Origin of the sequence: Fodinibius sp. (assembly GCF_034521915.1) — a bacterium.
Lineage (GTDB): Bacteria > Bacteroidota > Rhodothermia > Balneolales > Balneolaceae > Fodinibius.
Map to the genome: position 1 here is coordinate 173,014 of NZ_JAXHLU010000015.1, position 57,671 is coordinate 230,684.

At 41.4% G+C, this 57,671-nt stretch carries 46 protein-coding genes, 1 tRNA gene, 1 pseudogene and 2 riboswitches (2 of these 50 only partly in view); of the genes and pseudogenes, 31 read left to right on the plus strand and 17 right to left on the minus strand.

Annotated features, from left to right (window positions below; translation table 11 throughout):
* The 3 genes from U5J89_RS10920 to U5J89_RS10930 all read right to left on the minus strand — a co-directional run.
* Positions 1–1,294: the 5' portion of an efflux RND transporter permease subunit gene (locus tag U5J89_RS10920; protein ID WP_322575665.1), read on the minus strand. It extends 1,994 nt beyond the left edge of the window; only the first 1,294 of its 3,288 coding nucleotides appear in the window; the start codon lies at positions 1,292–1,294; its stop codon lies beyond the left edge, outside the window.
* 37 nt (positions 1,295–1,331) lie between these two features.
* Positions 1,332–2,387 (minus strand): efflux RND transporter periplasmic adaptor subunit, encoded by a 1,056-nt coding sequence (locus U5J89_RS10925; protein ID WP_322575666.1) that lies wholly within the window; start codon positions 2,385–2,387, stop codon positions 1,332–1,334.
* 183 nt (positions 2,388–2,570) lie between these two features.
* Entirely contained in the window at positions 2,571–4,235 is a 1,665-nt protein-coding gene (locus tag U5J89_RS10930; RefSeq protein WP_322575667.1) for an amidase, read from the minus strand.
* A 165-nt stretch (positions 4,236–4,400) separates the two neighbouring features.
* A riboswitch (cobalamin riboswitch) is annotated at positions 4,401–4,642 on the plus strand.
* A 70-nt stretch (positions 4,643–4,712) separates the two neighbouring features.
* On the opposite strand from U5J89_RS10930, the gene U5J89_RS10935 reads away from it, so the two are divergent.
* The 5 genes from U5J89_RS10935 to U5J89_RS10955 all read left to right on the plus strand — a co-directional run bounded on the left by U5J89_RS10935 (position 4,713) and on the right by U5J89_RS10955 (position 14,565).
* Positions 4,713–5,858, plus strand: a complete 1,146-nt coding sequence (locus U5J89_RS10935; RefSeq protein ID WP_322575668.1) for an ABC transporter substrate-binding protein — start codon at positions 4,713–4,715, stop codon at positions 5,856–5,858.
* On the plus strand, positions 5,858–6,934 hold the full coding sequence (locus tag U5J89_RS10940) for an iron ABC transporter permease (RefSeq protein ID WP_322575669.1): 1,077 nt from the start codon (positions 5,858–5,860) through the stop codon (positions 6,932–6,934). Before U5J89_RS10935 ends, U5J89_RS10940 begins: the two co-directional genes overlap by 1 nt.
* Positions 6,934–7,956, plus strand: a complete 1,023-nt coding sequence (locus U5J89_RS10945) for an ABC transporter ATP-binding protein (RefSeq protein ID WP_322575670.1) — start codon at positions 6,934–6,936, stop codon at positions 7,954–7,956. Before U5J89_RS10940 ends, U5J89_RS10945 begins: the two co-directional genes overlap by 1 nt.
* A gap of 41 nt (positions 7,957–7,997) precedes the next feature.
* A riboswitch (cobalamin riboswitch) is annotated at positions 7,998–8,236 on the plus strand.
* A 126-nt stretch (positions 8,237–8,362) separates the two neighbouring features.
* Entirely contained in the window at positions 8,363–10,564 is a 2,202-nt protein-coding gene (locus U5J89_RS10950) for a TonB-dependent receptor plug domain-containing protein (RefSeq protein WP_322575671.1), read from the plus strand.
* Between the two features lie 368 nt (positions 10,565–10,932).
* Positions 10,933–14,565, plus strand: coding sequence for a vitamin B12-dependent ribonucleotide reductase (locus U5J89_RS10955; protein ID WP_322575672.1), 3,633 nt, complete (start codon positions 10,933–10,935; stop codon positions 14,563–14,565).
* A gap of 168 nt (positions 14,566–14,733) precedes the next feature.
* On the opposite strand, the gene U5J89_RS10960 is transcribed toward U5J89_RS10955, so the two are convergent.
* Positions 14,734–16,014 carry a GAF domain-containing SpoIIE family protein phosphatase gene (locus tag U5J89_RS10960; RefSeq protein WP_322575673.1) on the minus strand — a complete coding sequence of 427 codons (1,281 nt, stop codon included), beginning with the start codon at positions 16,012–16,014 and terminating at the stop codon, positions 14,734–14,736.
* A 193-nt stretch (positions 16,015–16,207) separates the two neighbouring features.
* Between U5J89_RS10960 and U5J89_RS10965 the strand changes: the two genes are divergently transcribed.
* Entirely contained in the window at positions 16,208–18,736 is a 2,529-nt protein-coding gene (locus tag U5J89_RS10965) for a protein kinase domain-containing protein (RefSeq protein WP_322575674.1), read from the plus strand.
* Positions 18,737–18,790: 54 nt separating this feature from the next.
* A complete protein-coding gene (locus U5J89_RS10970; RefSeq protein WP_322575675.1) occupies positions 18,791–19,222 on the plus strand; it encodes a hypothetical protein in 432 nt (143 codons plus the stop codon).
* A gap of 310 nt (positions 19,223–19,532) precedes the next feature.
* On the opposite strand, the gene U5J89_RS10975 is transcribed toward U5J89_RS10970, so the two are convergent.
* Genes U5J89_RS10975 through U5J89_RS10990 form a run of 4 tightly spaced genes read right to left on the minus strand, consistent with a single transcriptional unit; the run spans position 19,533 to position 24,377 of the window.
* The gene (locus tag U5J89_RS10975; RefSeq protein WP_322575676.1) at positions 19,533–20,366 is read right to left on the minus strand and encodes a 1,4-dihydroxy-2-naphthoyl-CoA synthase; all 834 of its coding nucleotides are present in this window, start codon (positions 20,364–20,366) and stop codon (positions 19,533–19,535) included.
* A gap of 44 nt (positions 20,367–20,410) precedes the next feature.
* The gene (gene menH / locus U5J89_RS10980) at positions 20,411–21,226 is read right to left on the minus strand and encodes a 2-succinyl-6-hydroxy-2,4-cyclohexadiene-1-carboxylate synthase (RefSeq protein ID WP_322575677.1); all 816 of its coding nucleotides are present in this window, start codon (positions 21,224–21,226) and stop codon (positions 20,411–20,413) included.
* 3 nt (positions 21,227–21,229) lie between these two features.
* On the minus strand, positions 21,230–22,927 hold the full coding sequence (menD, locus tag U5J89_RS10985) for a 2-succinyl-5-enolpyruvyl-6-hydroxy-3-cyclohexene-1-carboxylic-acid synthase (protein ID WP_322575678.1): 1,698 nt from the start codon (positions 22,925–22,927) through the stop codon (positions 21,230–21,232).
* Positions 22,920–24,377 (minus strand): isochorismate synthase, encoded by a 1,458-nt coding sequence (locus U5J89_RS10990; RefSeq protein ID WP_322575679.1) that lies wholly within the window; start codon positions 24,375–24,377, stop codon positions 22,920–22,922. Before U5J89_RS10990 ends, menD begins: the two co-directional genes overlap by 8 nt.
* Positions 24,378–24,589: 212 nt before the next feature.
* Here U5J89_RS10990 and U5J89_RS10995 point away from each other — a divergent pair, with 212 nt between their 5' ends.
* Complete coding sequence (locus U5J89_RS10995; RefSeq protein WP_322575680.1) at positions 24,590–25,138, plus strand: GNAT family protein; 549 nt, start codon at positions 24,590–24,592, stop codon at positions 25,136–25,138.
* Positions 25,139–25,150: 12 nt separating this feature from the next.
* Here the strand turns inward: U5J89_RS10995 and U5J89_RS11000 are convergent, their stop codons facing one another.
* The gene (locus U5J89_RS11000; protein ID WP_322575681.1) at positions 25,151–25,426 is read right to left on the minus strand and encodes a DUF4290 domain-containing protein; all 276 of its coding nucleotides are present in this window, start codon (positions 25,424–25,426) and stop codon (positions 25,151–25,153) included.
* A gap of 185 nt (positions 25,427–25,611) precedes the next feature.
* On the opposite strand from U5J89_RS11000, the pseudogene U5J89_RS11005 reads away from it, so the two are divergent.
* From U5J89_RS11005 to U5J89_RS11075, 16 genes and pseudogenes are all read left to right on the plus strand, one after another.
* Positions 25,612–26,592 (plus strand): annotated as a pseudogene (locus U5J89_RS11005) (PLP-dependent cysteine synthase family protein); the annotation flags it as partial.
* Between the two features lie 45 nt (positions 26,593–26,637).
* Positions 26,638–26,961 (plus strand): DUF3467 domain-containing protein, encoded by a 324-nt coding sequence (locus tag U5J89_RS11010; protein WP_322575683.1) that lies wholly within the window; start codon positions 26,638–26,640, stop codon positions 26,959–26,961.
* A 12-nt stretch (positions 26,962–26,973) separates the two neighbouring features.
* Positions 26,974–27,828 carry a murein hydrolase activator EnvC family protein gene (locus U5J89_RS11015; RefSeq protein ID WP_322575684.1) on the plus strand — a complete coding sequence of 285 codons (855 nt, stop codon included), beginning with the start codon at positions 26,974–26,976 and terminating at the stop codon, positions 27,826–27,828.
* Between the two features lie 43 nt (positions 27,829–27,871).
* Complete coding sequence (locus U5J89_RS11020; RefSeq protein ID WP_322575685.1) at positions 27,872–28,342, plus strand: polymer-forming cytoskeletal protein; 471 nt, start codon at positions 27,872–27,874, stop codon at positions 28,340–28,342.
* Positions 28,339–28,551, plus strand: coding sequence for an AtpZ/AtpI family protein (locus U5J89_RS16005; RefSeq protein WP_416208519.1), 213 nt, complete (start codon positions 28,339–28,341; stop codon positions 28,549–28,551). The genes U5J89_RS11020 and U5J89_RS16005 overlap by 4 nt, the downstream gene beginning before the upstream one ends.
* A 404-nt stretch (positions 28,552–28,955) precedes the next feature.
* Positions 28,956–29,990, plus strand: coding sequence for a F0F1 ATP synthase subunit A (gene atpB / locus U5J89_RS11025; RefSeq protein ID WP_322575686.1), 1,035 nt, complete (start codon positions 28,956–28,958; stop codon positions 29,988–29,990).
* A 62-nt stretch (positions 29,991–30,052) separates the two neighbouring features.
* Positions 30,053–30,274, plus strand: coding sequence for an ATP synthase F0 subunit C (atpE, locus tag U5J89_RS11030; protein WP_322575687.1), 222 nt, complete (start codon positions 30,053–30,055; stop codon positions 30,272–30,274).
* A gap of 22 nt (positions 30,275–30,296) precedes the next feature.
* Positions 30,297–30,812: a F0F1 ATP synthase subunit B gene (atpF, locus tag U5J89_RS11035; RefSeq protein WP_322575688.1), complete on the plus strand. Its 516-nt coding sequence runs from the start codon at positions 30,297–30,299 to the stop codon at positions 30,810–30,812.
* Between the two features lie 5 nt (positions 30,813–30,817).
* The gene (gene atpH / locus U5J89_RS11040) at positions 30,818–31,366 is read left to right on the plus strand and encodes an ATP synthase F1 subunit delta (RefSeq protein WP_322575689.1); all 549 of its coding nucleotides are present in this window, start codon (positions 30,818–30,820) and stop codon (positions 31,364–31,366) included.
* A gap of 33 nt (positions 31,367–31,399) precedes the next feature.
* On the plus strand, positions 31,400–33,022 hold the full coding sequence (gene atpA, locus U5J89_RS11045) for a F0F1 ATP synthase subunit alpha (protein ID WP_322575690.1): 1,623 nt from the start codon (positions 31,400–31,402) through the stop codon (positions 33,020–33,022).
* 3 nt (positions 33,023–33,025) lie between these two features.
* A complete protein-coding gene (gene atpG, locus U5J89_RS11050; RefSeq protein WP_322575691.1) occupies positions 33,026–33,913 on the plus strand; it encodes an ATP synthase F1 subunit gamma in 888 nt (295 codons plus the stop codon).
* A gap of 18 nt (positions 33,914–33,931) precedes the next feature.
* A tRNA-Ser gene (locus U5J89_RS11055) sits at positions 33,932–34,018 on the plus strand.
* A 102-nt stretch (positions 34,019–34,120) separates the two neighbouring features.
* Positions 34,121–35,503, plus strand: a complete 1,383-nt coding sequence (locus U5J89_RS11060) for a TolC family protein (RefSeq protein ID WP_322575692.1) — start codon at positions 34,121–34,123, stop codon at positions 35,501–35,503.
* A 4-nt stretch (positions 35,504–35,507) separates the two neighbouring features.
* Positions 35,508–36,119, plus strand: coding sequence for an ABC transporter substrate-binding protein (locus tag U5J89_RS11065; RefSeq protein WP_322575693.1), 612 nt, complete (start codon positions 35,508–35,510; stop codon positions 36,117–36,119).
* 53 nt (positions 36,120–36,172) lie between these two features.
* The gene (locus tag U5J89_RS11070; protein WP_322575694.1) at positions 36,173–37,195 is read left to right on the plus strand and encodes a hypothetical protein; all 1,023 of its coding nucleotides are present in this window, start codon (positions 36,173–36,175) and stop codon (positions 37,193–37,195) included.
* Positions 37,196–37,413: 218 nt separating this feature from the next.
* Positions 37,414–38,376, plus strand: a complete 963-nt coding sequence (locus U5J89_RS11075) for a hypothetical protein (protein WP_322575695.1) — start codon at positions 37,414–37,416, stop codon at positions 38,374–38,376.
* Positions 38,377–38,388: 12 nt separating this feature from the next.
* Here the strand turns inward: U5J89_RS11075 and U5J89_RS11080 are convergent, their stop codons facing one another.
* The 4 genes from U5J89_RS11080 to U5J89_RS11095 form a co-directional block, all read right to left on the minus strand.
* Positions 38,389–39,237, minus strand: coding sequence for a sulfotransferase (locus U5J89_RS11080; RefSeq protein ID WP_322575696.1), 849 nt, complete (start codon positions 39,235–39,237; stop codon positions 38,389–38,391).
* A gap of 4 nt (positions 39,238–39,241) precedes the next feature.
* The gene (locus U5J89_RS11085) at positions 39,242–40,048 is read right to left on the minus strand and encodes a glycosyltransferase family A protein (protein WP_322575697.1); all 807 of its coding nucleotides are present in this window, start codon (positions 40,046–40,048) and stop codon (positions 39,242–39,244) included.
* Positions 40,049–40,161: 113 nt separating this feature from the next.
* Positions 40,162–41,061 carry a hypothetical protein gene (locus U5J89_RS11090; protein WP_322575698.1) on the minus strand — a complete coding sequence of 300 codons (900 nt, stop codon included), beginning with the start codon at positions 41,059–41,061 and terminating at the stop codon, positions 40,162–40,164.
* An 8-nt stretch (positions 41,062–41,069) separates the two neighbouring features.
* Complete coding sequence (locus U5J89_RS11095) at positions 41,070–41,540, minus strand: hypothetical protein (protein WP_322575699.1); 471 nt, start codon at positions 41,538–41,540, stop codon at positions 41,070–41,072.
* A gap of 216 nt (positions 41,541–41,756) precedes the next feature.
* Between U5J89_RS11095 and U5J89_RS11100 the strand changes: the two genes are divergently transcribed.
* The gene (locus U5J89_RS11100) at positions 41,757–42,506 is read left to right on the plus strand and encodes a DUF3047 domain-containing protein (RefSeq protein ID WP_322575700.1); all 750 of its coding nucleotides are present in this window, start codon (positions 41,757–41,759) and stop codon (positions 42,504–42,506) included.
* A 76-nt stretch (positions 42,507–42,582) separates the two neighbouring features.
* Positions 42,583–45,081, plus strand: coding sequence for an efflux RND transporter permease subunit (locus tag U5J89_RS11105; RefSeq protein WP_322575701.1), 2,499 nt, complete (start codon positions 42,583–42,585; stop codon positions 45,079–45,081).
* A gap of 195 nt (positions 45,082–45,276) precedes the next feature.
* On the opposite strand, the gene U5J89_RS11110 is transcribed toward U5J89_RS11105, so the two are convergent.
* Positions 45,277–46,791, minus strand: a complete 1,515-nt coding sequence (locus U5J89_RS11110) for a TrkH family potassium uptake protein (protein ID WP_322575702.1) — start codon at positions 46,789–46,791, stop codon at positions 45,277–45,279.
* Positions 46,791–48,140 carry a Trk system potassium transporter TrkA gene (gene trkA / locus U5J89_RS11115; RefSeq protein ID WP_322575703.1) on the minus strand — a complete coding sequence of 450 codons (1,350 nt, stop codon included), beginning with the start codon at positions 48,138–48,140 and terminating at the stop codon, positions 46,791–46,793. The genes U5J89_RS11110 and trkA overlap by 1 nt, the downstream gene beginning before the upstream one ends.
* A gap of 209 nt (positions 48,141–48,349) precedes the next feature.
* Here trkA and U5J89_RS11120 point away from each other — a divergent pair, with 209 nt between their 5' ends.
* The 5 genes from U5J89_RS11120 to U5J89_RS11140 all read left to right on the plus strand — a co-directional run bounded on the left by U5J89_RS11120 (position 48,350) and on the right by U5J89_RS11140 (position 55,849).
* Entirely contained in the window at positions 48,350–49,711 is a 1,362-nt protein-coding gene (locus U5J89_RS11120; protein WP_322575704.1) for an acyclic terpene utilization AtuA family protein, read from the plus strand.
* 89 nt (positions 49,712–49,800) lie between these two features.
* Positions 49,801–50,835: an NAD(P)/FAD-dependent oxidoreductase gene (locus U5J89_RS11125; RefSeq protein WP_322575705.1), complete on the plus strand. Its 1,035-nt coding sequence runs from the start codon at positions 49,801–49,803 to the stop codon at positions 50,833–50,835.
* A gap of 52 nt (positions 50,836–50,887) precedes the next feature.
* Positions 50,888–52,690: an ABC transporter ATP-binding protein gene (locus U5J89_RS11130; protein ID WP_322575706.1), complete on the plus strand. Its 1,803-nt coding sequence runs from the start codon at positions 50,888–50,890 to the stop codon at positions 52,688–52,690.
* A 90-nt stretch (positions 52,691–52,780) separates the two neighbouring features.
* Positions 52,781–54,052 carry a ribonuclease Z gene (gene rnz, locus U5J89_RS11135; protein ID WP_322575707.1) on the plus strand — a complete coding sequence of 424 codons (1,272 nt, stop codon included), beginning with the start codon at positions 52,781–52,783 and terminating at the stop codon, positions 54,050–54,052.
* Positions 54,053–54,064: 12 nt separating this feature from the next.
* Positions 54,065–55,849, plus strand: a complete 1,785-nt coding sequence (locus tag U5J89_RS11140; protein WP_322575708.1) for an ABC transporter ATP-binding protein — start codon at positions 54,065–54,067, stop codon at positions 55,847–55,849.
* Positions 55,850–55,852: 3 nt separating this feature from the next.
* On the opposite strand, the gene U5J89_RS11145 is transcribed toward U5J89_RS11140, so the two are convergent.
* Together U5J89_RS11145 and U5J89_RS11150 are read right to left on the minus strand one after the other, a co-directional pair.
* A complete protein-coding gene (locus U5J89_RS11145) occupies positions 55,853–57,028 on the minus strand; it encodes an aminotransferase class V-fold PLP-dependent enzyme (protein WP_322575709.1) in 1,176 nt (391 codons plus the stop codon).
* 147 nt (positions 57,029–57,175) lie between these two features.
* Positions 57,176–57,671 carry the end of a DUF5343 domain-containing protein gene (locus tag U5J89_RS11150; protein ID WP_322575710.1) on the minus strand. The gene runs 1,187 nt beyond the window's last position, so 496 of the gene's 1,683 nt are visible here — the last part of the coding sequence; its start codon lies off the right edge, out of view — the gene reads right to left on this strand; its stop codon occupies positions 57,176–57,178.

Consider the following 57,671-nt stretch of genomic DNA (forward strand, 5'->3'; position numbering starts at 1 on the left):
GTGCAATATTTTCAAGTACAACAATAGAGTTGTCGACCAGTAATCCGATACCCAGTGCGATACCGCCCAATGACATGATATTTAAGGTGATATCATTGCCGTACATTAGATTAAAAGTGGCAATGACCGACACCGGAATAGATAGAGAAATAATAACGGTTGCCCAGAGGTTGCGAAGAAACAGGTATAGGATAATAATAGCCAAAATACCGCCAATGATTCCCGCATCAACAACTTCGCTAACCGCAGAAGAAATAAACGTGGATTGATCAAATACCTTGGTCATTTCCATGCCCTCGGGAAGACGTTCAGAGAGATTGTCCATCTGTGCTTTTACATTTTTGGCCACATTAACCGTATTGGCATCGCCTTCTTTGTAAATGGCTATTTCTACGGCCTCCTGACCATTGAGTCGGGTGATCGCTTCCCGCTCTTTATAGCCCTGGGTAATTTCGGCAAGGTCTTTTAAATAAACCGGATTACCCCCCTGACTGCTGACGACAACATCTTTGATATTCTCGACAGATTGAAACTGGTTGAGCGTCCGCACCAGATATTGTTGAGTACCTTCCTCCAGACGTCCGCCGGACAGATTTACATTCTCAGCGCCAAGCACCTGTGTGATTTGGTCGATTGAGATTCCCAAGTGCGACAATCGATCCTGGTTGACAGCCACCTCGATTTCTTCCTCCAGACCACCACTTATTTTAATGGATGCAACACCCAGTGCAGATTGCAGATCCTTCTTTATCTGTTCATCAGCGTAGCGGCGCAGTTGCTTGAGTTTACTGATTTGTGAAGTGGATTTCTCTTCCTGATAACTCGCATAATCAACGTTTTGAGGCTGGTCTGGTTTTTTATCCTTTATGTAAAAAGCATAACGCATAATGGGATCCAGAGAGGGATCAAAGCGTAGAATTACCGGTCGATCTACTTCCAGCGGAAGCTGAAGGGCATCTAGCTTTTCACGGACATCAATACTGGCAAAATCCATATCGGTTCCCCAGGCAAATTCCAGCGTGACATCAGACTGCCCGGATCGAGAAATGGAGCGCACCTGCTGTACGTTCTTTACCACTCCCAAGGCTTCCTCAATAGGCTTGCTCACCAGGTTTTCTACTTCAGCTGGAGCAGCTCCCTCAAAATCAGTTCGAACGGTTAGGGTAGGATAGCTGAGTTCCGGCAACAGGTTGATATTCAAGCGGCTGAGTGAAACCATCCCAAAAAGGATAATGCCGATGGTAAACATTGCAATGGTTACCTTGCGTCTGATGGAAAAGTCAATCAATTTCATAGTGAATCCCTTTTAGATAATGATAAGCTGCTGTTTGTTATAAGGATACAATTTCGACCAAAGCGCTATCTTGAAGGCTGCTTTGTCCTATGGTTACCACCGTATCGGATGGTGCCAATCCCTCCAATACTTCGATATTATCTCCATTCGAATAACCGGTATTTATATTTTGGCGATAAGCCATGCTATTTTTGATAACATACACGCTGCTCATTCCATCTTCCTCGATAACCGCATTTTTGGGAATCATAAGAGCGTTTTGATGGGTGTCATAAACAATACGCACGCGACCGAACATCCCGGGTCGTAGCTGTTTGGATTCATCCCGGATAGAAACAGTGACTTCAAAAGTACCTGTTTGTGGATTTACCGTCGGACTTACGCGCAATACCTTTCCTTCAAAAGTTTCATTTTTGATTGCGTCAACCCGAAGCAGAGCCTTCTGATCTTTTTGAATTTTGGACATTTCGTGCTCCGGGACTTTTAGAACAGCCAGTATGGGATCGAAATCAGTAACCTCAAACAGTTCCTGATCAGTGTTAATCATGTTGCCTACTTTGATAAGCCGGTCCGATATAACCCCGCTGATAGGTGCTCGAATTTTTGAGTTTTTAATCTTCAGTTGGGCCAATTGGTATTCTGATTTCTGAGCTTGATACTCATACTTGGCGTTCTCAAATTCCTGGGCACTGATAAGATTTTTGTTAAAGAGCTCTTCTTTTCTGGTGAGTTCATTATGTAGGCGATCCATCGTAGCTTTAGCACGCTCAGCTTCTAATTCTAACTGTTCATCTTCCAGTTGAGCAAGTACCTCATCGGCCTTCACAAAATCCCCTTCCTCGACATGGATCTCTGTTACCATTCCCCGAACTTTCGAGACTACGGTAGCTTCATATTCAGCTTCAAGTGTGGCAGTGCTCGAGTAATAAGCTGAAATATCGCCGTTCGTAGCCTTGGCAATTTCAACCGGAATAGCAGAAGTGGAGTCCTCGTCACTTACGTTTTTTGACTGTGATTCAGTACTGCAAGAACTGACAGCAATTGACAGGCAAAACAGCGACCCTAAAACAACCCAATTTGTTAACGTCTTCATGTATTTTTCTGATTTTGAAAGATTTTCCATTAAGAACTATCTGCTTTGCATTACGGACGGATCAGAAAAAAAGTTACATAGTTTTTAATATTGGGGGCCAGAAACTGAAAAAAAGGAAGGAATAGAAAAGAGGCTGCATAAGTATTAATTACGCAGCCTCCGGAAAAGGATGTTTGGGTAGTATTATTGTGTAAACATTTCGGGATGTTTAGTATGGAAATCTGTTGCCTGTTGATATTTTTGCGAAACACCTAAAATCAATCCCTCATCAAAAAGATCGCCAATGAAGGTAATGCTCGTGGGTTGCCCTTCATCGGTAAAGCCGTTGGGGACAATAACAGAGGGATGACCTGTCAGATTAGTCAGCAAGAGATTGTTTCCCCCGTAAGTGGGAGATACGTACATATCCACTTGCTGCATTACCGAATCCATTTTTTGAATGAGCACCTGTCGGGCACGGTTTGCTTGAATATATTCTACGGCCGGTATAAAACGAGCAGATCTAAAAAGATTTGGCCAGGCCGACTTTCCTTGTCGAACCATCTGATCATCTTTGTTACTAAGAGTTAGCTGATCAAATGCTGTTGCACCTTCTGCTGTTAAAATAAAACTGAGATCTGAGACGGGATAATCCGGCAGCTCAATGGGAACGAGTTCAGCGCCGAGTTCTTCCAGTTTTGCCAGCGTAAGACTGTCTCGGTGACGATTGTCATAATCACTTTTAAATGCAGATTCCAGATAGCCGATTTTGAGTGAACTAATATCTACGTTGGGTTGATAGTTGAAAGGAAGATCGAAGAGCGTTTGATCTTTGCCATCGGGACCGTGAATAGCATCAAAAACAATAGCGGCATCTTCCACCGACCGCGTAAGAGGACCCACCTTATCCATGCTCCAGCTCAGGGCCATAGCGCCAAATCGGCTAACACGTCCAAAAGTGGGACGTAATGCGGTGGTTCCGGTTCGATTAGATGGAGATATTAGCGATCCCCAGGTTTCGGTTCCGATCCCAAAGGGGAATAATCCCGCAGAGGTACCTGCCGCTGACCCGGCTGATGAGCCACTTGATCCCTGTTCAAGATTCCATGGATTTTTAGTTTTGCCACCGAACCATACATCTCCATAGGCCAGGGCTCCCAAGGTTGTTTTTGCAATTAAAACCGCACCCGCCTCTTCCAGTTTTTTAGCAACTGTCGCTGTTTCATCGCGCACTTGATTCTTGTACGGCGTTGCGCCCCAGGTGGTCTTGTATCCTTCAACAGCAAATAGATCTTTGAGTCCATATGGAATGCCGTGTAGCGGACCACGATACTTTCCATTGGCAGTTTCCTGATCCATTTTTTTGGCCTGCTTTAATGCTAGCTCTTCGGTAACGGTTATGATAGCCTGGAGGGTATCATCATATTGTTCAATTCTATCCAGAAAAAACTCGGTTAGTTCTACCGAAGTGATTTTTTGTTGTTGAATAAGAGAAGCCAACTCTTTTATAGAATAAAAGGCCAAATCGGCTTTCTCTTGGGGTAACTCAACATCATCAGAGATATTCCAATTGTTGGATTGTTGTGTTTTGTCGAATGTTCGACCGGGAGGTACCGGATTGAAGTGAAGGGAAGGAGGGATGCCGTTGTCCAATTTTAGATCCCTAATGTTTTGATAAGATTCCCGATAGTTTTCAAGATTAGTAATCATCGAATCTTTTTCAGCCTCGGTTAATTCAATGCCAATAAGCTTTGAGGCTTCACCAATTACTTTTGGAGTAATTTCTTTATTCAAGAGATGGATGGAGGTAAAAGCCAGTAGAAATCCCAATGATAAACCAATAAGGAGTGTACGATAGTGTTTGATCATAATTTCATTTATTTGTGAACGGTTCAGTTGTAAAATAACAGAGTCGTACAGAAATGGAAGCAGTATTACATGCTTTAATCTTTTGAAGTAAGTTCATCAGCAAGATTATTCTAAATTGGCTTCTCAATATTAATACCGTTATTATCATGAGCAGCAATTAATTTTACTTACTGATTCAATACAGGTCTGTATTTCTTATGAGATGCAGTTAAAACGGGAATCCGGTGCTCCCAAATTTTCGGGAAAGGCCGGAGCAGTCCCCGCTGCTGTAAGCTCCCCTGCACATTTTAATTTTTATGTGCAAAGCTTTTGATCCTTCATAAACCACTGCCCCGATAATTGTCGGGGCGGGAAGGTTGTCGAAAGTGGAGTAAGCCAGAAGACCTGCCGGTATTGATGAGGAAATAAGCTTTCGGGAGAAAAGCTAAATCCATGAATAGAATACGCTTACATTTTTCTCACATATCTATACTTTTTTTGGGATGGCTAACATCGTGCCTTCTTATAGGCGGATGTACTTCTGAAAAAAATGTCGATCCAGAATCTCATTCTAAAAACCTTGAACAAGTACAATTCGCTGATTCTGTGCATGCGGAATTTGCGGAAGGATTTCAGATTACATATCACGAGAATTATAAATTGCTGGAGATTTTAAAGCCTTTTCAGGATCAGGTTGATACGCTCCGGTATTCGCTGGTTCCACGCGGTATTGCTGATAAAGTAGAGGTTGAGAATACGACGGAAATTCCCATCCCAATAAATAGTCTTCTGGCAACTTCTACGACCCATATTGGATTGGTGCAAATGCTTGACGCGACGGATATTCTCATCGGGATGGTGGGCGCAGATTATGTGTACAGTAAGGATGTTCGAAAAAGGTTGGAACAAGAAAAAATGGTGAGCTTGCCACATGGTGAATTAAACAAGGAAAAAATACTGTCGATGAATCCGGATTTGCTAATGATTTCTGGAGGAGAGTCCTCACAATTTGATAATGTAAAGATTTTGATGGATTCCGATATTGATGTGATGATTAACTCGGAGTGGTTAGAAACAACTCCGCTTGGCAAGGCAGAATGGGTTAAAGTTCTGGCAGCATTGCTAAATAAGGAGCAGTTGGCTAACGAGAAATTTAATGCGGTTGCAAATGAATATAATCGCCTTAAATCTAAGGTAAGTGAAGTAAATGATAAGCCGTTGGTTATTAATAATATGCCTTATAAAGGGGCTTGGTTTGTTTCGGGTGGAGAAAGTTTTACTGTCCAGTTTTTGAGGGATGCCGGGGCTGATTATCCATGGTTTGATTCGGATGAAACCGGAGGGCTCCGGAAGAGTTTTGAAGTGATCTATGAGATAGGATTGGAGGCAGATATTTGGATTAATCCCGGTGCGGCAAATTCAAAAGAAGATATTTTGGCGAAAGATTCTCGGTTTAAGGACTTTAAGCCATTTGAGACGGGTGAAATTTATAATAATAACAAGCGGACGAGCCCGGCTGGGGGGAATGATTTTTGGGAGTCGGGGGTGGTACATCCCGAAATAATACTGGCTGATCTTATTAAAATTTTTCATCCGCAGAAGTTGCCCAATCACCGGCTCTTTTACTATCAGAAAATTGATTAATGGCCAACGAAACTGCAGACATAACGCCACAACATAAGACGGGTATTCGTCCGCTCTATTTTGGACTGTTGATTGTCGGACTTTTAATACTTCTGCTCGTCAATTTAGCATTGGGTTCGGTTGATATTCCATTGGGTGATATTGTTCAAATCCTGATAGGAGGAGAGGCGGCCAGCGAAGCCTGGAATAAAATTATAATTAATATCCGCATTCCCCGAGCCGTGACAGCCGTTTTAGCTGGCAGTGCCTTATCAGTAGGAGGGTTGCTCATGCAAACACTATTTCGCAATCCGCTGGCCGGTCCGTCGGTGCTGGGTATTACCGCAGGGGCAAGTTTAGGTGTCGCTATTGTAATGCTGGCCGGTGGAACTATCACCAGTATTTTTGCCATTCAGCAGTTGTCAGCATTCGGCAGTTGGCTTATTGTGATTGCCGCCAGCTTTGGTGCTGCTGCCGTACTCTTGTTGATCCTCCTTATTTCAATTAAAGTTCGCGATAATGTCACGCTGTTGATAATTGGACTGATGATCGGGAATCTTACGATTGCACTGGTAAGCATCTGGCAGTATTTTAGTCGACCCGAGCAGATTCAGGATTATCTGATCTGGACCTTTGGCAGTCTTGGAGGTGTGCCACTGGATCAGCTGTGGATATTGGCCGTTGTCGCACTCGTTGGTGGTGGGATTGCAATGGCACTCTCAAAACCACTGAACGGGCTTTTGCTGGGAGAAAACTATGCCCGCAGCATGGGGCTGTCAGTTTCGGGGTCCCGGATCTGGATTATTGTGAGTACCAGTCTGCTGGCCGGTGGCATCACTGCATTTTGTGGACCTATTGGATTTGTGGGCATTGCGGTCCCGCATCTTACTCGATCATTAATGGGAACGAACGATCACCGGGTGTTGATTCCTGCAACCTTGCTGATGGGAGCTATTTTGTTACTTGCCTGTGATATTATTGCCCAGGTTCCCGGTTCTACTACAACACTACCCATCAGCGCTGTTACTTCGATGGTGGGGTCCCCGGTTGTAATTTGGGTGATTATCCAGCGAAAAAATCTACAGGCCTCATTTTGATGGAAAAAGGGAATTCTATCATATCGACTCACAATCTTGACATCGGATTTCCCGCTAAAGGGCGAAAGAAGTCTCCTACGGTTGTTGCATCTAATATAAATGTGGCACTGCAGGGCGGAGAGGTCGTGTGCCTGCTTGGTCCTAACGGATCAGGGAAATCGACGCTGATTCGTACCTTGGCTGGCCTGCATAACCCATTGGATGGAGAGGTCTTGCTTAATGGAAAGAATTTACGCGAATGTGCGGTGAAAGAAATTGCGCAAAAAGTTAGCACCGTTTTGACTGATCGTATCACTATTGGAAATATCAGCGTCTATGAGCTGGTGGCCTTTGGACGATCACCCTATACAGGCTGGTTTGGATCACTCGATAAAAAAGATGAAGAAATAGTGGAGTGGGCTATCGCCTCTGCAGGGATTGAGCAGTTCGTTGGCCGGGATGTGTTGCACCTGAGTGATGGGGAACGCCAAAAGGTGATGATTGCCCGGGCGTTGGCACAGGATACTTCTGCGGTGTTGCTCGACGAGCCCACAGCGCATCTGGATTTACCCAACAGGGTGGAAATTATTCGATTGCTGAGAAAGTTAGCCCATGATACTCAAAAGGGTATTTTGTTATCTACCCATGAGTTAGATCTGGCTCTAAAGGCGGCCGATACTTTGTGGCTCATTAGCCGAGATGGAAAAGTGATCACGGGCACGCCCGAAGATCTCGTATTGGACGGGACATTTGAATCTGTTTTTGAAAAAGACAGCTTCGATTTCGATCGCAGCACCGGCTCCTTTACGCTGCACAATCCTAATAAAGAGGCTATCTATTTAACCGGTGATGCAGTACCGATCTTTTGGACGCGGCGCGCCCTTGAACGCGAAGGATATAAGGTAGTCGAAAATAACGGAACATCTCTTCAGGTTAAAGTGCATTCAAAGCAGGATACGTTTGAGTGGAAAGTTATTTCGGACGAGGAAAAACTTTGTTATTCCACTATAAAAGATCTGTTGAGTGCACTAAGAAAAAATTAAAAATCATCCCAATAGGTTTTGAATTATTCGGTACGCCTCGTATTTTCGACGCGTGCATTGGTTCCTATCGCCGAAATATTTTCGGGATGGGATTAAAAGGGAATCCGGTGCTTCTCCCGATTACTCGGGAGGAAAATCCGGAGCATTCCCCGATGCTGTGAGTTCCATAACCTTTTGATCTTTCTTGAACCACTGTTTCTCTCGGTTTAGCCGGGATGGGACGGGAAGGTTGTCAAAAGCGGAGCAAGCCAGAAGACCTGCCAACGCACAGCATTCGTAGCTTTCGGGAGAAAAGCGAAGAGTAAATGTCGTTTCTGGCTATCAGAACGTATTTATACCTTCCAAGTTTGATACCCAAAGGTACGAATGATGAATAAATCATCATTTGTAACCTAATTTTTAAATTATGAACATAACAAAACAATTACTTTCAGGGTTGTGTACCTTGATGACCTTTCTTTGGATAACCGTGCCATCGTTGGCTCAGCAAAACAATGTAGAAACCGACTCTACAATATATGAGCTGGACGAAATTATAATCAGTGCCAGTAAATACGAGCAATCGCCGCAGTCGGTGGGGCGTAATGTTACGGTGATTTCACAGGATGACATCCAAAATGCTGTGTATACAAATGTCAGTGAGTTATTGGCGCAGCAGCAGAGTGTGCATATGATAGGAGCGGGACAGACACCCGGCTCGCTGCAGCAGGGATTTATCCGTAATGCCAATTCCAATCATTCCGTTGTAATGATAGACGGCGTTCGAATTAGCGATCCCTCCACCAATAACAATTCTATTGATCTTTCGGAACTTTCGCTGACCGGAATAAAGCGAATCGAAATTGTCCGCGGGTCCCACAGTACACTCTATGGCTCTTCAGCTATTGGCGGAGTCGTTAATATTATCACTAAAAAGAAGGGAGCTGAAGGATTTAATGTAAACGCGGAAACCAAACACGGACGGTTTGGTGAAGGGACGTATTCCACAACAAATAGCCTTTTTGCTAATTACACTACTGATGGCGGATGGTACGCCAATGTGGGCGCCAACTTTCAGCAAACTAACGGATTGGATGCAACTATTGATACCGTAACCAACACCAATATATTTAATCCCCAAGATCAGGATGATTTTAATAAACTCGATTTAGTGGGTAAGCTGGGTTATTCTTCTGATCAATATGATTTATATGCTTCTTATAGACGGGTTGACCAGCGTAGTGATGTTGACCAGGGCGCTTATCAGGATGACAGTAATGCTTATACCGAGTTTGGGCGCGATCTGTTTAATTTTGGAGGTGGTGTGGAATTATCAAAACAGGTAGCTATTGAATTCCAGGGTGCCTATTCTGATTTAAACAGAGATTTTATTAACGATTCATCGCTTGTGAGTCTTGGTGGTACGTATGATGGGATTTATACCGAACTTAATGCCGAAGGATCGCTTTGGGAGAATGAGTTGAAGGCAGTTGTTGATGGGAATGATATTCGATTTGTTGCCGGTGCTTCTGCATCCCGCCAAACAATGTCTACTCGCAATTATGTCTTTAGCCGTTCGCAATTTGGCGTGTATGAATCGACGACTGATTTGGACTCGTTAGGCTTAAAGGAAATTATTTATAACGGCTATGCCCAGTCGAATATTAATGGAGGATTAATTGCCGATCAGTTAGAGTTGTTTTCACTGGGATTGGGCGGACGATTGGTCCATCACGATGAGTTCGGCTCTCACTTTACGTATGAGATAAATCCTAAACTGCAGCTCGCCGAATCAACGCTTTTATACGGCGCTATTACCAGTGGCTTTAACGCCCCTTCGCTGTACCAACTTTATTCGCCGTCGCAAAGTGCGGGTAGTTATACTAATCGGGGTAACGAAAACCTGGATCCCGAATCATCGATATCCTACGAAGTTGGATGGAAGCAAGACGTTGGCAAAAAGTTCTCTTTTGAACTGTCTGCTTTTCAAACAGTAGTAAGTGATGTCATCGAATATGTATACTTGTGGGATGGCGACACCGCAGTTGAAAATTTAAGTGGCAGTTTTCCTGATTCGGACTACCTTGGTGATACCTATATCAATGCTTCCGAGCAGCAGGTATCAGGACTTGAAGCGTCGGCCACAGCCAGAATTTCTCCCAAGCTTAACATAAAAGGCAATGTATCCCTTACGCGATCGACGTTAACATTTTCGCCGGATGATATTAATCCGGAATATACAGGGGGTAATCATGTACAAATATTTGAGAGTGGAGCATTTGTAACTCAAGAAAAAGAGATCGAAGGCTTAACCCGCCGTCCATCTGTTAATACTTTTATTAGTGCATCTTATTTAGCTACTGATAAGTTGCGATTTAACATCGATTCCCGATTCGTTGGTTCGCGTGATGATGTTTTTTACAGCGCCAACTTGGGACCTTTTGGGGCTCTCGATCGCAGTGAAGTCTCGAGTTATAATGTAACCAATGCTACGGTAGGTTATTCCGTTACGGAGAATCTATCTGCACTATTAAAAATAGAGAACCTTTTTGATAGCGATTACCAAGAGATTAAGGGTTATAACACCCGGGGACGAGGATACTTTATTAAATTACAGTATCAGTTGTAGCGTATCACAACAAACAAGTGGTTTTGGCCTCCTTTCATAAATTCTGATGGAAGGAGGCTCATTTATTGCACAGTATAAAATTGGACTTTTGAAAGCACTTTTTGTGGAGCTTCGACCACCAATTGTCGACTAGCTTAAAGTTATCCACATAATTTTATATAACAGATAAAAAGGTCTGCAATATTTCGATCAAATTCCGTGATCTATTGTGGATAACTTCTGCTTTTTGTGGAAAAGTTTTAGCCTTTTTGGCTTGCTCCATAGTCGCATTCCTTTATATTTAATTGACAGAAAACAATGTGATTCTGTGCTTTTTCGAAGCCTTCCAGATAAGTCAAAAATTATTAAAGTAAACCGGAGTTAGTCATATGAAATTTACGCGATTTTATACACAAGAGGAGTGGGACAGTCCATTTGGAGATATGAATTTTGAGAGTCGAAGGTCGGAGATAAAAAATCCCGATGGGTCGACTGTATTTTTAATGGAGGAATTAATTGTACCTGAAAGTTGGTCGCAGGTATCTACCGATGTGATTGCCCAAAAATATTTTCGTAAAGCGGGTGTTCCCCAAATCACCAAAAAAGTAAAGGAAAAGGGAGTACCTGAGTGGTTGCAGCGATCAGAAGCTGACGAGAAAGCGATGAAAAAGGAAGGGATTGATGAAGATGATTATTATGGCGGAGAGTATGACAGCCGCCAGGTTTTTCATCGTCTTGCGGGTTGTTGGACTTACTGGGGATGGAAGCACGATTATTTTGATTCGGAAGAAGAGGCGAAGGTTTTTTATGATGAACTTAGTTATATGCTGGCTAATCAGATGGCGGCACCAAACAGTCCTCAATGGTTTAATACCGGTTTACATTGGGCTTATGGTATTAATGGTCCGTCGCAAGGTCACTACTATGTAGATGGAAAAACAGGAGAATTAACGGAGTCTGATGACGCCTATTCTCATCCGCAGCCGCATGCCTGCTTTATCCAGAGTATTGATGACAATCTCGTTAACGAGGGTGGCATCATGGATCTGTGGGTCCGCGAAGCGCGACTCTTTAAGTATGGTTCCGGAACGGGAAGTAACTTTTCAAAAATCCGCGGTGAAGGAGAACCCTTGAGCGGTGGCGGAAAATCATCCGGATTGATGAGTTTCCTCAAAATTGGGGATAAAGCAGCCGGTGCTATTAAATCGGGCGGTACTACACGGCGCGCAGCCAAGATGGTAACGCTGGATCTTGATCATCCCGATATTGAAGAATATGTGAATTGGAAGGTCCGGGAAGAGCAAAAAGTTGCTTCCATGGTTGCCGGATCAAAGATATTGGAAAAGCATCTCAAGAAAATTATTAAGCTTTGCAACAAGCCGGTAGAAGTTGACGGACGTACATATAATGGTGCGGTAAGTCGTGATCCTGTGAAAAACAAAGAGCTTGGCAAAGCCATTAAGGAAGCTAAGCAAGATCAGGTGCCACTGAATTATATTGAACGTGTTGTTCAGCTGGCTGCGCAAGGGTATACCGATCTTGAATTCGAAACCTATGATACGGATTGGGATTCCGAGGCGTATCGTACGGTAAGCGGACAAAATTCAAACAACTCCGTTCGTATTCCCAACAAATTTATGCGAGCCGTCAAAAATGATGACGAATGGAATCTTTATTGGAGAACGGAAAAGCGTAAGGCTGCCGAAGAAGGACGCGAACCTGAACCTCACAAAACAATGCCGGCCCGCGAACTCTGGGATCAGATCTCAAATGCGGCCTGGGCATGCGCCGATCCGGGAGCACAATATCACGATACTATTAACGAGTGGCATACATGCCCCAACGACGGGCCGATTAACGGAAGTAATCCGTGCTCGGAATATATGTTCCTCGATAATACGGCCTGCAACCTGGCCTCGTTGAATTTGATGAAATATTTCAAAACGGATGAGTGCAAGGAGTTTGATGTTGAGGCTATACGTAACGCTTCTCGTCTGTGGACGGTAGTGCTGGAGATCTCAGTACTGATGGCACAGTTCCCATCCAAAGAGATCGCAGATCTATCGTATAAATATCGCACGCTTGGACTTGGTTTTGCCAATTTAGGTGCAGCACTGATGGTTCAAGGCGTACCTTATGACAGTGATGAAGGATGCGCTATTGCCGGCGGATTGATGAGCCTCATCCACATGAATGCTTACAAGACGAGTGCCGAAATGGCGAAAGAGCTTGGTACCTTCGAACGATTCGAAGCCAATAAAGAGCCGATGCTCAAAGTTGTCCGAAATCATAAACGCGCGGCTTACAATGTGGATCCCGATGAGTACGAGGATCTAACTGTGAAGCCGATGGGTATTGATGCAAATGAATGCCCTGATAATCTTCTTAAAGCTGCTCGTGAAGATTCTGATGAAGCCGTTAAGATGGGAGAGAAGCACGGCTATCGCAATGCGCAGGTTACCGTAATTGCTCCAACCGGAACAATTGGTCTGGTAATGGATTGTGATACAACGGGTATTGAGCCTGATTTTGCGCTTGTTAAGTTCAAGAAACTAGCCGGTGGCGGACACTTTAAGATCATCAATCAATGTGTGCCTAAAGCGCTCGAAAATCTTGGGTACAGCCCTAAGGAGCGAGAGGAGATTATTAATTATGCTAAAGGCTACGGAACATTGGATGGTTGTCCGCATATTAACGAGGAAAGCCTCCGTGAAAAAGGATTTGGCGATAAACAACTTGAGGCTATTGAAGAAGCGTTGCCAAGTAGTTTTGAAATACAGTTTGCCTTTAACCAGTGGACCCTGGGTGAAGACTTCTGCAAGGATGAGCTGGGTCTTTCTGATGAACAGCTGGCAAATCCGCAATTTGATATCCTCAAGCATCTTGGGTTTACCAAAGAAGAAATTCAGGAAGCTAACGATTACGTTTGCGGAACAATGACGGTAGAAGGGGCACCGCACTTGAAAGATGAGCACCTGCCGGTCTTTGATTGTGCTAACCGCTGTGGACGCATAGGAACGCGATACATTAAGCCCAAAGGACACATTCGCATGATGGCTGCTGCTCAACCGTTTGTTTCTGGGGCTATTTCCAAGACTATTAACCTGCCTAATGAGGCCACGGTTGAGGACTTCAAAGATGCTTATATGGATTCCTGGGAACTGATGCTGAAAGCGAATGCGCTGTATCGTGACGGTTCGAAATTGAGTCAGCCATTGAATAGTCTCAGTGATGTCTTTGAAGATCTGGACGAAGAAGATCTGGACGAGGAAACAAAGGCAGAGCAAGATAAAGTAGTAGAAACAGCTGAGCGAATTGTTCACAAATATGTAGCTGAGCGCAAGCGCTTACCAAGTCGCCGAAACGGATACACCCAGAAGGTGAAGATTGGCGGACAAAGCGTGTATCTGCGTACCGGTGAATATGAAAATGGTCAGCTCGGTGAAATCTTCTTAGATATGCATCGTGAAGGAGCTGCATTCCGTAGCCTGACGAATTGTTTTGCCATTGCCATTTCACTTGGCTTACAGCATGGCGTACCGCTCGAAGAATTTGTGGATGCCTTTACATTTACCAAGTTTGAACCGAGTGGAACCGTTAGCGGCAGTCCGCACATTAAGATGACCACTTCTGTGATCGACTATATTTTCCGAGAGCTTGCCGTAACCTATCTCGGTCGTGATGATCTTGCACATGTTCCCGCAGAGGATATCATGTCGCGCAAGATGCGACCTTCTGAGGAAGCCAAGAAAGCTCAAGAGAAAGCGAATCGGGTAGATCCGGAAAATGAAATCGAGGGCAGCAATGGTACTGCTGATCAAGCAGAAGCTGTGGCACAGCCACAACCAACGAAGCAGTCACAAGCTGCTGCCGATGATGACAGCTACCAAAGTGATTATGAAAAGGCGAAGGAGATGGGATACACCGGTGATTCCTGCCCCGAATGCGGGAGTATGACAATGGTTCGTAACGGAACCTGTCAGAAATGTATTACCTGTGGCTCAACCACCGGGTGCTCGTAAAAATTGATAATCTTACAAATTGTAATTTTTAAAAGCCCGCTGCGTAATACAGTGGGCTTTTTTATTTGGGGTGGAAATGTGGTGATTTAGGGCTGAATGCTTTAGGAGGAACGCGTTATAATATTACCCATTAGATTTAGGGGGGATCGCTATGAGTCTGAAAAGCAGTTATTGCTTAATTTTAATAACTATCATGGTGATATCATCACTCGGTGGTGCCTCTTTTATATGGGTTTCCACGCTATGTAAAACCAGGTTCATAATTTCATCGGCCGAGCAATTTCTATTTTGATCTACCAGCTCTATCAAGCGGTTAAGCCCAAAATCTACTCCTTTTTCATTAAATGCTTCGGTTATCCCATCGGTGTAAAGAAGCAATACATCGCCGGCATCTAATTGAATGGAGGTTTCACCATATTCAGTATTGTCAAGCACTCCCAATAGCAATCCGGTTGCCTCCAAAAATCGAGGTTTATCATCGTTCTTATATAATACCGGGGGATCATGTCCACCGTTCGAATAAGAGAGAATCGTTTGCCCATTTTTCTGATGAAGTACGCCGTAAAAAAAAGTGGCAAATTTTGTCATTTCCGTACTTTGATAAAGCATATGGTTTGTGCCTTTAAGACATTCGCTACATTTCTTTGAAATTATAGCCTGACTCCTAAAGGTGGCCTGAAGATTCGCCATCAAAAGAGCTGCAGGCATTCCTTTACCGGTGATATCACCTATACAAAAACCCCATTTATCGGAATCCACTTTCAGGAAATCATAATAATCTCCTCCCACTTCTTTCGCTGGCTTATTTAATGCCGCAATCTCAACTCCATCTATATTAGGAGCTTCCTCTGGGAGCAATTTGAGCTGAATTTCCCGGGCCATTTTCATTTCGTTCTTCAATCCCATTAAGGCTTTCTCTTCTTCGTATAGACGGGCATTCTCTATTACTTGCGCTGACTGAGAAGCAATGATTGAGAGTAATCTTCTATCTTGGTCCGTGAAAAAAGTATTGCCCTTCTTATTGAACGCAGCGAGATAGCCGATTAATTTATCTTTTACGATTAAGGGGACGCAAAGAATTGAATCGAATGTATGTTTTTCACTGTTTAGCGAACTAAAACGAGGGTCCTTAAAGATGTTATTACTCATTAATACAGATCTATTTTTATACATCCATCCCTTGAGCCTGCTGTCCAAATGAATAGGTAGCTTAGAGGCGGTAGTATCCCGATGTCTGATCATGGTATGAAATTCCTCTGAAGCCTCATCATTGAGTAGACTAACAGTCCCTTCTTCAACCTTAAGGTGTTTGATACATTTCAGTACTATTTGATCAATTATATCCTCTACCGTATTAAGCGAAGAAATAGCTGTTGCAATATCATTTAGAACCTTTAGCTCATTTACTGCTTGTTGCAGGTTCTGATTTTGTTTGAAGAGTTTATCCAATTTTAATCAGTGAAGTTTGTTCTTGATACGATAAGGAAAGTAGAATGCTGAAAACCAAGATACTTACTTATTATTTAATTGTGAATAAAATATTGAAAATTAACTGTTTATAGATAAATTACTGATAATAAATTATTTAAATGTAATGACTAAGCGGACTGTTTGTTTTAGAAGTCGGCAAACTTAACTCATCATGTCTTCCTCATATCTTCATTATGAAATAGTAAAAAAACTGGGAGAGGGAGGTATGGGCATTGTTTATTTGGCCGAAGATAAGAAATTAAGCCGACAGGTTGCCCTAAAGTTTCTTCCAGATCACATTTCTTCGGATCCTACCGAGCGAGCCAGATTCTTGAAAGAAGCGCGCGCATCTGCAGCGCTTAACCATCCGAATATTGCTCAGGTTTATTCCATCGAAGAGGTTGATGAGAAGCTTTTTATAGTGATGGAGTATGTCGATGGCATTGAGCTAAAAGAATGGATTAGAAGTGATGAATGTACGGCAACCGAACAGTTGAAAATCACAGAGCAAATTGCAGAAGGTATCAAGGCGGCCCATGATAAAGGAATAATTCATCGTGATATTAAATCAAATAATATCATGATTACCCATACGGGCGATGTGAAAATCATGGATTTTGGGATAGCTTATTTTCGAGGTGAAGAACATATAACCAAGACAGGTACAACCTTGGGGACAACTGCCTATATGTCCCCCGAACAATTACGTGGGACTGATGCTGATGAGGTAACAGATATATGGTCGTTTGGGGTTGTATTGTATGAATTATTTACTCAAAATCTTCCTTTTCAGGGATCATATGAACCTGCAATAATATATTCCATCACTGAGGAAGAACCCATCCCAATAGATGAATATACAGCTGAGGTGCCGGAAAGAATTAGGCACATAATACTCAGATGTTTAGAAAAGGACAGGGAAAAACGCTATTCCAATTTTGGTGAAATAACTGCTGATCTAAAAGAAGATGAGTTAGAAAGTAATTATTCTGTTTCTCCAATAAAACGTTGGTCTAATCAATCAAAGAGCATTTGGATAACAGGTGCACTGAGCGCCATTTTCTTGGTATTGATAATGATTGTGGTTGGTACCCCCTCAAGTGTTTACAGCAGGATTCCTGACAAAATTTTATTAGCCGTACTTCCTATTGAAATTATTGGTGAGAACGATTCCCTTGATGGTATTGGCGTTGGACTTGTCGAAACGCTTTCTTTTCGTCTGACTGAAGTTGAAAAATATGTAGATTCCTATTGGATTACTCCTGCCAGTGAATTACGCAAAGAAAATGTCAAAAGCATAACGAAAGCAAAACAGCTTTTTGGAATTAACCTGGCTATTTCGTCTTCCATTCAATCGATAGACGATTCTACCCGATTGCTTTTAGAATTAGTAGATGCCGACAACATGCGAAGTCTTGAAACAAGGCAAGTGGTAGTATCCTCAAATAATCTTACCGATCTGGAGAAAATGGGAGTCAAGGCGATGCTGGGGATGTTAAATATCGATATTAGTTCCGGGCTGTCTGAGAGCCTATTGGAGGGAGAACCCTCTACTCCTAAGGCATACGAATTATATTTGAAGGGGTTGGGCGCTCTTAATGATGTGAATCGGCCTGATCATTTGGATGATGCTATTCGATTTTTTAAGCATTCCATTAGTCTTGATCCAGACTATGCATTAGCCCATGCCGGATTAGGGGAAGCATTTTGGGAAGTATACGAAAGAAGAAAAACCCCTGAATATGTGGACAGTGCCAGAACTACTTTGCATAAAGCAGAAGAATTAAATGAAAATCTGACTCCAATACAGGTAATGCTTGGCAGATTGAACACAGGTACGGGCAATTATGAAGCAGCTATTGAACATTTTAAAAATGCGTTAGCATTAGATGGTAAATTAAGTTCTGCTTTACGAGGATTGGCAAGCGTTTATGACATGCAGGGAATTCCCGAAAAGGCAGAAGAAACATACCTGAAAGCTATTGAACTAAAAACTGATTACTGGAAAGGCCACAAAGATCTGGCAGTGCATTACCTTCAGCGGGGACAATATCCATCTGCTATTGAACAGTTTCAGAAAGTAGTCGATATCCTTCCTAACAACAATAGTGCCCATTCTAACCTGGGTGCGGCTTATTTATACAATGGGCAAAATGAAAAGGCCCGCCAGATATTTGAACGTGCGATGGCGCTTGAAAACGATCCTATTACCGCTAACAATTTAGCGTATATATATTTTTCTGATGGATTGTATCTTGAAGCTGCTGAGATGTATGAATTGGCCGTAACAGAATACAGCGACCAGTACATTATATGGGGAAACTTAGCCGTAGCGTATGAATTGGGAGGCAACAACGAAGAGGCTCTTCGCTCATATTTAAAGGCTATTGAAAAAGCTAAGAATCAGCTACAGATAAATCCCAACAACGCCGATGTATTAGCAGATCTTGGAGCCTATTATTCCGATATCGAAGATGAGGCAAAAGCTCTTGAGTTTATCGAAAAAGCTCTTGCCATTGACCCAGATAAAGAAGGGGTGCGAAAAAGAGCGGTGACTACATATGAAAAGCTTGGCATGAGAAATAAAGCTTTACATTGGATTAATGCACCGATGTTAGACTATGTCGAATCCCAAGTCGAATTAAAAGAATTAGCCGCTGATACAAGGTATTTAGAATTGAAGAAAAACATGAAGCAGTAGGCAATCAATTTTCTAAAGTAAATAAGTCCACCAATAACTCTTATAAAATTAGATATGAATAATAAACTGATTATCACACTCACCTTAATCCTTCTATTGGGTACTACAGCTAGCTTGGGAGTTGAACATCTGATTGCTACGATAAATGTGAAGATTCAAAAAGATAACCAAGATAACATCTGGAGGGTTAAAGATAACCAAGGCCAGAACAAGGGCACTATAGTTTCGTCCCGTAATGATAAAATAAATTGGCAGACAATCGGATCAGAAATGGTTTTCACATTTCCTGAAGAAATTGACGGCTACTTTACATATGAACAAGGTCTGTTTGAAGATGGGCGATCTCAACGAGTTGAGGCAAATAAAAAACTTAGGCTTACAGTAAGAGAAAACGCACCACAAGATACGCTTGAGTATACGGTCTATGTGGTTGCTGCAGACACTTTTGTAGTAGGTGATTCTCCCCCTAAACTAATTATCAGGTAGTTGAATCCTTGTTAAAGGTGAATTTTGTGTGGGAGCATTGTGATTTCTTATGAATCTTGGAATGAATAATTAAGGACAAATCTTTTTGTTTTTCAACAAATAAAAAGACGATGTGAGCTTTTATTAATCGGATATTTTAATACAGTGTCATGCTGAATTTATTTCAGCATCTGTCTAGGATTTTACAAAATATAGATCCTGAAGAGAGTTCAGGATGGTAGGGTAGCTGATTATTAGTTTTAGGAAACTTTGGAAGTTTCCTAAAACCTTGAAATTTAATGAGCTTAATGCCTTAGTGGCAAAAAACAAACTACCCAATCCACGGGTAATCATCCCAGTTTGGCTTGCGTTTTTCGAGAAAGGCATCACGTCCTTCCGCAGCCTCGTCTGTCATATATGCGAGTCGCGTGGCTTCGCCGGAGAATACCTGCTGACCCACCATGCCATCATCTACAAGATTAAAAGCATATTTAATCATTCGAATGGCAGTTGGACTTTTCTCAAGGATTTCTTGGGCCCACCGGTAGGCGGTTTCTTCGAGCTCATCATGGGGAACAACCGCATTGACCATCCCCATATCATAGGCTTCTTGTGCCGTGTAGTCCCGACCTAAGAAAAAGATTTCGCGCGCTTTCTTTTGTCCCACTTGACGCGCCAACAGGGCAGAGCCAAATCCACCATCGAAACTGGCTACATCAGCATCGGTTTGTTTGAAAATGGCATGCTCCTTACTGGCAATGGTAAGATCACAAACAACATGCAGACTATGTCCGCCGCCGACCGCCCAGCCCGGGATAACGGCAATAACGACCTTGCCCATGAAGCGGATCAGGCGCTGTAGGTCTAATACGTTGAGACGAGGCGTACCGGCATCATCCTTATATCCGGCTTTACCACGTACGTTTTGATCACCCCCGGAACAAAAAGCCCATTTTCCATCTTTGGGGGATGGCCCTTCGCCGGTAAGTAGCACTACGCCGATGTTTGAGTCCTCGCGGACATCCAGGAAAGCGTCCTGCAATTCGAAGAGTGTCTTGGGACGAAAGGCATTGCGGATTTCCGGTCGATTGATGGCAATGCGTGCTACGCCGTTTGATTTTTTAAAAGTGATATCCTCGTATTCATTGACGGTTTTCCATTTCATAATAATAGTCGTGAGTCTTGAGTAGTGAGTATTGAGAAATTAGGTTAGTTGCTGGTTATAAAATCTCTGATCTTTTCGGTTAATTCATCCGGATTATCGAGGTGTATGCGGTGACCGGCTTTGATGGATGAAAAGGTAGCATTTGGCAGTTGCTCTAACAAGTATTGATTGATGCACTGGTACTTTTTGTCTGCCGAGCCAGCCAGTAGCAGTACAGGTAAATCTAACGTTGAAAGTGCATCACAAGCGGGAGACATGCTTCCAGCTCCAAATCCATACAGAGAATTTGCCAGGGCATTAGGCGATTGTTCGAGCTGAATATTTTGATATTTACGAGCAAGGTTCTCGTCAGTGGACGCTGGTGATTTGAACAAGTCGAGCTTGCTCCAATTTGCTAAAAATTTTTCAAAGTCTTCTTCGATTCGTTTAGCCCTTGCTGCATCTACTTTTTGTCGATCTTTCCTTTTTTGAGGATCAGAAATCCCGCAATTGGTGCTTTCCAAAGCTAATCCATTAAACAGTGTTGGTTTATGTAAAGCCGTTTTCAAAGCCAGCCGTCCGCCCATACTATAGCCGTAAAGAAGCAGGGGAGAAAGATTTAATCCATAGATCAGTTTTACAATGTCATCGATCTGGTGCGACTCATTATATCTGGCCGGATCCGTTGGTTTGGAGGATTGACCGTGACCTAGCAAATCTATCGATACCGGATTGCAGGAAACGGTTAGCTTGTCAATCAGATGATCGAAAACCCGGTGATCACCCATAAAACCGTGCAGCATCAACAGCCAGGGTAAGCTGTCATCTCGCTGATGAATCTGTACTGCATATTCTTGATTGTTGACTTGTAGTTGTTCCATCAATTAGAAATCCCAGAGTTGATTTCGCAATTGCATGGAGGCGTCAGCATCGGTTTGACATTCGATAACAGATAATCCCTTGTGTTGATCAATGATTGTGGTCAGATCAAGATTTTGGAGCTCAGAAAGGGATTTTATTGAATAATGAGGGATATCATAAGCGCTGATAAGTTTATTAATTTGCACATCTTGAGGTGTTTCAAAGTAGGGCTCAAAATGTTGTTTGTTGTCATGGATGGGCAGCATCCTGAAAATAGATCCTCCACCATTATTGATAACAATAATAACCAGGGAATGAGCCATGTTTTTATGATTAAGCAGGGCATTGGTGTCGTGTAAAAAAGCCAGGTCACCGGTAAAAAGCACTCCTGATTTTTGCAAACCTTTAGCAATTCCCATCGCTGTTGAGGTAACGCCGTCGATGCCACTGGCTCCGCGGTTCAAGAAAAGAGGTATGGCTGATGATTGTCTACCAAAAAGGTTGATGTCGCGGGCGGGAAAAGAGTTGGAAACGGCGATAAAGTGATCCCCGGAAATTTGTGGCGTTAACTGGTGATATACACTACCATCGGTTAATTTTGAGTACTGCCCAATCGTTTTTTGATAGTAATTGTTAAACTCGTTTTCGGTTTGCTTCCAGCTTTGTATCCAGTTTGGATTAGTTTTCGTTGCTAATTCTTCAAATTGGATTTTTTGTCCCATCCAGGGAATGCGATCTGCCCCCGAAAACGTGGCATCTTGCCACTCATCCGTACTTGCAAAATGAAAATGGTGCTTAGGATTCCATTCGTCTAAAGCAATTGTTAGACTTTTGCTTGTAGGCTGAAACCCAAACCGTAAGATCACATCAGGTTCGAGTTGGTTACGTAAATCTGTATTACGCAAAAATCCTGCAAATCCCCGAATGGTACTCGCGCTGTCAATTGAAGATTCACTCAAGATGGGAGCCTCAAGTTTTTCAGCAAGTTTAGAGATAGATTCCATATCATCACTGGGCGCTGTGGGACCTACAATAATGAGTGGTTTTCGGGCGTATGAAAGTTTTTTTTGAAGTGAGGAACTTAGGCTAAAAGCAGTTAAAGCGGTTTTATTTTCTACATTTGTACTTGGCAAATCTTCATTTTCTTCCTGGATTTGAGCCAATTTATTTTCCGTCGGTTCCAGTGGTTTACGGAATGGAAAATTCAAGTGGACAGGACCTCGTTTTTCTCGGGATAGAGATACCGATTGTTGAGCCAGCATTCGTATTCGCTGCAGATCCTTTGCATCGGATTTAGGTTCTCCAACCTCATGGAAAAAGACCGGATAATCCCCAAAAATTTTAAGCTGATCGATAGCTTGGTTGGCTCCGGTAGCCCGCAAGTGTGGAGGACGATCGGCCGTGGCTAAAATCATCGGTACACCAGATTGCCTGGCTTCAATCACAGCAGGGTAATAATTAGCCAGAGCGGTTCCCGAAGTGCAAATTAAAACTGCAGGGATATTGCTGGCTTTGCCGATACCAAGAGCTGTAAAAGCAGCAGATCGCTCATCCAAAATAACATGCTTTTTGAGATTTGGATTTGAAGCAGCGGCCAGGGTTAAAGGGGTGGAGCGAGAGCCGGGAGATATAATGATATGTTCAACGCCATACTTGCAAAGTGCTTGGAGAAAAGTGTTGGTCCACTGTAAGGCTACATTGCCGTGGTGTTGATCAGTCATACTGCAGTGCCGAAAGCATTGGCTTCAACTTAAGATTTGTTTCTTCCCACTCGGTAGCGGGATCCGAATCCTTAACAATTCCGCAACCCGCAAATAAATAGGCATAATCTTTTGTACATAACGCACTGCGTATTGCCACAGCAAATTCCATATTTCCTTTGCTGTTTATCCATCCAACAGGGCCGGCATATCTCCCACGTTCGAAATGTTCCAGATTTTTAATATGAGGAGCCGCTTTGTGCCAGGGATATCCGCCCACAGCCGGAGTAGGATGTAGCTGACCGAGCACTTCAAATATATTTGAATCCTCGTTTAGGTGTGCCCTGATAGGGGTGTAAAGGTGCTGTACATTCGATAGCTTTTTAATTTCAGGAGTTGTACTTCGGTTCAATTCTTTTACAAAAGGCTCAAGGCGTTCTTCGATATCCTGAATTACAAAATTATGTTCGTTCTGGTCCTTGCCATTACGTGATAATTTTTTTTCCAAGAAAGCATCTTCCGTAGCTGTGTTTCCTCTTTCTATGCTTCCCGCCAGTGCTTCGGTGAGAAGTAATTTGTTTCGGGCAGAGATCAGCCGCTCGGGAGTAGACCCTAAAAAGGTTTTTCCGGATGGATTATGGATCAGAAAATTGTAGCAGTTTGTATACTGTTTGCGGAGGTTATTAATAACCTGTGTCGGGGTTACTTCGGTGCTCCTGGATACTTTGATACTGCGTGCTAAAACAATTTTTTCAAAAGTATTTTTGTTGATAAGATTTTTTGCCTCATTCACGGAATCAGACCATTGTTGATAATCTGATTTTTGCTTTGGGAGTGGTGTAGTTGGAGCTTTTCCATTTTGATGGGTTTTACCGGCCGAACTTTTTTGCTCTAACGTATCTTTAACATCTTCGAGTTGAGCAGCGATATAATCATAGAGCTCGTGGGCTGCCTCAAATGTATTTAGATCAACAGCAAATGTAGCTAATGTAAACTTTCCATCTTTAATGATCATCCACTTCGGAAGGGTAAACGAGGCGGGCGGAAAATCTTCCCAGAGTTCATCATTATTTTGATCAAAAAAGGAAAATCCTCCAAGTAAAAACAATCCCGAATAGGGATGGGAGATGGTCGAAAACTCTGCTGTATTCTGACGAATTGCTTTAATCTTGTTATTGATCACATTAAATCGATCCGAACCTGAAGCTGCAATGGATGTAATTTCGTCACCGGCCGCAATAGCAAATTCGTCGGTTGGTTTCTCCCAATAATACTGAAAAGTATTCTTTTTCCAGCACATTTCAAGGTAGGCCAGGGGATCAATCGATTGAATTGGAAAACTAAATGTGGCGTATCGCGAAGTGGAGTTTTTAAAAAGGTTTTCTAAGAAATATCTAAACTCCGAGTCATTAAAACGAGTAACCACAGATGGTCGATAATCTTTTAATTCTGATAAAGGATTGTCATTCATGGAGTAATTACACTTTTTCAATATCAGTTTTCATAAGTTTCAATATAAATTGAAAATTGATATTTCCATAATGATAATCTGTTGTTTTTAGGCTCAGTTATTGAAAGCGCTTTCAACGAAAGGGGAAAATTTATTTGCATGTCTACGGTAAGATTAAGAAAATTCAACCGATAAATTTCAGCACAGGCTAATATCATTTACAAACAGATCTCATGGTAGAAATTAAGGAGTTTAACCTTCAGAATGTATCCGTTCATTATAAATGGAATAATGACAAAGAGCTGAATTACTACGATTCAGATTATCCCCATCAGCATGAAAGTTTTGAGACTTTTTTGAAGCGGATTAAAACGGTTTTGGATGAGAGAAATGAAACTAACGAACTGTTCGAGATTCATTTATCCGAAAATGATAAGCTTATCGGTATTGTAGATATTCATGCCATCGATAAGTACAATAAGCGCTGCTTTGTGAATTGTACAATTGGTGATCGAAAGTATGCTGGCAAGGGATATGATGTGAAGGCCTTAAAAATTGTGCTGGATCACTGTTTTAATGAAAAGGGAATGCACAAGGTTGGAACAACAGCCTTCGATTTTAACACCTCTTGGATAGAAAGTGTTGAAAAGCTCGGATTTCAGCAAGAAGGACAATTGCGCGAGCACGTCATCAAAAATGATGATTATTGTGATAAACTTATTTTTAGCTTGCTAGAAAAAGAGTTTCAATCCAACAAAGTAGAAGCTGCTGTCGCCGAATAGCGGCTTGTGTTATTACCGGGCGTTGTCATTATCCCCGGAGTCAAAGGGATTGTAAATGCCATACTCATTGGGATCGTAATCGGCTAACTTAAAAAAGTGATCCCAGGCTGCTTTGCTTTTCCCGTCTTCATCAACCCAGTTTGGATGACTTTGTTTTATGAGTCCTACTGCACGCTCGGCATATTCTACTCGTTCTTCTTCATCTTTAATGCGGGGAAGGGAATCAATCATTCGGTCGAGATTGTATCCGCAGTCAAAATCTTTTGGCTTTTTCTGTTTTACAAACATAAATCTTTTTCTTGGGCGTTAATTTTTGAGGAAGATAACAGAGTTCTTCCTTCGAATAAAGAACTTTTTAAACTTAAGAGCTTTATAGTTTAAATCTTTTTTTCGAGTAGACAACTCAAAATCCCTATATTCCGACGCTTACAGTTTTTAACTTTTATCAAAATAGCAACTACACAAATCTTAAGATGTATTACAATTCCATATTAGAAACCATTGGTAATACGCCGCTGGTAAAACTAAATGAGGTCGCAAAAGAATTTGAAGGAACTATACTGGCTAAGGTAGAATATTTTAATCCCGGACAAAGTGTGAAAGATCGAATCGGGCTAAAAATGATTGAAGATGCCGAAGAGAAAGGCCTAATTAAACCGGGCGGGACTATTATTGAGGGGACGTCTGGGAATACAGGTATGGGATTGGCGCTTGCAGCTACTATTAAAGGATACGACTGTATTTTTACCACAACTGATAAACAAAGTAAAGCAAAAATAGATCTGCTGCGTGCGTTGGGGGCCGAAGTGAAAATTTGCCCTACGGATGTAGAACCTGATGATCCGCGCAGTTATTATTCTGTGGCCAAGCGACTTAGTGAAAACATCTCCAATTCGTATTATCCCAACCAGTACGATAATCCCAGCAATACCCAGGCTCACTATGAGACTACCGGTCCTGAAATTTGGGAGCAAACCGAAGGTAAGGTAACGCACTATGTGGCGGGAATGGGTACCGGAGGAACTATATCGGGTGCTTCAAAATATCTAAAGGAACAGAATTCTGAGATTAAAACGATTGGTGTTGACAGTGTCGGTTCGGTATATAAACATTATTTTGAAACCGGGGAATTTGATAAAAATGAAATTCATCCCTATTTGACAGAAGGGATAGGAGAAGATATTATTCCCGAAAATATGGATTTTGATCTGTTGGATGAGGTTATCCAGGTAAATGATAAAAATGCTTTTCAGATGACGCGTAAACTGGCCAAAAAAGAAGGGCTTTTTGTTGGCGGATCCTGCGGTGCCGCTGTATATGGGGCTCTTGAATATGCCCGTGATAATGATTTTGGCAAAAATGATACTATGGTGATTATTTTACCTGATAGCGGCACGCGTTATGTGTCAAAAATTTATAATGATAAATGGATGGATGATCACGGATTTTTAGATTCCGATGAGTAACGAACGGCAAATTTAATTTGTAAACTCTTTATTATGGCCGATCAAACAAAAGATTTTAAGCAGGGACAGATTCAAATTGAACTGCCTGAAGAAGAAGCTACGGGTACCTACTCCAATTTGGTAATGATATCGCATTCACCTTCTGAATTTATTCTCGATTTTATTTCAGTAATGCCGGGAGCACCCAAGGCAAAGGTTGTCAAGCGAATGGTGCTTACTCCGGATCACGCAAAGCGGTTGATGAATGCTCTTTCTGAAAATATTAAGCGCTATGAGAATGAGAATGGAGCGATATCAAATAACAATGATGACATTGATGTCCCATTTAATTATCGTGGACCAACCCCCGAAGCGTAAACCACTGGTTTCATGCTTGAATTTCTAAAGAGGTTATTTAAAAACCAGGATCAGGATCTTACTTTCGTTGTCTTTGATGATGATCCGGAATCTTCCACATCCTACAACTTTAAACCTTCAAGGATGTGGAACCTGTTTTATATTTCATTGTTAACGGTTACTATTGTTGTGCTACTGCTTGTAATGTTTACGCCTATCAGCGGACTATTGTATAATCAGCATGATGCAGAGCTCCGTGAGCGAGTTGTTGATATCTCCCAAAAAGTACAGGCTCTTAAAGATTCTTTAGAAGCACGTGACAATCAGTTAGCAGAGATGCAGCAGGTAATTGCGACAGGTGATGATACCTCTTTTGCTGTTAAAGAAGGCAGTTCCGTAGCACTGCAATCAGCGAATCAAAAAAGGTCGGAACTTGACTTTACATCTGAAGTAAATAGTAAAGGAACATTATCTCAAAACGAGATAATATTCTCGAATATTTTTGAGCAGGCACCTGAATTCCCGACAGATTACCCTGTTAATGGCACATTTACCCGAGGATTTAATCCTGAAAATGGACATTACGGTATTGATATTGCTACAAAGCAGGGAACATCTTTTAAGGCAATAGCCGATGGAGCAGTTATTAACCAGGATTGGACGATCAATTATGGATATGTACTGCATGTACAGCATAGCAATAGTATTATAACGGTATATAAGCACGCGGCAAGCGTGTCAAAATCAATTGGTGATATTGTTTTAAAAGGTGATATCTTGGGAACAACAGGTGATGTGGGTGTATTAAGCTCCGGGCCTCATTTGCATCTGGAAATCTGGAAAAACGGAGTACCCCAAAATCCGAATACGTATTTAATAAAATCTTAAGAAGATTATGTTTAATAATAATAAGAAAGATAAGGAATCATCTATGAGTTCTAATAAATCCGGTAAGAATTTACCCTCAGTAAATATGATAAGTGAAGGCACCGAACTTAAAGGTACCCTGAAAACAAAAAATGATGTTCGCATTGCTGGTACCCTGGATGGGGAAGCAGAGGCGGAAGGCAAAATCATTGTTTCATCAACAGGTAAAGTTAAAGGTAATATTGAAGCCGTTGATGCTGATATTGCCGGCAACATCGATGGCGAAGTACGAGTAACCAATAAGCTTATTCTTCGCAAATCGGCTACTATAGAAGGGGATATTTATACAAAGACGATTCTGGCTGAAGAAGGATCACAGATAAACGGATCATTCCATATGAGTGAAAATATAAAAGAAGAAATCAAGAAGAATACGAATGGCTTGTCTTCAAAATTGGGAAGCTCAAAGTCCAAAGATGATAAGTCAGAAGATGATGTTGCAAAAGGAAAATCCAAGGTCAATAAAAAAGATTGACGAATAGTAAAAAACCAACTGATTATTTAGAATATGTTTCGTTGGGGGGAGAAATAGCAGCCGCGTTATCGATCCCTATATTTTTGGGGTATTGGCTGGACAATTATTTTGGCCTCAGTCCCTGGCTGTTGCTGGGTGGCTGTGTTGTAGGTATTATAAATATTTTTATTCTCATCTTTAGGTTAAACGACCGATTGAATAAGGAGTAGAACGGGGGAGGGGTTTGGATCATCAGGTGCAAAAGTTGGCGCACAAATTTTTATGGAATTCCCTTATTGCTTTTCTGTTCATATTGGGAATTACCTTCCTTTTAGGTCAGCAATACTACCTGGATGTGAGTATCGGTTTTTTTTTGAGCTTCCTTTTTGTTGGCAGTAATTTTTTTGTCATAAAACGAATTAAGACAGAAAAAAGCTCAAATTTTATTACCCGGTTTTATATTTCTTTGGGCATTCGATTTCTTTTGGTTTTAGTAGCTTTGGTAGTGATTTTGGAGACCATAAAAATTCATCAAATTTACTTTACAGTTAGCTTCATAATTTCTTATATTTTCCACTCTGTAATCGAGATTATTTTAATCAACAAACTACTTGAAACTGATAATTAGAATTTAATGCTAAGGGCCTGCCGCCGACTGTTCGTTTTACTCTTACTGGTTCTCTTCTTCACCCCATTAACAGAAGCCTCGGATAAAGCCAAACAAGATTCCGAAGGTGCTCCTATAGACGTTGTAGGAAAAGTTGTCGACCATCATGAGTTGGCGGTTTTGGGCTACCATGTTCCCCTTCCTCGCATATTTTTGGTTGAAGGTGATTTGTTTGCCTACAGTAGTACAAAGAATGCTATTGAATCTGGAGAATTTGTTGAAAAGGATGGTGCGTTGATGCCGGCTAATGGGGCAGAGATTACAATGGACTTATCTATTACATCGCACTTGATGTATGTATGGTTCGGATTGATATTAACAGTTTGGATAACCATAGCAATGGCCCGCAAGTATAAGCAGGGAGTGGGACGCAAAACAGAACCCCAGGGATGGTTTCAAAATCTGTTTGAAATCGTTTTTGTTTTCGTGCGTGATGATATCACAAAGAAAAATATCCCCGATGACAAATATGAAAAATTTGTTCCCTATTTGTTTACAGTATTTGTTGGGATATCATTTATGAATCTTTTTGGTTTGTTGCCATGGGGTGCAACAGCAACCGCTGATATTACAGTTACTGGTGTATTGGCAGCATTTACCTTTTTTATCACACAGTGGAATGGTTCAAAGGATCACTGGGAGCATGTATTTTGGTTTCCCGGCGTTCCCGGTTGGATGCGTATTATTCTTACTCCTATCGAAATCATTGGATTGTTTACTAAGCCATTTGCGTTGGCTGTACGTCTGTTTGCAAACATGCTCTCCGGTAAGATTATGATTATCTGTATTCTGGGATTGATCTTTATCTTTGCAGATATATTTGGAAGTATGGCCGGAATTGGAATGAGCTTTTTTGCGGTGCCGTTGACGGTTGCTTTATACGTGCTAAAGGCTTTTGTCGGACTTTTACAAGCATATATTTTTACACTTCTGTCGGCTGTATTTATTGGGATGGCTGCCGAAGAGCATGCGCATGAAGAAGGAATTGAAGCGCACGCATAACGAATTTAATTATATCACATAATCTAAACCTAAACTTAAAACTAAAATAACAGGTAAAAAATATGGGTTTATTAGCAGCAGGAATTGGAGCAGGAATTGTAGCAGTTGGTGCTGGAATCGGCATCGGTATGATTGGTAAGAGTTCAGTAGAAAGTATTGCTCGTCAACCCGAAGCATCTGATGATATTCGTGGCGCTATGATCTTGACCGCTGCTCTTATTGAGGGTGTAGCACTTATCGGCGCTATTGTATGTATTCTTCTTGCTCTCGGAATTGGTGGTTAATTCAAACTATTCAAATTAAACTATGATGCTATTTTTAGCAGGCGGAAGCGGCATACTCTCTTTTAGTAGTGGGTTTGCTCTTTGGGTAGCCTTATCATTGGTAATTTTTCTTGCCGTAATGGGCAAGTATGCAGTACCATTGATAATGGAAGCGCTGGAAGAGCGAGAAACCCGCATTAAAGATTCTTTAGAATCAGCTGAGCAGGCATTAGAACGTGCTGAGAAGATTTCTAAGGATAACGAAAAAGCATTGCGGGAAGCTGAGAAAAAGGCAAAAGAAATCCGCAAAGAGGCTATCGAAGAAGCCGAAATGCTCCGCGCAGAACGTATCGAAAAATCCAAGGAAGAGGCCGAACAAATTATTGAACAGGCCCGTAAAACCATCGAGCAGGAAAAAAAACGTGCTATGATGGAGCTTCGCGACGAAGTAGCACGTTTAGCTGTGCAATCGGCTTCCAAGATTATTGAATCTGAATTGGATGAGAAAAAGAATAATAAGCTGGTAGAAAGCTTTATAAAAGACATCTCAAAAAACTAAGGTAGATGCCTACATCAAAAGTAGCCCGAAGATATGCGACTGCCCTTCTTGAGTTAGCTAAAGAGCGGGATGAGGTCGATGAATTATTAAATGACATCGAGTATATCCATAATACCTTGAAGGGATCGCGGGAGTTGGTTCTATTTTTGCAAAGTCCCATTATCAATTATGATGATAAGACACAGGCTTTGCAGAAAATCTTTTTTGATGAGCTTGAGGAACCAACTAAGCTGTTTTTAAAGCTGTTATCTCGCAAAGATCGCATAAATCAGTTAGACCAGATTACTCAGGCTTTTATTGAGAAATATAAAGAGTATGCCGGCATTATTACTGTGGATGTGTTTGTTGCCCAGCAATTGAATAGTGAGCAGCAAGAGCTGCTTCATAAAAACCTGGAGCAAAAAACACAGAAAAAAGTGGATATGAATATCACGGTTGATGAAGAACTAAAAGGTGGTATGGCTATCCGTATTGAGGACACAGTTATAGATGGAACGGTTAAACACAAGCTCCAAAAGCTTGAGGAATCGTTATTATCAACAACTGTAGAATAGAAATTAAAGACGATTTAAATAACATTTGAACCAATGAGTCAAGTTAGACCAGACGAAGTTTCAGCAATATTACGCAAACAATTATCCGGTTTTGATAGTGAAGCGGACACCTACGATGTGGGAACAGTTCTCGAGGTAGGGGACGGAATTGCCCGCGTGTATGGATTATCAAAAGTACAGGCCGGTGAACTTGTTGATTTGCCTGATTCGATAGATGAAGACGGCAACTCGATTCGCGGAATGGTACTAAACCTTGAGGAAGACAATGTGGGTGTTGTTCTTTTTGGTGCAACCAGCGCTGTTGAAGAAGGCGATACTGTTCGGCGTACAAAGAGTATTGCCTCTATCAATGTAGGAGATGGACTTCTCGGGCGCGTTATCGATCCGCTTGGACGTCCCATCGACGGTAAAGGTCCTATTTCCGGAGATACTATTCGAGTTCCGTTAGAGCGTAAGGCTCCTGGTGTAATTTATCGTGAACCGGTAAAAGAGCCACTTCAAACAGGGATTAAAGCCATTGACTCATTGATTCCTATTGGCCGGGGACAGCGTGAGCTAATTATTGGTGATCGTCAAACAGGTAAAACATCTGTCGCGGTTGATACGATTATCAATCAGAAAGAAACACAAGACACTGATAAGCCGGTTCATTGTATCTATGTAGCTGTTGGGCAAAAAGGTTCTACGGTTGCAGGTATTGCAAAAGCGTTAGAGGATAACGACGCTATTGACTACTCAACGATTGTGTCTGCTCCGGCAAGTGTATCTGCTCCAATGCGTTTTATAGCACCATTCGCAGGTGCGGCTATCGGGGAATATTTCCGCGATACAGGCCGTCATGCTTTGGTAGTTTATGATGACTTGTCAAAGCAGGCCGTTGCATATCGTGAGCTTTCGCTTCTACTTAGAAGGCCACCGGGACGTGAGGCTTATCCTGGAGATGTATTTTATCTGCACAGTCGTTTGCTGGAGCGTTCTGCTAAGATTATTAATGATGATAATATTGCGAAGCAGATGAATAATGTGCCGGAGCAGTTGAAGCCCAAAATGAAAGGCGGTGGATCATTAACTGCATTGCCAATTATTGAAACCCAGGCCGGCGATGTATCTGCTTATATTCCAACGAATGTAATTTCAATTACTGACGGACAGATTTTTCTTGATACAGATCTGTTTAATTCTGGTGTACGACCCGCAATCGACGTCGGTACTTCTGTATCGCGTGTAGGTGGTGCTGCACAGGTTAAGTCGATGAAGGAGTTGTCCGGTACCATGAAGCTTGACTTGGCTCAGTACCGTGAATTGGAGGCTTTTGCCAAGTTTGGTTCTGATCTTGATCCGGCTACACAGCGTCAATTGAAACGTGGTGAGCGCACTGTCGAACTCTTGAAACAGGATATTTATGAACCGCGTCCGGTTGAAGATCAGATAGCACTGCTTAAAATTAACAGTGAAGGTTTGCTCGATGAGCTGGATGTTGATCAAATTCAGGAGTTTGAGGAAGAATACCTCGAAACCGTCCATGTTAAATATGACGATGAGATGGCTGAGCTTGCTGGATCAGGAGACCTTAATGATAAATTTGGTGATAAGTTAATGAATGTTGCCAAAACTGTAATTGATCAACTTAAAGCTACACAAGAAGAGGAAGCATAATTCATGGCCAATCTTCGTGACATACGAAACCGGATAGAATCGATTAAAAATACGCAGCAAATTACGCGTGCCATGAAAATGGTGGCTGCTGCTAAGCTGCGGAAAGCACAAGATCGCATTATTGAAACTCGCCCCTATGCTTCTAAAATGAAAGAAGTAGTGGGACGTCTAGTGGAAAATTCCAGTGAGGATAATGTGCTGCTGCGTACCCCTGAATCAACAGATAATGTTTTAATTATTGTGGTTGGTTCTGATCGTGGTCTTTGTGGTGCCTTTAATAATAACTTGTTCAAAGCTATCGAAAATACGATTAGTGAAGAGTATAGTGAGTACCATGAAAGTGGTAATTTATCATTAATGTGCATTGGTCGGCAGGCAATCAAATATTTCGGCAAGCGTAAATATAATATTGTAGCAGAATATCCTGGTTTTTGGGATGATATTGTTTTTAATAAAGCAACTGAGATCATGAAATCAGTTGTTAATGATTTCAAATCAGGTACCTTTGACGAAGTAAAAGTAGCTTATAATGAATTTAAATCGGTAATTGCACAAAACCGACTTATTGAGTCTGTTTTACCGATTGATTCATCAACGTTGGTTGACGAGGAAGAGGATATTTCTTCTACAGAATATATTTTTGAACCGGATGTAGAAAGTATTCTTCAAAAACTTTTACCTTTGCACTTGAATTTGCAGCTCTGGAGAGCTATTCTGGAATCTAATGCTGCTGAGCAGGGTGCCCGGATGACAGCCATGGATAATGCTACTGAAAATGCTCAAGAAATGAAGGAAGATCTTCAACTTGAGTATAACAGGGCACGACAGAGCGCAATTACTACCGAAATTTCTGAAATTATTTCGGGTGCCCAAGCTCTTGAAGAAGCATAGATAGTTTTTTGAAAAATTGGAGGGATGGCAGAGCGGTCGAATGCACCGGTCTTGAAAACCGGCAGGCCCTTATGGGTCTCGGGGGTTCGAATCCCTCTCCCTCCGCTCTAAAGAAAGCCTCTTCTTACCGGAAGGGGCTTTTTGTTTAAATAAATCTACCATTTGTTCGTTGGTAGATATAAATATTACGATACTAGGATTATAGCTATGAAAAAATATATATCAGCATTTTTTCTTTTGTTTTTCTTGCTACCTATGATTTCTATAGGGCAGGATACTGTAAAAGTATCGCTGGAATCTTTTATCGAACGTGGTATTGAGAATTCGGGGCAAATTGAATACGAACAACGAAAGGTAGCACTTGCTAACAATCAGATTAATCAAGCACAGGCCAAACGGTATCTTCCACAGTTTCAACTCAGCACTCAACATGGAATTGTTCCTGGAGTTATAAGCCAAACTAATCTACCAGAGGATGAATATTACCTGGATCCGGAGTTAGAAAATGATTGGGAAAACTGGGCCGTATTTACCCGCGCCGAAGTGTCTGCCGTGCAGCCTATTTTCGCCTGGGGAGCTCTTAAGAATGCGGTAAAAGCTGCTAAATCTGCTGCAGTTGCTGCCCAAAAGCAGTTTGAAAAGGAAAAAGCGAATTTACGCCTTCGTCTTTTTGAGCTGTACCAAAGTTATTTATTGACGAATGAAATTTTGGTATTACTTGATGAGGCTCAAAATCAAATCGATAAGATAGAGCGACAAATTGAGGAAAAGCAGGAGAAAGGAGATGCTGATTTTGATGAATCGGACTTATTCAAATTCAAAGTTTTTAAGTCGGAATTTGATATCCGTGCAGCTGAAGTACGTGAGGAAGCGAAAATGACGCAGCGCATTTGGAATTATGTATTAAATGCAGAAGAAAATACGGTTTATGTTCCGGACACAAATTTTTTAGATCCCGTTTCAGAAAAGTTGCGAGAAATAGATTATTATCGGTCGCACGCTCTTGCCAATCGATCCGAAATTGATGCTATCGAAGCTGGTATTGATGCCGCTGAATATGGTATGAAGGCACAGAAGCAGAAGAATTATCCCTCTCTTTTTATTGGATTGAGAGGAAGTTTTGCGAATACTCCCAACCGTCCGCGACAGAGTAATCCCTTTATTATTAATAATTCAAACTACGCTTCAGGTTCGTTCGGATTTGGTATCCGACAAAATCTCGACTTTTTAAGTATTCAGGCTGATATTCAAAAAGGCCGAATACAATATCGACAGGCAAAATATTTAAAAGATGCCGCCGTTGATGGTATAGTTTTGGAAATAAATCAGGCGTATAAAAAAACCTCACTTTCTAAAGTTAAAGTTGACAAAACAGATGAAGCTCATATTACAAGTAAAAAATGGCTGCGCCAGGAACAATTAGACTATGATTTTGGTATGGGAGATACTAAAGACTTGGTCGATGCCATGAAAAAAGAACTAGAGCTGCGGGTTCAGTTAAAAAGAGAAATTTTCAATTTTAACAATAATATTGCTGAATTATATCGCAAATCCGGCCTGCGAATTTTAGAACTTTCGAATCAGAATTAATACAATGACTTTTTTAAATAAACTTTACATAGTTTTATTATCGGCGCTTTTGGGATTGATGTTTTTAAGTCCCACAAATAGTTTTGCTCAATTAGACAGTTCAACTGTACGTAATTTGCTCGAAGAGCGTGATGATGAAATTAAAGATCTGCTTGGTCCAAAAGGAACAGAATATACCCAGGAGCAGCGCGATAAATTAAAGGATATTATCAATGGAATTATTGATTACCGGGCAATGGCACAGCAGGCATTGCAAGCTACTTATGATACATTATCCACGGAACAGCGCAGTGAATTTGTTGATTTATTTTCGACCATTATTCGTGACCAATCGTTAAATAAGCTGGATATTTATCGGGCTGATGTAAAATATGAGCAAATAAATGTAGAGGACAGCTCTGCAACAGTTAAAACGTTAGCCCAGTTGGAAAAGGTGCGCACTCCCGTTAGTTATGAGATGAAATTTAATGGAAAAAATGATCAGTGGGTGGTTACAGATATTATTATTGATGATGTCTCAACTGCCGGATCTTACCAGCGCCAATTTCAAAATATTATACGTAAGAAAGGATACGATTCCCTCTTGGAAACTCTCCGCAAGAGAGCGGCTAAATAAGGTTTAGGAAAGAGGCATTATCCCATTATATTCGTATCAAATAACCTACTTATATGCTTAAATCAGTACAACAAAAGCGATTAGCTCCGGAGGGATACGTATATGTCACCTACGGACATCCACGTTATTTAAAACATGCTGTGGCTTCTGTGGTGTCGTTGCGCAGATACGACGAAGATCGTCCCGTGGCCTTGGCATGTACAGAAAAGCACAAAAATATTCTTGAAGAGCACAGTCTATCGGGCGTTTTTGATCACATACATATTTTGCCCGAAGAGAATGCTTCCATTGTTGGATTTAAGCATCACTTGCATGAATTTATGTTTTTCGAGAAAAATATCTTTCTCGACAGTGACATTATTTGGTGTAAAGAACCCGAAAACCTTTGGAAGTCTTTTGAACCTTATCCGTTTACCGTAACGGGAACCCAAATATCGGATAATTTCTTTGGTGGCCCCAAAAATATTGGTATTGTTGCAGATATTTTATTCCGGCGTCGAAAACGAACTCTGGATCATTTTGGACTTACCTATTTGAGTCGCGTGCAAACCGGGATGGTTTATGCTCAGGATTATAGCTTGACCAAAAAAGTGTGTGAGTTGGCTCAGAAAATGCTGGACCGAAAAGATGAAACTCATTTTCGCAGCCGCACTTTGGAGCAGGGACGCAGTGAAGAGTCCTGCGAATGGAGTATGGCTATGGCTATGTCAAAGCTGGACTTACCAGTATATCCATGGCTGCAGGGACATACGAGCCCTCAGTTAGACTATATTTCGGATTTAACGTCCCACGATGCGAATTTCGAGTATGTGGCTTGTAAATATTATTCCGACCGTTTTGTATACAGCTTTCGGGGATTGAAGAGTAAATTCCTACGGAAGTTGTTAACGAAGATGTTTTCTTTAATACCGGGCAAGGGAGATTATCTAAAAACAACCCCTTACTGCTTGCATTTTGGATGGTATCATCAAAAACAGCCTTTCTTTGAGTTTTCTGAGCGCACATGGAATACACTTAAAAAGCAAAAATTTACCGATCTTATCAGTGCTAAAGACAGACTTGCTGGGGATGCATAATCATTTATGAACTTTCCTATTTACACAGGTAGGTATTGTTTTGCTTTAGTAGTTTTTTTGTTTTTCTATTCACTTGATGCCCAATAGCAATGTATTGAATATGGGCTGGAATCAAATAGAGCTACTTTTCTTAATTCTTGATGATCTGTCATTATTCATTTTTAGATTATAATTCGGTAATGTACTTAAAACTCCGCTGCCATAAATTGAATTAGTAGATGAGTCAAAAAGGAGAAGATGAACAAAAGTGGAAGTCGTATCTTAAAAAGGGGATACGGTACCTATTGCAGGCTGGTATTATTGGCTACCTGGTATATAAGCTGTATGATATCGGGCTGACGCAAGTCATTGAGTCGCTGCCGCTGAACCCATTATTTTACCTGCTTTTTATTCTAATTTACTTCTCTTTGCCTATCTCAGAGATTTTTATCTATGGGGTAAAATGGAATTTTCGCGGTTTCAGGGCTTTTCTAGTTTTCGTTCAAAAGAAAGTGCTCAATACCGATGTCTTGGGATATTCCGGCGAATTTTACTTGTTCTACTGGGCTAAAGATAAGCTAAAAATCCCTGCTGTAGAGGCCATGCAGTTTGTGAAGGATAACAATATCCTTTCGTCACTCTCTTCCACATTTGTTTCGGTGATACTGCTCATCTTTTTCCTCACGCAGGGATATATTAATATCGAAGACTATATCCCACAAATAGAAAGCTGGATAACCTACGTCTGGATTGGACTTGCCGTGTTTATAGTGCTTTTTGTGGGATATAAATTCCGAAGTTATATCCTAACGGTGAGCCTGCGTGATGCGGTTAAAATTTCAAGCATTTATACGGGACGACTCATCTTAACAAATCTGCTTCAGATTATTCAATATAAAATTGCCGAACCTACTGTGCCGTGGGCAGTATGGTTTAGTTTGATGGCTGCACAAATTATGTCCACGCGAATACCTTTTTTACCCAGTCGCGACGTGTTGTATGTAAGTGTTGCACTTGAAATGTCGGTGATGCTAAATGTACCGGAAGGACAGCTCGTAGGTGTATTAACGGCAAACTTAATTCTTAAAAAACTGATTGGCGCTATTTCTTTTATTACTAGTTCTATTACCCAAGATCAGTTGCCCGTTAATCCCCAGTCGATAGATCCTGAAGATATTGAAGAGGCCGAATCGCTAAAGTAATGAGTGCTATTTTTAGTGATGAAATTGCGTTAAATCGATACTAAGTATATTTTTCTTTATATATGCAATAGTCTCATCATCGAAATGTTGTTTTAGTTTATTACTTTTACTCAGAGACTGCTTAGAATTTCTTTGCTTCCATTCTTCCCCCTCTTTGGTCAGCGCTTCAGCTCGATTATGAAAATCTTCCGTCATTTTTTCTTGGTAGTCGATTTCCATATAGTTGCATATGGATTGTAGTACTGTTTGAGGATTTTTGAGAAGCTGCTCATAAGTAGCAAATAGGTGGTTGGGATCATCGTGATATTTAAGGGATTCCTTAATGCTATTATTCCACCAGCTGATGCATTTTTTGATAGATCGCGACCCGCCCCATTGTTTCGGATAATTTTGTGTAGCCAAATAAAGGCTGGCCACGACATCGGGTCCACTGCGCAAGATGTGCAAAAATTTATTTTGATATCCTTCTTGCTGAATAGATGAAATGTAAAACAGGTGCCGAGGAGTTTTTTCCAATCCCCAGATATTGTTTGATTGGGGGTCTTCTGATGCGGCTAAAATCATTTCGTCAATAGTATGTAACAGTGCTTTGCACCATCTGCTGTGGGTACAAAGAGGAGGAAGATCAGAAAAGGGACGAATATCTGAATAACCGTGTTCAATCAAAAAGTCATTAATAAAATTACGGCTGCCGGGTCCGTATAGCTTGATGCGCCTCAATAGGGGATTGATGGAAAGCGTCTCGGAAAAGAAATGTGTTTCCGGGAAGGAGACAATATGCGAATGACTGGCAACCATACTTTGCAGGAGGGTGGTTCCCGAACGGGGACATCCTACTAAAAATATGCGGTTAGTCTTCACGGGTTTAGCTGGTGGAAAACAAGTTTAGGTTTTGAGAGTCATCCAAATACATTTCAAATGCTTCCTTCTGCTCTTCAGTAAGAAGAAAGCGGGGATGAGCAAATAAATTCCCCTTAATAAATTTATGCCACACGTATAAAATTGCATCTTTTGGATTATTTCGGATCCGCCGTAAAAAGTGATCCTTTTCCCATGTATTATTGCCGTGATAACACCGAATAAAAAGATGCGAATAATTATCAGGAAGCTGTAAATATCGTTTTTCCATCCATTCATTGAGATATACCGTATCCTCGGCCCGTCGGGTATGCGGGTAACGAATATCAGCATCAGAACGGTGCATTATACTGCCGGGAATACCATCGGGCAGATAACCAACGTAGGGATGGTGCATGTATGGTTCCTCATCGAGGTGCATGAGCGCTCCCGAAAGACAACAGGCATCATAACCAGCCATAAGGGTTTGAGCCTGGATGGAAATGCGCTCAGGGTGATACCAGTCATCATCATCCCACTGTACTAAAAAATCACCGTTTGCCTCATCTAGCGAGCGATTTCGTAGTTTGCCAAGTGTATTTTCGGGTTTCTTTTCCAGCTTAACATATTTGACCTGATCTGCAGGTAAGTCTGTGAGAATATCCCCAAGGTCTTGTTCGCCATCGTCAATGATAACGAGTTCTCTATTCTCATACGTCTGATTTTGAAAGCACTGTACTGCTCGCTTCATTAGATGCTTGCGATCAGCAGTGACGGTTAAGCAGCTTACTTTTGGTTGTGAGGCAGGATCTTTTCTCTGAGCAGATTCGGGCATAAAATCACGTACTATTAGCTATAAGCGTTAATTTATAAGTTGCTAATATTAAAGAATTTATTTGAAAAGCTACAGGTAGATATTTGAAGAATATCTTAAAATTTGGGATAAAATTAGTAAAGCAGATATTGCTCGACTGTTTTTTGAGTGGATGATTTTGATATTGACTCGGTTAGCCTGTTGATGACTTTATTCCAAGGGAAGCCGATAATGATCAGTTGAACAGTAAAAGTGAAGAAGAAAATGTTCATCGTCAAGTCGATACCCACATGCATAGCAATTAATAATAGGGTGACGTATGGACGAAGTGGTTTCCACCAGATTAAGAATCCGATAAGTTCCGTTATAAGACCAATAGAAAGTATTGCAGTAGCTATCCACCAGTATTCAAAAGCCAGCTGCTGTAGCCAGTTAAATTGGAATTCTCCAGTTAGTGAAAGAATATCGATGCTTTTTTCGCCCATCCAAAGCCACAAGTGTTCGCCTGAGGGCCATGTGATGCCGGTAGCAATTAATTTACTTAAAGCCGCGGAGGTATATCCCAGACCAAAGAAGAATACCGTAAAACCAAAGGCGAAAGCCAGGCTCTTTTTAATATCATTTCTGAAAAATATTTCGGATAATCCCAGTCCCATTAGGGCAATGCCAACCATATTTGCGCTATGGGGAATTTCTCCCTGCGAAAAGCGGACCACATGTTGCAAATGAAATAGTAGAAAGGCCGGGGCATAAAGCCACCGCAATTTTTTAAAAAGAAAAGGAATAAGGCAGAAAAGGGTTATTAAAATGGCGTTGACCGTGGCGAGATCACCGAAGAAGATTTCTACGTTGATATAGTTGGCAATTCCAAGGGGAAGTACAACGTCACTTAGGCGGGGCACATACAGCGCCCATTCCCAGGTATAACTCAGAGTAAAATAAACGGTACAGAGTTCAAATATGCGAAGCTGGATTTTAGTACCGATAGAGTCCGGAGCATCAAACTGAAATAAATTTTGAAATAGACGATCCATTGCCAGCGCTAATTTTGAGAAAAGAGGTTCGGATTCTTGATCGTGGTGTCGGCGGTAAATAGAAACATGGGTATTGCTTTTATTTCCACGGTATCATTTTCAGTCAGCGAGCCAACCACTCGGGTAGCTAACCAAATTTGATCGGGATAATCATCGATCTGGAAAGTACTTCGCAGGCCATTTATTTTTTTAGTATTCCAATCCTTCGTTTTGGAGATATAATTGGCATAATCGATTTCGTGGATGCCGTACTTTTCAAGTGGTAAAATACGATCATCAATTTTTTCGATAGATTTGGTCTCCCACAGGTTAACCCGCGTAGTATCTTGCACGTTTTCTATGACCCCGCGCGACCAGGGGTTACCCGTTTGTGAGAACATGGGGAAAATGCTAAATGGCCAGAACTCACCACTGTGTGTGCTTACCAGCAGGATATTGACAAGCAATACTACGCCAATAATGCGCTTATGCTTTGACATTTTCTTAGAATAGGTTTGCTCAAGTTAAGGTCTTTACTTTTGAGATAAAATATACCAAATAACCCTCTTTTGAGACAGTTAAAGTTTATTTAATCAATTTAAAAAACAAATAAAGTTAATATAGAAACGTTGGCTGTATTGAATTTGTATATCATTATCAAAACCAAAGCATAAATCCTATATTCAGGTTTTAATAATAAATTTTAACCTCCTTTGATGAGAATTCTAACACCTTTCTTACTATTTATTTTTCTTTTTGCCGTTGAAGTTCATGCTCAAGAAACAGTGGAACGCACAAATAATGGAACAATTATCTTAGAAGACTTTGAGGCCGATCCGGGAGGGGATTTGCCCCAACATTGGTACGATCGTGACGGCAATAAAAAACTCGTTAATCATGACAAAGATTTTTCTCAGCATTATCACTATACGATCCGTAAGGATGCGGGCAATAAATTTCTTAGGTACCAAGGGGTTACGGCCAAACACATTAATTTGCCGTTAATTAATGAGAACAAAGAAAATATTTACGACATCAATCTCTACGAAACACCAATATTATCATGGAAAGTTCGGGCGCATGAGTTGCCTAAAGGGGCTAATGAAAAGTCGAGTGATTTAAATGATTCAGTAGCCAGCATCTATGTGGTCTTTGATATGGGGCGCGTGGCTCTGGTGAAAAAAGTGCCCAAATCGATCCGTTATACCTGGAGTACAACCTTGCCAAAAGGAGAAACCGGTTCCAAACTTTTTGGCAATCAGCAAATTATTGTGGTAGAATCCGGTGAGGATAAAAAAGGAGAGTGGGTGACCTTTGAACGAAATCTAGTAAAAGATTATCGTGACCGTTTTGGAGACGATCCCCCTAAACATCCCCTGGCTATTTTAATTCTCAGTGATGGTAACAGCACCAATAGTTATGTGAAAGCAGATTATGACGATATCATGCTAAAACCAGCGAAGTAAATCTGCCTGTTCATTATAGATATTTTCACAAAATGTTTAACTTCACGGCTTATCAAAAAATAATGCTCGTATTTTAATGGAAAAGATTCTCCATTTCTTTCGTCCCCTTATAAAATTCAATGCCGCACATCCATTCTGGGTACTGGGAATTGCCATAGTATTTGCCGTATTGATGGGCAATTATGCGCTGGAGCTTAAGATCGATACCGATCTGTCCAATTTGCTTCCGGATAAAAATCCCCATGTGGTGGCACTGGATGAATTGCAGAATACAGTGGGAGGTGAAACAGCGATGGAAGTGGCGGTAAAGTCGCCCAGTTTTGAGGATAATAAGCGCCTCATTGAGGATCTGATCCGCGAAAGTTTGAAGCTCTACGATAATGAAGGAGATCGGTACTTTTTTAAACGAGCTGAGTTTCGTAAAGAAACTGACTTTTTAGAAAATAACGCCCTTTATTTTGCTACACCCAACGAATTGGAAGATATCAAGTCATATCTGAGGGATGAAATTCAAACGGCCAAAGAGGAAGCCAATCCTTTTCTGGTGAATTTTGACGACGAGGATAAGGAAACTTCAGAGGTGGGAGAATTTGAGGAAAGCTACGATGCGTTAATTCCCTCCGAGTATCCCATCAGTGCTGATAGCACCATTGCTGTATTTAAATTGTATCCGACGGGCTCTAAAAGCAATTTGAGCTATTTGCGGCGAATGTTTGCCTCATACGATTCGTTGCTTACTGAGATAAATCCGCAGCAATATAATGCTGAAATGGAGGTGGAGTATGGAGGGCGCTTGAAGCGGCACCTTTCTGAGATTGATTCCATTATGAGCGATGTTTTTAGCAGTTTCGCCTCAGGTATTTCAAGCGTGTTGTTATTGGTGATGCTCTATTTTTCTTTCAAAAAATACATCAATTACCAGCGTGGCGGCAAAGAAGGGATAGAGCACAATTTTTGGGAGCACTTGTTGCGCTTACCGGTGCCTATTTTGGTAATTGGCATACCGCTGGTAATTAGTCTTGCCTGGACGTTTGGGATTACCTATTTCGTTCTTGGCACCCTTAATACCATGACCTCGGTACTTTTTGTTATTCTTTTCGGGATGGGAATCGACTACGGCATCCACTATTATGCAAGATATATCGAGTTTCGTGCAAGTGGAAAACCCATTATGGATTCACTTATAGATACCTATGAAAATACGGGATCGGCAATTTTAGTAAGTGGTCTCACAACGGCTTTCTCACTCTTTATATTGGTACTGGCGAAGTTTAGAGGATTTTCTGAATTCGGCTTTATTGCGGGTTCAGGAATTATCCTGGCGTTGTTGTGCATGTTGTTCATTATTCCTTCGCTGCTGGTTGTTTTTGAACGCTTTAACTGGATTTTATTTAATAGGAGCGAAGCTCCCCAAGATCGTTCTGAAAGCCTGTTTCATCGTTTCCCGTTTGCGCGTTCTATTGTTGTAATGGGATTACTCATTTCTGTTGCCGTGGCTTTTAATTATCAGCACTTACAGTTTCAGTATGATTTTGGAGATCTGGAGCCGGAATTCCCCGAGTATGCTGAATTTAATGAACTGGAGAATCAGGTTTCCAGCTCCGATAAACGAAATCCTGCTTATATATTGGCTGATAATGAGGATCAGGTTATTAAGATTTTAGAAAAGCTGCGCCATCGGATGAATGCCGATACCACAAGTCCTACTATTTTGGATGTCGAAGCCCTGCCCGAACGTTTTCCACCTACCGATACTGCAGCTAATGCCAAGCTTCAAGAGATTGCCGAAGTCCGTGAATTACTTAAAGATCCGTTTCTTATTGATCAAGAAGACGAACAACTCGACAAGCTTCGAAGGGCTTCCCAGACCAAAGAAAGGCTCAACATAAATCAGGTGCCGGACTATTTTAAGAGTCAGTTTGTAACCCAGGATGGAGATATTGGTAATTTCGTGATGGTATATCCCAGCGTGGGATTGTCTGACGGAGAGAAATCCATAGCCTTTAAAAACGATGTAGGCAGAGTAGAGCTCGATAGTGGAGAGGTATTCTACGCGGCCAGTACTTCAATTATAGCTGCCGAAATGCTAGAGCTTATGCGGGAGGAGAGTCCGTATATGGTTGCCGCAACATTAGTTATGGTATTTATCCTGATGTTGATCTCGTTCCGATCTTTGCGGTGGGCAATTATTGCAATGCTCCCATTGCTGGTCGGTTTATTGCTGCTATTTGCAATTATGATGTTTACAGGAATGATGTTCAACTTCTACAACCTTGTTGTTCTGCCGGCTATCCTAGGTATAGGAGAGGACAACGGTGTACACCTGGCACATCGCTATCGCGAGGAGGGTAGAAACAGTATGTGGGATGTGCTATCGAGCACGGGCCAGCATGTTACGGTTGGTTCCTTAACAACCATGCTTGGATTTTCCGGATTGTTATTTACGAATCATCCCGGCTTGCAATCGCTGGGAATGATGGCCGTAATAGGCATTGGGATGACATTAGTTGCAGCGCTCACCTTTCTACCGGCTCTTATTCAGTGGTTGGAAGACACTGATTGGATACGATTTTAAATTCTGAGAGTTTAGAAGTACAACTCCTTCACAGCTGAATGTGAGAAGTATGTCATCCTGAACTTGCCGCGTCCCGACTCTTCGGGGTTCCAGGATTTTAAAGATCTTGTTAGAAAATATTCAGTTGGCAACAGCGAACTTTCTAACTACAATTTCTACCTTCCAACTTGCAACCTCTAAAATCCAGTTCCCAAATCATTGCTTCCAAAAAGTGGGGGAGAAAAGGAGCAGAACCGTAAAAATTTCAAGCCGCCCAATCATCATCATAAGAATTAATACCCATTTACCTATGACAGGAATCTGGGCGTAGTTTTCTGTTGGGCCAAATTCGCCCCATCCCGGACCAATATTGCCCAAGCAGGCGATACTTGCCCCGATGGCCGATTGCATATCGTATCCCATTGAAGCCATGATGAGTGCTCCGATACCGAAGATAATAAGATAGAGAACAAAAAAACTTAATACCGTACGTTGAATGTTATAGTCGACAGTTTTATCGCCAATACGGATGGGGAGGATGGCTTTGGGATGAACAATCTGTTTTATTTCGCGGAAAGAGTTGCGAATGATGATCATCCAGCGAATCATTTTTACACCACCGCCCGTTGATCCCGCACAACTCCCTGTAAAGAAAAGCAGGAACAGAAAGAAAGCCCCAAATGAATGCCACAGTTCGTAGTCATCTGTACCAAACCCGGTAGTAGTGATAATGGACACTGCTTGAAAGGCTCCATATTGTATGGCGCCACCGATGTCGTACTCGTCAAAAAGCCAGAGTGAACCACTGACAGCCACAATAGAAATAGCTGTGATGAGAGAATAAAAACGTATTTCCCGGTTATTGAAAAATGATTCTGCATTGCCTCTAAGTAGACGAAAGTGCATGGCAAAGTTAATGCCTGCCAAAAACATGAAGATGGTTATAACAGCATGAATATAGACTGAATCGAAGGCAGCAATACTCGCGTTTTTGGTGGAGAATCCACCCGTGGCAAGGGTTGCAAAGGCGTGATTAATGGCTTGAAACCAATCCATGGAAGGATGAGCCCAGAGCAACAAAAATTCAATACCGGTGAATGCTACATACACTCCCCAAAGCAGTTTAGCGGTTTCCTGAACGCGAGGAGTAAGTTTGTCGGTAGTGGGGCCAGGAGATTCTGCTTGAAAAAGCTGCATGCCTCCAACGCCTAGCAAGGGAAGGATGGCTAAGGTTAAAACGATGATTCCCATACCGCCAAGCCAATGGGCAAGTGATCGCCAGAAGAGCATACTCTGAGGCAATGACTCAATTTCAGGGTTGACAAACCCCCAGCTGGTTGTACCACCTAAGATGGTTGCTCCCGTAGTGGTTAGACCGCTCATGGTTTCAAAGACGGCATCGGTATAACTGGGTAAGATCCCTGAGATAACAAAGGGCAGGGCACCTACAAACGATAAGAAGAGCCAAGTTAGGCTGACAACTAAAAACCCTTCTCGAATCCGGAGCTCTTCATCAGTACGAAAAATATAATAGAGTAATCCTCCCGTCACAAAAGCAATGGAGGCTGAATATAGGAAGGTGTTCCAGACCGCTTCATCATAAATAAAAGCGACAATCATGGGTAAGAGCAGCGCAAATCCCAGGAAAAATATGAAAGCGCCCAGAATGCCTAAAACAGTTGATAAATTAAATTGGGCCCGGGTAATATTATCGAGATAGGTCTTGGCCATTACTTAAATAGTGATGTTACTTTATCAATTGCTTCCGGAAGGCAAAATATAATAACACGATCTTTAGCCTGAATTTGCGATTCTCCTGTCGCAATATATGAGCTACCATTGCTCAATATGCCTCCAATAACACATCCTTCGGGTAAGTTTAACTTTGAAATCGGATTTTTAGTAACCTTCGATTTGGGAGCGGCCTGTAGCTCAATAACTTCAGCCTTAATACCTTGCAGAGCTGTAACCGAAATAACACGTCCTCCGCGTACATGGCGGTGAATTTCGTTTGAAGCCGCTGACTTTTTGTTAATGGCGGCGTCTAGTCCAATAGTTTGACTGAGGGGTATATAGTCTGATTTCGAGACCAGCGCTACGGTCTTTGTTACTTCAAGATGTTTTGCCATCAGGCACGATATAATATTGGATTCCTCATCATCAGTAACAGAAATAAATGCATCCGTATCGGTAATTCCTTCGGTTGCCAGCAGATCGGGATCGGTGGGATTACCGTTTAAGACTAATACATCTTTAAACTCTTTGGCCAGCTCTTGTGCAATTTCAAAGTCGGGTTCAATAAGTTTTATATTCCAATCTTTTTCTTCCTTACTTAAAATGCGAGCGATCATCGCACCAATAGCAGTGCCGCCGGCAATCATTACACGGCTAATTTCTATGTCTGGCTTACCCGTTGTTTTAACTACCTCGGGAATAGTTTTAGTTTTTGCCAGAATAAAAATATGATCAAGTGCTTGTATAGAAACTTTACCGTTGGGAATGATCGTAAGTCCCTTTCGAGAAATAGCAACGACACGGAAAGTGATATCGGGATTTTCATGTGCGTACTCATGAAGCGTTTTCCCAACAAGAGGCGATTGCTTGCCAATGCGAAGGCCAATCATCTGCATTTTTCCATCGGCAAGGGTTATCAAATCATTGGCAGATGCCCGTTTTATAAGACGAACAATTTCGTATGCCGCACTTAATTCAGGGTGAATTATTACATCAATACCCAGGTCGGTTGGTTTAAGTGGGGCATTTGGACGAGAAAGCTCATCACTGCGGACGCGGGCAATAACTTTTTCGGCTCCCAAACGCTTGCTCATCATAGACGCAATCATATTGACTTCGTCGATACTGGTTACGGCAATTAAAATATCAGCGTCTTTCACTCCAGCACTAACAAGATCCTTTGCAGAGGTCGCGTTTCCCTCGCAGACTAATACGTCCAGGTTTTCAGATACGTTATCCAGGCATTCCGGGTCGCGATCGAGTACCGTTACATCGTGTTTTTCCTGCGACAGTACGCTGGCAAGGTCATAGCCAATTTCACCAGCGCCAATAATAACTATTTTCAAATATAACTCCTCTTAATTTCAAAAAGTATGCTTAAAGTCTTAAAGTGATTTCCAAATTGCAACAGCAAAAATATTTCAATCTGATGGCTAATTTTAATTCGAAATTATTGTCGTGCCTCCAATATGAAAGTCAGTTATAATTTTTATAGTGTGAGTGCAAATCTTATCTTCACATCAGATACAAAATCTAACTAAAGACATTACCGACCGTGAAAGACTCGATCAGGATTGCATCAGGACAAGGCTTTTGGGGAGATCTTCCTAATGCCCCCATCAACCAAGTACGTAAGGGACCTATTGACTATTTAGTGATGGACTATCTGGCTGAAGTGACTATGTCCATCATGCAGAAACAGAAATTGCGTAATTCTGATTATGGATATGCCCGGGATTTTGTAGGGGTAGTGAGTGAAATACTCCCTGATATTGCTGAGAAGGGTATAAAAGTAATTTCCAATGCAGGTGGTGTAAATCCTGAAGCGTGCAAAGAACAAATTTTGAAAGCTATTGAAGAGCAGGGATATAATGACATTAAGGTAGCGGTGGTAGACGGCGACAATATTTTGGGTAATCTCGATGCTCTTATAGAGGAGGGGCATCCCCTTAATAATATGGAAACCGGTGAACCCATTACAACAGTTAAGGATGAGCTTCTTAGTGCCAATGTCTATTTTGGATCGCGCCCTATTGTAGAGGCACTAAATAAGGGTGCTGATATTGTAGTTACGGGACGCGTGACGGATACCGGGTTAACGCTGGCTCCGATGATTCACGAATTTGACTGGTCGTTTGATGATTACGATAAGATGTCGGCCGGAACCATTGCAGGTCACATTATAGAGTGTGGAGGCCAAGTATCCGGTGGTAATTTTACGGACTGGGAAAAAATTGATGACTTTGTGGATATCGGATTTCCCATTATTGAAGCTAATCCCGACGGCAGTTTTTATGTCACGAAACATGACGGTACAGGTGGCTTAATCAGTAAACAAACCGTAAAAGAGCAGTTGCTTTACGAAATTGGGGATCCTACCGAATATATTACACCCGATTGCATTGCCGACTTTACGTCTGTTAACCTCGAAGAAGCTGGTTCGAATCGGGTAAAAGTATCTGGCATAAAAGGCCGACCGGAAACTGATACTTATAAAATTTCTGCCAGCTACAACGATGGATACAAGTTATCATCAACGTTGGTGTATTCCTGGCCGGGAGCCTTGAAAAAAGCAAAAAGAGCCGGAGAAATATTGCAGGGCAGGGCTGATGCATTAGGACTTGAATATAAGGATTTTAGAGTAGAATACGTTGGCGTTAATGGATGCAGTGAGCAACCAATAACTGATGAACTCCTTGAGGATGAACAGAAAGAAGTACAGATGCGCGTTTCACTTTCCGGAAAAAGTAAAGAAGATTTAAATCGTTTTGGAAAAGAAGTTGCTCCCCTAATTTTGACCGGCCCAAGTGGGGTTACCGGGTTTGCGGGTGGACGTCCCAAAGCAAGCGGCATTGTAGCTTATTGGCCGGCTCTTTTAGATAAGGCAGCGGTTTCCCCAAGGATTCGGATCTATTAATGTTATTTACGAATTAACTTAGAATTTTGGCGTAATATTTCGGATTTTACAGTGCTGAAAATCAAACAGTAAAAAACAGTATTTTATAAATGGTTATTGGAATTATAGGCGCAAGCATTTCGGGACTTATTGCCGGCAAGCGGTTGGCTGAAGCGGGACATGATGTTACAATTATTGAAAAAGATCGGTCTCTTGGTGGACGGCTCAAGACAGTAGAGCTTGATAATCTCAATTTAGATGTAGGACTTACCCATTTTGATGTAAATACCAACACTTTTGGTTCTTTTGTTAAAGAGCAGATAGAAAAAGGAGCGGTACAGAAATGGACGAAAGATTTTGGCCTTTATGATGGAATGGAGGTTTTTGATGTTGATCCGAATTCCGATTCCCGACAATATTATACCGGAAGTAATGGCCTTCAGTCCTTGGCTGAAAGTATGGGTCGTTGGGTAGATATTAAGTCGGAAGAGAAGGCGGGCGGATTGACGTATATTGGTCCTGATCGTAGTAAAAAGCGTTCTTGGATGATTAACCTCACCGATACAAGTGTTTTTGAATGCGATGCCGTTATTATTGCCACTTCTGCTGTAGATGCTTATGGCGTATTGCAAACGGCACAAAACAAAACAGAAACACGCCGCATAATTCGGCATATCGATGAAATACGGTATGATGGTTGTTTTTCATTGGCTGCAACTTATGATGACCAAGAGGTGCCGGACTGGGAAGGTATTGAATGCGAAAAGAGTTCTATAAAATGGATAAGCAATGAGTCATCGAAGTTAGGTACTGATAAAACAGCTCTTGTGATACAGTCTACCCCTGAGTTTTACCGTAAATACGCGCAGAAAAGCGAGGAGGAAGTTAAAGAACTGCTTCTTGAAGAAGGATCTAATATTTTAGGATCATGGGTCAGGCGTCCCCAGTCCACATATATAGAGAACTGGAAGTACTTTAAATCAAAAAATCCTATTGATGAATATTTTATGGAGTTGGAACTCGAAGATGCTCCGCTTGCGTTAATAGGTGACTACTTGGGTGGTTCTTCTCTGGAAAACGCCTTTGTATCAGGATATAACCTGTCTGAGTATTGGAAAAAGAAATATACTGAAGTTACAGCATAACAATTATTGCATAATAATCTGAGAGAGTCAGATATAAAAAAGGAAGGTCCCCGTGGGGTCGCTGCAAAAGCTCAATCAATATTTCAAAAAATATAAGCGAACCATTATTCTGGGTTCTCTTTTTCTAACCGCTTCAAATTTCTTTTTGATTTGGATACCGGTATACCTGCGCCGTACCGTGGATGAGGTATCAAGTATAAATATTGAAGAATCGCCTGATTCTTTTGATACCATAGTCGAGGTACTTTTTAACAGCAGTGCAAGTTGGGTGCTGGCTAAAAATGCCCTGTTGCTTGTTGGCGCTGTTCTTCTTTCGGGAATCCTATTATTTGCTACCCGCCAAACCTTAATAGTTGCTTCGCGAAAGATTGAGTTTGATTTGCGTAATGATATTTTTGATAAGCTTTTAAAGCTGCCACAGCGGTTTTATAGCAATTACGACTCCGGCGAAGTCTATGTTCGGGCAACAGAAGATGTGTCTAAAGTGCGAGAATACTTTGGTCCGGCCTATATGTACACCATTAATACATTAACGCGCATGGGTTTTATCATCACAATGATGATCATTGTAAGCCCAGAACTGACGTTGTGGGCACTGCTTCCCCTGCCATTCCTATCGGCCTTTGCCTATTGGGTAAGCGGTTATATTAATGACTATTCGCGGATTATACAGGAACAGTATTCTACGATAGCGGGACGTGCCAAGGAATCATTTTCCAGCATTCGGTTGATAAAAGCTTATAATCGCGAAGATTATGAGATGCAGCGTTTTGAAGATGAAAGTGAATCGTATCGTAAGAAAAAATTGCGCCTTGATCTCGTTGAATCACTTTTTCATCCTACGTTAAATTTACTGATTGGATTATCGGTTGTAATCGTTGTTTGGAAGGCTGGACAGTTGGTTATTGAGGGTCAGCTTACTGTTGGGAACATTCTGGAATTTATCGTGTATGTAGCATACTTAACTTGGCCAGTGGCTTCTTTGGGATATACCGTTAATCGCTTTCAACAGTCCATGGCGTCATGGAAAAGAATTGATGAGATACTGACTGAAGATGTGAAAATTGAGGACAAGTCTTATACGGATCAGGAAATAAATAAGATAGAAGGAGCAATAGAATTTAAGAATGTTTCCTTTAAGTATCCCGGAGCCGAGGAGTATGCATTAAAAGATGTAAATCTTAAAGTTGAAGCGGGGCAAAATGTAGCGATAGTTGGACGAACGGGAAGTGGAAAAACTACGTTGATAGAACTAGTACCAAGACTGTTTGATGTTACGGAAGGAAAGATTTTGATAGACGGAAAAAATATTGAATCCATTCCGCTACAATTACTTAGAGAAAGTATTGGTCTTGTGCCACAGGATACATTTCTATTTTCTGATACTATTGGTGAAAACATCGCATTTGGTACAAATAATGCCACAAAAGAAGAAATTGAAGAAGCCGCTGAAAAGGCTCAGGTCCGAGACAATATTTTGGAATTTGATAAAAAATTTGAGACCATATTAGGAGAACGAGGAATTACCTTGTCGGGCGGACAAAAACAAAGAACCGCTATCGCAAGGGCCTTGATTCGAGATCCTAAAATTATAATACTCGATGATTCGTTAAGTGCAGTAGATACTAAAACTGAAGAAGCCATTCTACAACACCTAAGAAAAGAACTTAAAGGAAGGACAACTTTAATGATAAGCCATCGCATCTCAACAATAAAAGATGCAGATATTATATATTATCTTGAAGATGGAACAGTTGTAGAAAAAGGAACTCACGAAGAGTTACTTGAACAAGAAGGCCGTTATTCAGTGATGTATAACAAGCAACTCATCGAACAAGAGTTGGCTGAAATTTAGCGAATAAATAAATAACTAATAGAATCAATAACGAACAAAGATTGATTGTTTGACCGCAATCTAATCTTAAAAATACAAAGAGGTATCACAATGATTATTGTACCATTAGGTGTCGGTTCTGCCACCCCAACGGCTACACGTCACCTTTCATCAGTAGCTGTTTGGAGAGAAGGCAGCGTTTATTTGTTTGACTGCGGAGAAAACGCGCAAATGAGAATGCTGCAAGGAGGTTTAAAACGTTCACAAATCGACTGTATCTTTATCTCGCACTTTGATACAGATCACTATTCGGGGCTTATCGGTTTACTTTCGACTCTGCAGCTTCAGCGAAGAGATAGGGAACTAACTATCGTTGGTCCGGAAGGGATAAAGAAATTTGTAGAATGGAATTTTGACTTTGCGAATATTGATATTAATTATCCGCTCAACTTTGTTGAAGTTGAAGAAGGATTTGAAGAGAAGCGTGTTGTTGATGAAGATGAATTCTATGTAGAAGCACGTCCGTTGAATCACTCTAAGTTTTGTATGGGATATCGTTTCCAGGAGAAAGATAAACCCGGAAAAGTTGATGCCGAAAAAGCACAGGAACAGGGCATTAGCGAAGATTGGCAATACAAAGAATTGAAGGCGGGTAACGATGTTGAACTTGACGACGGCACGGTTGTAAAATCAGCAGATATTGTCGGACATCCGCGTCCTGGCGATAGCTTTGCCTACATCACGGATACCAAATATTGCCCCAACTCAGTTAAGCTGGGTATGAATACAAATGTACTTTTCCATGAAGCTACATTCAGCGAAAGTCTTTCTGATAAGGCTGAAGAAACGGGACATTCTACGGCCAAAGATGCAGCGCGAGTAGCTAATGAGGCGAAAACGAAGCTGTTGGTTATTACGCACTTCTCAGCTCGCTATACCAATGAATATGTATTGCTTCGCGAAGCCCGAGACGATTTCTTTCCGACTTGGGTTGCTACTGAATTGCGCCCGATCTTTACGGATCCGGCTCATGAAAAGGGTATTATACAGCCGAAGGTTTATTTGAAGGAGATCAACCAAAACAAAAATAAAGGCAACAATAATAGTAATGGCGGATCTTCATCTTCGAGTAAGAACAAACGCAGTCGGAAAAAGAAAAAGCGTTTTCGTAAACGGAAAAACTATTCGGGGAAAGGAAAAAAATCCCGAAATAAATACAGCAAAAGTAGTGATAGTGATTCCGGTAATAAAAGAAAGCGCAGAACTAAAAGCAGAAGCAATAAAGATAAAAACAAGAATAATAATGGTGGTAATAACAGTGATCAGCGTCAGCCTAAGCAGATTACTCCACGTACCCCATTCGATGATTTCGACCGTTTCTAAATAACTTTTAGTGTGAGCAATTCAACAACTGATAAAGCCGTCGATTCGGATCTTCTTCGGCGGCTTTATCAATTTATTCGACCTTATCGATGGTATGTGTTGCTGGGCATTGCACTTACTCTGAGTGCAGCCTTCATGGGAACGGTACGTCCCAAGCTCACTCAAATCGCTGTGGATGAGTATATTCGTAATAAAGATTTTCAGGGACTACTTTGGATTGTTTTGCTGCTCGTAGGTGCTCTGGTCAGTGAGTTTTTACTGCTGGTTGCCAATACCTATTTAACTCGCTGGTTTGGGCAGGGAACGTTGTTTAATTTGCGTAATGCAGTGTTTAAAAAAATACAGTCGCTGCATGTACAGTTCTTTGATAGAAATCCCATTGGCCGTTTAATCACCCGAACCACCAGCGATATAGAAGCGTTAAGTGATCTTTTGAGTGATGGGGTAGTCAATATCATCGGGGATATGTTTCGCATTTTCTTCATCCTGTACTTTATGTTCAGTATGAGCTGGGAATTATCCCTGGTTGCAATCTCAGTATTACCCATCTTATTCTACGCTACCTTTGTTTTTAAAGCAAAAGTACGGGTATCATTTCTTAATGTTCGTGATCAGATCTCCCGCCTTAATTCTTTTGTACAGGAGCATATTAACGGCATGGCCATCGTACAGCTCTTTAGTAAAGAGGAACGGGAACGAGAGAAATTTAAGGATATCAATGCTGCTCATCGCGATGCGTACATCGAGACCATTTTTTATTTTGCCATCTTCTGGCCGCTGGTAGAAATTATCGCCAGCTTGGCTATGGCTTTGGTCATATGGTACGGTGGCGGTCGTGCCTTAATGGGACAGGTAACCTTTGGAATATTACTGGCCTTTGTACAATATGTGCGGGATTTCTTTCGTCCCATACAAGGGCTTTCAGAGAAGTTTAACACTCTGCAATCGGCGCTGGCATCATCAGAGCGTATTTTTAATATATTGGATACTGAAAATAAGATCATCGATCCAGATGAGCCTGATCACATCGGTGAGGTTAATGGTAAAATCGAATTTGAAAACGTATGGTTTGGTTATAACAAAGAGGAAACGGTATTAAAGGATGTTTCTTTTAAGGCCGAACCGGGAAAAACAATCGCTTTTGTAGGAGCAACAGGTGCTGGAAAATCAACGATCATTAACTTATTGCTCCGTTATTATGATATCGATGAAGGAGCTATAAAAATCGATGGAAAAGATATTAGAGATCTGACGTTGCAAGAATTACGCTCTAGTTTTGCATTAGTATTGCAGGATAATGCGCTTTTCTCTGGCAGTATTATGGAAAATATTACGCTTGGGAATCCTGAAATTTCTGAAGAAGAAGTTATTGCGACTTCCCGTGAGATTGGTGCTGATACTTTTATCAGTAAGCTGCCGAATGGATATAATTACGAGCTCAGTGAAAGGGGCCAATCTATTTCTATGGGGCAGCGACAGCTCATCTGCTTTATACGTGCGATGGTTTATGATCCCAATATTCTAATTCTTGATGAGGCGACATCCAGCGTAGACTCTGAGACGGAAGAGACGGTAAATAAAGCGTTCAAAAAGTTGATGGAGGGCCGTACCTCTATCGTGATTGCTCACCGCTTATCAACCATACAAGGTGCCGACAAAATATTAGTTATGCATAAAGGGGAAATCAGGGAACGGGGAACACACCAGCAGCTCGTCGAAAAAGAAGAGGGGATTTATCGTAAACTATATGAATTGCAATATAAAGATGAATTGCTCCCAACGGTAAAATCAGAATAGGAATTACTTATTTGCAATTTTTTTAACAGTATCGATAAACTTATCTATCTCAGTTTCGGTGTTATAATAATGAACTGATGCCCTGACAAGATGCGAAAGATTTCTTTCTTCCATATCCAATAATGTACTTTTTTTGGATGTTGTACTGACGTTAATCCCCTTATTAGAAAGATAATTTTGTACGTCATCGGCAGATTCGGAATCGACCGTAAAAGTAACAATTCCTCCTTTTATTTCTCCAATATCATGAACGGTTATTTTGGGCAATTTTGCTAATTCCCAGCGTAGTTTTTCTGCCAGATTGGTAAGACGTTTCCATATTCGATTAATCCCAATATCGCTGGCATATTGCACGGCTTTCTTTAATCCCATAATCCCCGCATAATTCATTTCCCAATTTTCAAACCTGCGTGCATCGCTACGGATTTCATACTCTTTCTCTGATATCCATTCGGCAGCGTGCAAATCAATAAAAGGAGGGAGGAGGTTTTCAATTTTATTCTTTTTGACGTATAAAAAACCGGTACCTCGAGGTCCACGCAGGTATTTTCGTCCAGTTGTCGAAAGCATATCACAACCAATATTTTGTACATCAACGGGGTACTGGCCTACCGACTGACAAGCATCCACCAAGTAAAAACAGTCGTACTTTTGAGCAACCTCACCAATTTTTTCGACGGGGTTAACGAGACCACTGTTGGTGGGTATGTGAGTGATGCTTATTAATTTGACGTTTTCACCCATCATTTTTTCAAGTGATGTTACCGACGTTTGACCGTATTCGTCATTGGCAATAACCTCAATTTGGATATCTACTTTTTCCTTAAGTCGTAAATAGGCAAGGTAATTACTTGCATATTCAGCTTTTGAAGTCAAAATTCGATCTCCTTTCTTAAAATCAATGGAAAAGAATGCCATGTTCCATGCAGCAGTCGCATTTTCAAGCAGGGCAATTTCATTGGGCTGAGCATGGATGAAGTTTCCGATAGCGGAATAAGTCTGCTCTATAGATTCCCTGTTTTTATGAGCCGTTTCGTATCCTCCATACAGGGATTCCTCACGTAGGTAATTTATAACACTTTCTGAGACTGTCCTTGGCATTAGTGAGGCGCCGGCGTTATTGAAGTGGATAACTTTTTTAGTGCCAGGGGTGTCGTCCCTAAATTTATTAATATTCATGACAGAGTATGATTCCGCTTAAGGAATATCCATTTTGGATTTGATTGAAACTGCTAAAGCAGGAAAGAGAGAATATTCAAAATAGGGTAAACAAAAAAGGCGATGTGTTAATACACACCGCCTTTTAATTGTATTATCTTTGAATTGTCAGTTTCCAAATCGTTTTAGAAACTCATCGTAGGCTTCTAATGCAGCCTCATCTTCGCCCATTTCATCAAGGGTTTCAGCTCGAATGATCATGGCTTTCTGCAGATATTCCTGATGTTTATTGGTATCTTTAAATCTGTTAATAAGCTCCTCACTGGCATCCAGCAGGACTGAAGTATCATCTTCGTCAAGAATAAGATCAAATCTTCTGCAGTGAATTTCATCAAGCTTCTCTTTCATCAGTAGTTCGGAATTAGAATCCAACCTATTAATGATGGTGTTGTAAAGAGGAAGTAACTCATCAGAAGAAGCATTTTTCTTTTCTAATATATTAGCCTTAAAAAGCATAGCCCGTGAAGCTTGCTCATAAAACTCATTGTTATCTGAATCTTTGAAACGACTAATAACTGAGTTTAAAGCGGGGAGGGCTTTATCATCTTTATCTAGCTTTAGAAACGCAATTGCTCTACGAATAACAGATCGCTCTACGGCCTCT

Bases quoted from the DNA above. Each gene is read 5' to 3' on its own strand.
- U5J89_RS10925 (WP_322575666.1), bottom strand. From the start codon at position 2,387: ATGAAGACGTTAACAAATTGGGTTGTTTTAGGGTCGCTGTTTTGCCTG.
- U5J89_RS10930 (WP_322575667.1), bottom strand. From the start codon at position 4,235: ATGATCAAACACTATCGTACACTCCTTATTGGTTTATCATTGGGATTT.
- U5J89_RS10940 (WP_322575669.1), top strand. From the start codon at position 5,858: ATGGCCAACGAAACTGCAGACATAACGCCACAACATAAGACGGGTATT.
- U5J89_RS10945 (WP_322575670.1), top strand. From the start codon at position 6,934: ATGGAAAAAGGGAATTCTATCATATCGACTCACAATCTTGACATCGGA.
- U5J89_RS10950 (WP_322575671.1), top strand. From the start codon at position 8,363: ATGAACATAACAAAACAATTACTTTCAGGGTTGTGTACCTTGATGACC.
- U5J89_RS10955 (WP_322575672.1), top strand. From the start codon at position 10,933: ATGAAATTTACGCGATTTTATACACAAGAGGAGTGGGACAGTCCATTT.
- U5J89_RS10965 (WP_322575674.1), top strand. From the start codon at position 16,208: ATGTCTTCCTCATATCTTCATTATGAAATAGTAAAAAAACTGGGAGAG.
- U5J89_RS10970 (WP_322575675.1), top strand. From the start codon at position 18,791: ATGAATAATAAACTGATTATCACACTCACCTTAATCCTTCTATTGGGT.
- U5J89_RS10975 (WP_322575676.1), bottom strand. From the start codon at position 20,366: ATGAAATGGAAAACCGTCAATGAATACGAGGATATCACTTTTAAAAAA.
- menH (WP_322575677.1), bottom strand. From the start codon at position 21,226: ATGGAACAACTACAAGTCAACAATCAAGAATATGCAGTACAGATTCAT.
- menD (WP_322575678.1), bottom strand. From the start codon at position 22,927: ATGACTGATCAACACCACGGCAATGTAGCCTTACAGTGGACCAACACT.
- U5J89_RS10990 (WP_322575679.1), bottom strand. From the start codon at position 24,377: ATGAATGACAATCCTTTATCAGAATTAAAAGATTATCGACCATCTGTG.
- U5J89_RS10995 (WP_322575680.1), top strand. From the start codon at position 24,590: ATGGTAGAAATTAAGGAGTTTAACCTTCAGAATGTATCCGTTCATTAT.
- U5J89_RS11000 (WP_322575681.1), bottom strand. From the start codon at position 25,426: ATGTTTGTAAAACAGAAAAAGCCAAAAGATTTTGACTGCGGATACAAT.
- U5J89_RS11010 (WP_322575683.1), top strand. From the start codon at position 26,638: ATGGCCGATCAAACAAAAGATTTTAAGCAGGGACAGATTCAAATTGAA.
- U5J89_RS11015 (WP_322575684.1), top strand. From the start codon at position 26,974: ATGCTTGAATTTCTAAAGAGGTTATTTAAAAACCAGGATCAGGATCTT.
- U5J89_RS11020 (WP_322575685.1), top strand. From the start codon at position 27,872: ATGAGTTCTAATAAATCCGGTAAGAATTTACCCTCAGTAAATATGATA.
- atpB (WP_322575686.1), top strand. From the start codon at position 28,956: ATGCTAAGGGCCTGCCGCCGACTGTTCGTTTTACTCTTACTGGTTCTC.
- atpE (WP_322575687.1), top strand. From the start codon at position 30,053: ATGGGTTTATTAGCAGCAGGAATTGGAGCAGGAATTGTAGCAGTTGGT.
- atpF (WP_322575688.1), top strand. From the start codon at position 30,297: ATGATGCTATTTTTAGCAGGCGGAAGCGGCATACTCTCTTTTAGTAGT.
- atpH (WP_322575689.1), top strand. From the start codon at position 30,818: ATGCCTACATCAAAAGTAGCCCGAAGATATGCGACTGCCCTTCTTGAG.
- atpA (WP_322575690.1), top strand. From the start codon at position 31,400: ATGAGTCAAGTTAGACCAGACGAAGTTTCAGCAATATTACGCAAACAA.
- atpG (WP_322575691.1), top strand. From the start codon at position 33,026: ATGGCCAATCTTCGTGACATACGAAACCGGATAGAATCGATTAAAAAT.
- U5J89_RS11060 (WP_322575692.1), top strand. From the start codon at position 34,121: ATGAAAAAATATATATCAGCATTTTTTCTTTTGTTTTTCTTGCTACCT.
- U5J89_RS11065 (WP_322575693.1), top strand. From the start codon at position 35,508: ATGACTTTTTTAAATAAACTTTACATAGTTTTATTATCGGCGCTTTTG.
- U5J89_RS11070 (WP_322575694.1), top strand. From the start codon at position 36,173: ATGCTTAAATCAGTACAACAAAAGCGATTAGCTCCGGAGGGATACGTA.
- U5J89_RS11075 (WP_322575695.1), top strand. From the start codon at position 37,414: ATGAGTCAAAAAGGAGAAGATGAACAAAAGTGGAAGTCGTATCTTAAA.
- U5J89_RS11085 (WP_322575697.1), bottom strand. From the start codon at position 40,048: ATGCCCGAATCTGCTCAGAGAAAAGATCCTGCCTCACAACCAAAAGTA.
- U5J89_RS11090 (WP_322575698.1), bottom strand. From the start codon at position 41,061: ATGGATCGTCTATTTCAAAATTTATTTCAGTTTGATGCTCCGGACTCT.
- U5J89_RS11095 (WP_322575699.1), bottom strand. From the start codon at position 41,540: ATGTCAAAGCATAAGCGCATTATTGGCGTAGTATTGCTTGTCAATATC.
- U5J89_RS11100 (WP_322575700.1), top strand. From the start codon at position 41,757: ATGAGAATTCTAACACCTTTCTTACTATTTATTTTTCTTTTTGCCGTT.
- U5J89_RS11105 (WP_322575701.1), top strand. From the start codon at position 42,583: ATGGAAAAGATTCTCCATTTCTTTCGTCCCCTTATAAAATTCAATGCC.
- U5J89_RS11110 (WP_322575702.1), bottom strand. From the start codon at position 46,791: ATGGCCAAGACCTATCTCGATAATATTACCCGGGCCCAATTTAATTTA.
- U5J89_RS11125 (WP_322575705.1), top strand. From the start codon at position 49,801: ATGGTTATTGGAATTATAGGCGCAAGCATTTCGGGACTTATTGCCGGC.
- rnz (WP_322575707.1), top strand. From the start codon at position 52,781: ATGATTATTGTACCATTAGGTGTCGGTTCTGCCACCCCAACGGCTACA.
- U5J89_RS11145 (WP_322575709.1), bottom strand. From the start codon at position 57,028: ATGAATATTAATAAATTTAGGGACGACACCCCTGGCACTAAAAAAGTT.